The organism is Kitasatospora sp. NPDC058162, assembly GCF_042884005.1.
Taxonomy (GTDB): Bacteria; Actinomycetota; Actinomycetes; order Streptomycetales; family Streptomycetaceae; genus Kitasatospora.
The window spans coordinates 56,686-107,863 of record NZ_JBHVUS010000031.1; the positions used below are offsets into that span (position 1 = coordinate 56,686).

The 51,178-nt window shown below is 73.3% G+C and carries 38 protein-coding genes and 2 pseudogenes (1 of these 40 cut by a window edge); 17 read left to right on the forward strand and 23 right to left on the reverse strand.

Annotation, left to right across the window (positions count from 1 at the left end; translation table 11 throughout):
• From ACFVXG_RS35740 to ACFVXG_RS35755, 4 genes are all read right to left on the reverse strand, one after another.
• On the reverse strand, window positions 1-183 hold the start of the coding sequence (locus ACFVXG_RS35740) for an ABC transporter permease (protein WP_387933759.1). 1,191 nt of this gene lie to the left of the window's left edge; the window shows 183 of its 1,374 coding nt (coding positions 1-183); it begins with the start codon at window positions 181-183; its stop codon lies beyond the left edge, outside the window.
• Window positions 180-1,127, reverse strand: a complete 948-nt coding sequence (locus tag ACFVXG_RS35745; RefSeq protein WP_387933760.1) for an ABC transporter ATP-binding protein — start codon at window positions 1,125-1,127, stop codon at window positions 180-182. Before ACFVXG_RS35745 ends, ACFVXG_RS35740 begins: the two co-directional genes overlap by 4 nt.
• Before the next feature lie 195 nt (window positions 1,128-1,322).
• Complete coding sequence (locus tag ACFVXG_RS35750; protein ID WP_387933761.1) at window positions 1,323-2,765, reverse strand: aldehyde dehydrogenase; 1,443 nt, start codon at window positions 2,763-2,765, stop codon at window positions 1,323-1,325.
• A gap of 426 nt (window positions 2,766-3,191) precedes the next feature.
• Window positions 3,192-3,740, reverse strand: a complete 549-nt coding sequence (locus ACFVXG_RS35755) for a CGNR zinc finger domain-containing protein (RefSeq protein ID WP_387933763.1) — start codon at window positions 3,738-3,740, stop codon at window positions 3,192-3,194.
• 188 nt (window positions 3,741-3,928) lie between these two features.
• Between ACFVXG_RS35755 and ACFVXG_RS35760 the strand changes: the two genes are divergently transcribed.
• Together ACFVXG_RS35760 and ACFVXG_RS35765 are read left to right on the forward strand one after the other, a co-directional pair.
• Window positions 3,929-5,005, forward strand: a complete 1,077-nt coding sequence (locus ACFVXG_RS35760; RefSeq protein ID WP_387933764.1) for an alpha/beta fold hydrolase — start codon at window positions 3,929-3,931, stop codon at window positions 5,003-5,005.
• A 278-nt stretch (window positions 5,006-5,283) separates the two neighbouring features.
• Window positions 5,284-6,927, forward strand: coding sequence for an ABC-F family ATP-binding cassette domain-containing protein (locus ACFVXG_RS35765; RefSeq protein ID WP_387933766.1), 1,644 nt, complete (start codon window positions 5,284-5,286; stop codon window positions 6,925-6,927).
• Between the two features lie 73 nt (window positions 6,928-7,000).
• On the opposite strand, the gene ACFVXG_RS35770 is transcribed toward ACFVXG_RS35765, so the two are convergent.
• The 8 genes from ACFVXG_RS35770 to ACFVXG_RS35805 all read right to left on the reverse strand — a co-directional run bounded on the left by ACFVXG_RS35770 (window position 7,001) and on the right by ACFVXG_RS35805 (window position 16,052).
• Window positions 7,001-7,786 carry a MerR family transcriptional regulator gene (locus ACFVXG_RS35770; RefSeq protein WP_387933768.1) on the reverse strand — a complete coding sequence of 262 codons (786 nt, stop codon included), beginning with the start codon at window positions 7,784-7,786 and terminating at the stop codon, window positions 7,001-7,003.
• A gap of 41 nt (window positions 7,787-7,827) precedes the next feature.
• On the reverse strand, window positions 7,828-8,979 hold the full coding sequence (locus tag ACFVXG_RS35775; RefSeq protein ID WP_387933770.1) for a serine hydrolase domain-containing protein: 1,152 nt from the start codon (window positions 8,977-8,979) through the stop codon (window positions 7,828-7,830).
• A 163-nt stretch (window positions 8,980-9,142) separates the two neighbouring features.
• Window positions 9,143-9,601, reverse strand: a complete 459-nt coding sequence (locus tag ACFVXG_RS35780; protein WP_387933772.1) for a hypothetical protein — start codon at window positions 9,599-9,601, stop codon at window positions 9,143-9,145.
• Between the two features lie 135 nt (window positions 9,602-9,736).
• Window positions 9,737-11,623 carry a putative Ig domain-containing protein gene (locus ACFVXG_RS35785; RefSeq protein ID WP_387933774.1) on the reverse strand — a complete coding sequence of 629 codons (1,887 nt, stop codon included), beginning with the start codon at window positions 11,621-11,623 and terminating at the stop codon, window positions 9,737-9,739.
• A gap of 387 nt (window positions 11,624-12,010) precedes the next feature.
• The gene (locus ACFVXG_RS35790) at window positions 12,011-12,781 is read right to left on the reverse strand and encodes an ABC transporter permease (RefSeq protein ID WP_387933829.1); all 771 of its coding nucleotides are present in this window, start codon (window positions 12,779-12,781) and stop codon (window positions 12,011-12,013) included.
• Between the two features lie 54 nt (window positions 12,782-12,835).
• Window positions 12,836-13,735, reverse strand: coding sequence for an ABC transporter permease (locus ACFVXG_RS35795; protein ID WP_387933776.1), 900 nt, complete (start codon window positions 13,733-13,735; stop codon window positions 12,836-12,838).
• Between the two features lie 6 nt (window positions 13,736-13,741).
• Window positions 13,742-14,944 carry an ABC transporter substrate-binding protein gene (locus tag ACFVXG_RS35800; RefSeq protein WP_387933778.1) on the reverse strand — a complete coding sequence of 401 codons (1,203 nt, stop codon included), beginning with the start codon at window positions 14,942-14,944 and terminating at the stop codon, window positions 13,742-13,744.
• A gap of 43 nt (window positions 14,945-14,987) precedes the next feature.
• The gene (locus tag ACFVXG_RS35805) at window positions 14,988-16,052 is read right to left on the reverse strand and encodes an ABC transporter ATP-binding protein (protein WP_387933780.1); all 1,065 of its coding nucleotides are present in this window, start codon (window positions 16,050-16,052) and stop codon (window positions 14,988-14,990) included.
• A gap of 172 nt (window positions 16,053-16,224) precedes the next feature.
• Here ACFVXG_RS35805 and ACFVXG_RS35810 point away from each other — a divergent pair, with 172 nt between their 5' ends.
• The 6 genes from ACFVXG_RS35810 to ACFVXG_RS35835 all read left to right on the forward strand — a co-directional run bounded on the left by ACFVXG_RS35810 (window position 16,225) and on the right by ACFVXG_RS35835 (window position 24,389).
• Window positions 16,225-17,850, forward strand: a complete 1,626-nt coding sequence (locus tag ACFVXG_RS35810) for a PucR family transcriptional regulator (protein WP_387933782.1) — start codon at window positions 16,225-16,227, stop codon at window positions 17,848-17,850.
• Window positions 17,851-17,994: 144 nt separating this feature from the next.
• Entirely contained in the window at window positions 17,995-19,425 is a 1,431-nt protein-coding gene (locus ACFVXG_RS35815) for an FAD-dependent oxidoreductase (RefSeq protein WP_387933784.1), read from the forward strand.
• Complete coding sequence (locus ACFVXG_RS35820; protein WP_387933786.1) at window positions 19,412-19,906, forward strand: nuclear transport factor 2 family protein; 495 nt, start codon at window positions 19,412-19,414, stop codon at window positions 19,904-19,906. The genes ACFVXG_RS35815 and ACFVXG_RS35820 overlap by 14 nt, the downstream gene beginning before the upstream one ends.
• A 156-nt stretch (window positions 19,907-20,062) precedes the next feature.
• The gene (locus tag ACFVXG_RS35825; RefSeq protein ID WP_387933788.1) at window positions 20,063-20,950 is read left to right on the forward strand and encodes an ABC transporter ATP-binding protein; all 888 of its coding nucleotides are present in this window, start codon (window positions 20,063-20,065) and stop codon (window positions 20,948-20,950) included.
• Window positions 20,944-23,415: an FtsX-like permease family protein gene (locus ACFVXG_RS35830; RefSeq protein ID WP_387933790.1), complete on the forward strand. Its 2,472-nt coding sequence runs from the start codon at window positions 20,944-20,946 to the stop codon at window positions 23,413-23,415. Before ACFVXG_RS35825 ends, ACFVXG_RS35830 begins: the two co-directional genes overlap by 7 nt.
• Window positions 23,416-23,561: 146 nt before the next feature.
• A complete protein-coding gene (locus tag ACFVXG_RS35835; protein ID WP_387933792.1) occupies window positions 23,562-24,389 on the forward strand; it encodes an SAM-dependent methyltransferase in 828 nt (275 codons plus the stop codon).
• A gap of 218 nt (window positions 24,390-24,607) precedes the next feature.
• Here the strand turns inward: ACFVXG_RS35835 and ACFVXG_RS35840 are convergent, their stop codons facing one another.
• The 4 genes and pseudogenes from ACFVXG_RS35840 to ACFVXG_RS35855 form a co-directional block, all read right to left on the reverse strand.
• On the reverse strand, window positions 24,608-25,429 hold the full coding sequence (locus ACFVXG_RS35840; protein WP_387933794.1) for an SDR family NAD(P)-dependent oxidoreductase: 822 nt from the start codon (window positions 25,427-25,429) through the stop codon (window positions 24,608-24,610).
• Window positions 25,430-25,890: 461 nt separating this feature from the next.
• On the reverse strand, window positions 25,891-28,284 hold the full coding sequence (locus ACFVXG_RS35845; RefSeq protein ID WP_387933795.1) for a DUF4118 domain-containing protein: 2,394 nt from the start codon (window positions 28,282-28,284) through the stop codon (window positions 25,891-25,893).
• A gap of 158 nt (window positions 28,285-28,442) precedes the next feature.
• Window positions 28,443-29,402 (reverse strand): annotated as a pseudogene (locus ACFVXG_RS35850) (chitinase); the annotation flags it as partial.
• 201 nt (window positions 29,403-29,603) lie between these two features.
• A pseudogene (locus tag ACFVXG_RS35855) lies at window positions 29,604-30,143 on the reverse strand (carbohydrate binding domain-containing protein); the annotation flags it as partial.
• A gap of 323 nt (window positions 30,144-30,466) precedes the next feature.
• Here ACFVXG_RS35855 and ACFVXG_RS35860 point away from each other — a divergent pair.
• A complete protein-coding gene (locus ACFVXG_RS35860) occupies window positions 30,467-33,121 on the forward strand; it encodes a DNRLRE domain-containing protein (RefSeq protein WP_387933797.1) in 2,655 nt (884 codons plus the stop codon).
• Window positions 33,118-33,396 carry a hypothetical protein gene (locus ACFVXG_RS35865; RefSeq protein WP_387933799.1) on the forward strand — a complete coding sequence of 93 codons (279 nt, stop codon included), beginning with the start codon at window positions 33,118-33,120 and terminating at the stop codon, window positions 33,394-33,396. The genes ACFVXG_RS35860 and ACFVXG_RS35865 overlap by 4 nt, the downstream gene beginning before the upstream one ends.
• Window positions 33,397-33,476: 80 nt before the next feature.
• Here ACFVXG_RS35865 and ACFVXG_RS35870 read toward each other — a convergent pair whose 3' ends face one another.
• Together ACFVXG_RS35870 and ACFVXG_RS35875 are read right to left on the reverse strand one after the other, a co-directional pair.
• Window positions 33,477-34,337, reverse strand: coding sequence for a DUF3592 domain-containing protein (locus ACFVXG_RS35870; protein WP_387933801.1), 861 nt, complete (start codon window positions 34,335-34,337; stop codon window positions 33,477-33,479).
• A gap of 21 nt (window positions 34,338-34,358) precedes the next feature.
• Window positions 34,359-35,453 (reverse strand): hypothetical protein, encoded by a 1,095-nt coding sequence (locus ACFVXG_RS35875; protein WP_387933803.1) that lies wholly within the window; start codon window positions 35,451-35,453, stop codon window positions 34,359-34,361.
• Between the two features lie 196 nt (window positions 35,454-35,649).
• Between ACFVXG_RS35875 and nagA the strand changes: the two genes are divergently transcribed.
• The gene (gene nagA, locus ACFVXG_RS35880; RefSeq protein ID WP_387933804.1) at window positions 35,650-36,825 is read left to right on the forward strand and encodes an N-acetylglucosamine-6-phosphate deacetylase; all 1,176 of its coding nucleotides are present in this window, start codon (window positions 35,650-35,652) and stop codon (window positions 36,823-36,825) included.
• Between the two features lie 77 nt (window positions 36,826-36,902).
• Here nagA and ACFVXG_RS35885 read toward each other — a convergent pair whose 3' ends face one another.
• The 5 genes from ACFVXG_RS35885 to ACFVXG_RS35905 all read right to left on the reverse strand — a co-directional run bounded on the left by ACFVXG_RS35885 (window position 36,903) and on the right by ACFVXG_RS35905 (window position 43,319).
• Complete coding sequence (locus ACFVXG_RS35885; RefSeq protein ID WP_387933806.1) at window positions 36,903-37,673, reverse strand: hypothetical protein; 771 nt, start codon at window positions 37,671-37,673, stop codon at window positions 36,903-36,905.
• A gap of 365 nt (window positions 37,674-38,038) precedes the next feature.
• A complete protein-coding gene (locus ACFVXG_RS35890; protein WP_387933808.1) occupies window positions 38,039-40,018 on the reverse strand; it encodes a hypothetical protein in 1,980 nt (659 codons plus the stop codon).
• Window positions 40,019-40,029: 11 nt separating this feature from the next.
• Window positions 40,030-40,944 carry a carbohydrate ABC transporter permease gene (locus ACFVXG_RS35895; RefSeq protein ID WP_387933810.1) on the reverse strand — a complete coding sequence of 305 codons (915 nt, stop codon included), beginning with the start codon at window positions 40,942-40,944 and terminating at the stop codon, window positions 40,030-40,032.
• Window positions 40,941-41,888, reverse strand: a complete 948-nt coding sequence (locus tag ACFVXG_RS35900; RefSeq protein ID WP_387933811.1) for a carbohydrate ABC transporter permease — start codon at window positions 41,886-41,888, stop codon at window positions 40,941-40,943. The genes ACFVXG_RS35895 and ACFVXG_RS35900 overlap by 4 nt, the downstream gene beginning before the upstream one ends.
• Window positions 41,889-42,005: 117 nt before the next feature.
• Window positions 42,006-43,319: an ABC transporter substrate-binding protein gene (locus tag ACFVXG_RS35905; protein WP_387933813.1), complete on the reverse strand. Its 1,314-nt coding sequence runs from the start codon at window positions 43,317-43,319 to the stop codon at window positions 42,006-42,008.
• Window positions 43,320-43,475: 156 nt separating this feature from the next.
• Here ACFVXG_RS35905 and ACFVXG_RS35910 point away from each other — a divergent pair, with 156 nt between their 5' ends.
• From ACFVXG_RS35910 to ACFVXG_RS35935, 6 genes are all read left to right on the forward strand, one after another.
• Window positions 43,476-44,756, forward strand: a complete 1,281-nt coding sequence (locus ACFVXG_RS35910) for an ROK family protein (protein ID WP_387933815.1) — start codon at window positions 43,476-43,478, stop codon at window positions 44,754-44,756.
• A gap of 163 nt (window positions 44,757-44,919) precedes the next feature.
• Window positions 44,920-47,544: an RICIN domain-containing protein gene (locus tag ACFVXG_RS35915; RefSeq protein ID WP_387933817.1), complete on the forward strand. Its 2,625-nt coding sequence runs from the start codon at window positions 44,920-44,922 to the stop codon at window positions 47,542-47,544.
• Between the two features lie 240 nt (window positions 47,545-47,784).
• A complete protein-coding gene (locus ACFVXG_RS35920; RefSeq protein ID WP_387933819.1) occupies window positions 47,785-48,348 on the forward strand; it encodes a hypothetical protein in 564 nt (187 codons plus the stop codon).
• 201 nt (window positions 48,349-48,549) lie between these two features.
• Window positions 48,550-48,978, forward strand: a complete 429-nt coding sequence (locus ACFVXG_RS35925) for a hypothetical protein (RefSeq protein WP_387933821.1) — start codon at window positions 48,550-48,552, stop codon at window positions 48,976-48,978.
• A gap of 109 nt (window positions 48,979-49,087) precedes the next feature.
• Window positions 49,088-50,167 carry an alpha/beta fold hydrolase gene (locus ACFVXG_RS35930; protein WP_387933822.1) on the forward strand — a complete coding sequence of 360 codons (1,080 nt, stop codon included), beginning with the start codon at window positions 49,088-49,090 and terminating at the stop codon, window positions 50,165-50,167.
• A gap of 68 nt (window positions 50,168-50,235) precedes the next feature.
• Window positions 50,236-51,087 carry an alpha/beta fold hydrolase gene (locus tag ACFVXG_RS35935; RefSeq protein ID WP_387933824.1) on the forward strand — a complete coding sequence of 284 codons (852 nt, stop codon included), beginning with the start codon at window positions 50,236-50,238 and terminating at the stop codon, window positions 51,085-51,087.
• Window positions 51,088-51,178 lie beyond the last annotated feature (91 nt).

The window sequence follows — 51,178 nt, forward strand, 5'->3', positions numbered from 1 at the left end:
CTGGGCGACCGCGGCCGTGAACAGCCCGGGCAGCGCCCAACAGGCCAGCACCAGCAGCCGGATCCGCCACTGCGAGACCAGCTTCACCAGCTCGAAGCGGTACACCCGGCCCACCGGCACCCGGCGCGCCCCGGATCCGGCGGCCGCACCGGCCACCGCCTGCCCGGCCGTGACCGTGCTCATCGCCCGTCCTCCTGCTGTTCCTCGGTGAGGGCCAGGTACGCGGCCTCCAGCGGCGACACCACGGGCGCGACCTCGCGCACCCGTACGCCCTCCTGGACCAACCCGGCCAGTAGCTGCTCGACGGCCGGCCCGGCGGCGCGCACCACCAGCGCCTCCGCGCCGCGCCACGTCCCGGCGCCGTCCACGACCGTCACCCCGGCCGTGCCGACGGCCACCTGGCGGGCGGTGCGCAGGTCGGAGGTGAGCAGCCGGTGGTCCAGCGCCCGGGTCTCGGCGGCCAGCTTGCCCAGCGGGCCGGAGAAGCGGACCCGCCCGGTGGCGAGGATCGTCACCTCGGAGCAGAGCGCCTCCAGGTCGTCCATCCGGTGGCTGGACAGGACGACGGTGACGCCGTCCTCCGCGAGTCGGCGCAGGGCACCGTGCACATGCTGCTTACCTGCCGGGTCCAGGCCGTTGGAGGGCTCGTCGAGCACCAGCAGCCGCGGCCGGGTGAGCAGGGCGGCGGCCAGGCCGAGCCGCTGGCGCATGCCCAGCGAGAAGCCGCGCACCCGGTCGTCGGCGACGTCCCGCAGCCCGACCTCGAACAGCACCTCGTCGATCCGGCCGGCCCCGGTGTCCTGGCCGCGCAGGGCCGCCAGCGCGGCCAGGTTCTTCCGCGCGGTCAGCGACGGGTAGAGGCCGGGCCCGTCGACGAACCCGGCCACGCCGTCGGGCGCCGCCAGGGCCCGGCCGACCGGTCTGCCCAGCACCTCCAGCTCGCCGCCGTCGGCGACGGCCAGCCCGAGCAGCAGCCCGAGCAGGGTGGTCTTCCCGGCCCCGTTCGGCCCGGCCAGCCCGTGGATCCGCCCGGGGAGCAGCTCCAGGCCGACCCCGTCGAGTGCCACGACGTCACCGAAGCACTTCGTCAATCCCCGTGCGCGTACGGCAGGTTGCGTGTCTTCCATGGCTCCTTCTCGCAGTCCACCAGGGAAGGTAGGGGCTTGACGGGGTGGAGTCAGGAGCGCGCGGTTGAACTCCGATGGAACAGCAGAGGGCCTGGCCGCGGGGTGTCCGGCTGAGCGGCTGCGTCGCCCCGCTCAGCGGGTCCGGAGGGCTCAGAGGGCCCGGAGGGGTCAGAGGACTCAGCGGGCTCAGCGGGCTCAGAGGGTGATGGTCTTGTACTCGGTGTAGGTGCCGAGCCCGACGGCGCCGTACTCGCGGCCGATGCCGCTGGCCTTGAAGCCGCCGAACGGCCCGTCGAAGCCGATGGAGGCGCCGTTGACGGTGACGGTGCCGGTACGGATGCGACGGGCGACCGCCAGCGCGTGGCCCTCGTCGGCGGACCAGACCCCGCCGGAGAGGCCGTACTCGGAGTCGTTGGCGATCCGGACGGCGTCGTCCTCGTCCTCGTAGGGGATGACCACCAGGACCGGGCCGAAGATCTCCTCCTGGGCGATCCGCATCGAGTTGTCGACGTCGGCGAACACGGTCGGGGTGACGTAGTTGCCGGCTTCCAGGCCGGCCGGGACGTCCGGGCCGCCGGTGACCAGCCGGGCGCCCTCCTCCAGGCCGAGGGCGATGTAGCGGCGGACCTGTTCCTGCTGGTCACGGCGGATCATCGGCCCGATGAAGGTCGCCGGGTCCGCCGGGTCGCCGACCCTGAGGGACTCGACCAGGGTCTTCAGCCCGGCCACCACCTCCTCGTAGCGGCTGCGGGGGGCCAGGATCCGGGTCTGGGCGATGCAGGACTCCCCGTTGTTGAGCAGCGAGGAGAACTTCAACCCCGCCACCGCCCGGTCGAGGTCGGCATCGGGCAGGATCACGGCCGCGGACTTGCCGCCCAGTTCGAGGCTGACGCGCTTGAGCTGCTCCCCCGCGATCGCGGCGATGCGCCGGCCGGCCCGGGTCGAACCGGTGAAGGCGATCTTGTCCACCTGGGGGTGGGAGACCAGGTACTCGCTGGTCTCCCGGTCGGCGGGCAGGACGCTCACCACCCCCTCGGGCAGTCCTGTCTCCTCCAGCAGCTCGGCGAGGAAGCCCATGCTGAGCGAGTTCTCCGGGGAGACCTTGAGCACCACCGAGTTGCCCGCCAGCAGGGCCGGGAGGAGCTTCGAAGTCGCCGAGGAGAAGGGCGAGTTCCACGGGATCACGGCCGCCACCACGCCGATCGCCTCACGGCGCACCACGCTGCGCACCGGCGAGGCCGGGTCGGAGGGGACGAGCGTCCGCTCCCAGTCGAACTCCTCGGCGGCCCTCAGGTAGGCGTTGGCCTGCCGGGTCAGGCCGGGCTGACCGGCCCGGGTGAACCAGGCCGCCGAGCCGTTCTCGGTGGCGATCAGCTCGGCGATCCGCTCCGCGTTCCGCTCCCGGAGGGCGTTGAAGCGACGCAGCACCGCCACCCGCTCCGACGGTGGGGTCTCCCGCCACACTCCCCCGTCGAACGAGGCCCGGGCCGCGGCCACCGCGCGGTCCACGTCCGCCGGCCGCGCCTGTGCGGCCTTGCCGAGCGGCGCACCGTCGTGCGGGGAGCGGATGTCCAGCAGTTCGGCACTGCTCGGCGCGGTCCAGGTGCCCGCGATGAAGAGCCGGTCGTAGATGATCACGTTTTTCTCCTTCTCACCCTTGTCCAGGTGGAGTCTGACGCTCGCACACATAACCTGTCAATCAGGTTATGACTCGGGTGAGTCAGGCGAACCTGGAGCCGTCACGACAGGAATCCTGCCCTTTCACGAGCACCTCAGAGAGCCGCAGATCGGTGAATTCTCCTCCATAAAGGGCAGGTTGAAGCCCGGGGCAGGCGGCGGTCGCCTTGACGTGCCCGCACGCCGTTGCCAATAATCGTCACCAGTCAGACCGGTGACGGCAGTCGCGGCTCATCGGACGGTCACTCACGAGGGGGCAGAACCATGGCAGTCAGCGGTTCGCACCCGACCCCCGAACCGGGCGTGGAAACGCCGAACCCCCGCCCGGCGGCCGCGGCAGCAGCCGGGGCGGGGGCGGAGGCGGAGGACCAGTCCCGGGGTGGGGTGTCAGCCGTCGGCGCCGCCGTGCTGGCGCGCGCGGTAGGAGGCGGCCTTGACCCGGTTGCCGCAGGTCCGCATGGCGCACCACTCGCGCCGGTGGCCGCGGGAGCGGTCGAGGTAGACCTGGGTGCACTCTGGCCGGGCGCACTCGCGCAGCAGCGCGGCGTCGTCGCCGCCGAGGATCTCGACGGCCTCCCGGGCCAGGGCCGCCAGGCCCTGGGAGACCGATCCGGTCCTGGTCGCGCCGGTGGCGTGCAGCCGCAGCGTCACCGGCAGTCCGGCGGCGTGCCGGTTCAGCTCGGCGATCGCCCGGGCCGGCATCGGCTGACCGTCCAGCCGGGCGGCCACCAGGGCGTAGATCGACTCGCGCAGGTCGACGGCGATGTCGAGGTCGGTCTCGTCGGCGCCGGCGCCGCCGTCGAGCATCCCGGACTCCACGAACCAGGCGTCCAGTTGCTCGGGGGAGGCCAGCTTCTCCATCGGCGCGGCGTTGCGCCGGGCGCGCAGCGTGCCGACGAAGTCCAGGGGCAGGGTCCCGCAGGGGAAGGCGTGCATCACGTCACCATACTGACCAGTCACCGGCTCGAACGCAATGCCCGGTGCGCTCCCCCGGGCTCCCCCGGGCTTCCCCGGAGTCCCGACAGCGGCCGCGCCGCGTCGCCCGCTGCATCACTGTCCAGACCAGTAACGTTCTGCCCGGCCCGTCCCTCGTGCCGGTCCCCGCACCTTCCGGAAGGCAACTCATGATCGACAGGCGTGGTTTCCACAGGACCGTCGGCCTCGGCGCCGGGGCCGCCGCCCTCTCCCTGGCCGCACTGCCGGGCACGGCCGACGCCGCTCCCGCCTCCACCCCCGCCCATGGCCGCTCCGGCCCGGCCCCGGTAGTGCCGGCGATCACCCCCGGCACCCACACCTCCTTCCCGGTGCTGCGCCAGGTCACCGCCGGGGTGCTCGACGTCGGCTACGCCGAACTCGGCCCCGCCGACGGGCCGGTGGTGCTCTGCCTGCACGGCTGGCCCTACGACATCCACAGCTACCTCGACGTCGCCCCACTGCTCGCCGACCTCGGCTACCGCGTGATCGTCCCCTATCTGCGCGGCCACGGCACCACCCGCTTCCTCTCCGCGCGGACCTTCCGCAACGGCCAGCAGTCGGCCATCGCCCGGGACGTCATCGCGCTGATGGACGCGCTCCGGATCGAGCGCGCCGTGGTGGCGGGCTTCGACTGGGGTGCGCGGACCGGTGACATCCTGGCCGCCCTGTGGCCCGAGCGGGTCAAGGCCCTGGTGTCGGCGACCGGTTACCTCATCACCAACCGCGACGCCCAGCAGCACCCGATCGCGCCCGTCACCGAACGCGCCTTCTGGTACCAGTTCTACTTCGCCACCGACCGCGGCGAGCGGGCCATGCACGACCCGAAGCTGCGGCACGACCTCACCCGGCTCGTCTGGCAGACCGCCTCCCCCACCTGGAACTTCGACGACGCCACCTTCGAACGCACCGCGGCCGCCTTCGAGAACCCCGACTACGCCGCGATCGTGATCCACAACTACCGCTGGCGGCTGAGCCTGGCCGACGGCGAGCGCCGCTACGACCACGACGAGCACCTGCTGGCCCGCAAGCCGACCATCCACGTGCCGACCGTCACCCTCGACCCCGCGCTGGACCCGTTCACCCCGGCCCCCGGCGACGGCTCCTCCTACCGGGCCATGTTCACCGGCCCGTACGAGCACCGGACGCTCCCCGGGATCGGCCACAACCTGCCCCAGGAGGCCCCGACTGCCTTCGCCCAGGCCGTAGTCGACGCCGACCGGCTCTGACCACGACGGGCGGGCGCACAGCAGTCGCCTCGCGTCGGAAAATGAACGGCGCGGGGCGAAACGGACTGCTACGCTGGCGAACGACCTACCCCCTTCCGAGGAGTGCAGCAGACATGGCGGGTGACGACGACATCTCCGGGTGAATCCCGGGCTTCATGACCGTTGCGGGCGCAGGGCGCCCAGTGCAGCGGTCGGAATCGTCGCACCCAGTCCCCCTGTCTCCTTCGGGCCGGACTCGTCTCCGCCCGCTCACCTCCAGGTAGTTCTCCATGCCTTCTATGTCTTCTGCGTCTTCCGCGTCCGTCGTCGCCTCCCAGCTGTCCTTCTCCTGGCCCGACGACACCCCCGTCTTCCAGGACCTCTCCTTCACCGTCGGCACCGGCCGCACCGGCCTGGTCGCGCCCAACGGCTCTGGCAAGAGCACGCTGCTCAAGCTGATCACCGGTCAACTGCGCCCGTCCGCCGGGTCGGTGACGATCGCCGGCACGGCCGCCTACCTCCCCCAGGACCTCCCGCTGACGGCGGGCCTCACGGTCGCCGAGGTGCTCGGCGTGGCCGGGGTGATCCGGGCCATCGACGCCGTGGAGTCCGGGGACGTCGCCGAGGAGCACTTCACCACCATCGGCGACGACTGGGACATCGAGGAGCGCTCCCTCGCCCAGCTCGAACGCCTCGGCCTCGGCGGGATGCCGCTCGGCCGTCGGCTGGGCACCCTCAGCGGCGGCCAGGTCGTCCAACTAGGCCTCGCCGCCCAGCTGTTGAAGCGGCCGGACGTCCTGCTGCTGGACGAGCCCACCAACAACCTCGACCTCGGCGCCCGGCACCGGCTGTACGACGCGCTGGAGGACTTCAACGGCTGCCTGCTGCTGGTCAGCCACGACCGCGCCCTGCTCGACCGGATGCACCGCATCGCCGAACTCGACTCGCACGAACTGCGGCTCTACGGCGGCGACTTCACCGCCTACGAGGAGGCCGTCCAGGCCGAGCGGGAGGTCGCGGAGAAGAACGTCCGCAACGCCGAGCAGGACTTGAAGCGCGAGAAGCGCGAGATGCAGCAGGCCCGCGAACGCGCCGAGCGCCGGGCCGGCAACGCCGCCCGCAACCTCAAGAGCGCCGGGCTGCCCCGGATCTTCGCCGGGAACATGAAGCGCGGCGCCCAGGAGTCCGCCGGCCGCTCAGGCCAGGTGCACGCCGCCCGCGTCGACGAGGCCAAGGCCCGACTCGACGAGGCGGGGCGCGCCGTGCGCGACGAACAGCGGCTCACCCTCGACCTCTCCGAGACCCGGGTGCCCAGCGGGCGCGACCTCTTCATCGGCGAACACCTCCAGGTCCGGCGCGACGGCAGCCCGCTGTTCGCCGACGGCGGGATCGACCTGACCGTCCGCGGCCCGGAGCGGATCGCCCTCTCCGGCGCCAACGGCGCGGGGAAGACCACCCTGCTGCGCCTGCTCGTCGGGGACCTCACCCCGGACGAGGGGCAGGTCAAGCGCGCCGACGGCCGGGTCGCCTACCTCTCCCAGCGGCTGGACCTGCTGGACCAGGACCGCACCGTGGCGGAGAACTTCGCCGCCGCCGCGCCGGAGCGCCCCGAGGCCGAGCGGATGAACATCCTCGCCCGCTTCCTCTTCCGCGGCGCCCGGGCCCACCTGCCGGTGCGGGCCCTGTCCGGCGGCGAGCGGCTGCGCGCCACCCTGGCCTGCGTGCTGTGCGCCGAGCCCGCACCCCAGCTGCTGCTGCTCGACGAGCCGACGAACAACCTCGACCTGGTCAGCGTCGGGCAGCTCGAAGGCGCCCTCGACTCCTACCAGGGGGCGTTCCTGGTGGTCAGCCACGACGAACGGTTCCTGGCCGGCATCGGCGTCGACCGCTGGCTGCGGCTGGCCGACGGCACGCTGACGGAGACCGGAGGCCCGGCCGCCTGAGGCCCACCCCCTGCGGGGTGGTCGGCGGGCCCTGAGCCCCCGGCCATCCCGCAGACGCGGCCCCGGGCGCGGTTCACCCGCGTGGGAGCCGGGGCACCGGCGCCCCGGCGGAGCGGAGCCTGGCCTCGGTCAGTGCGGTCAGCCGGGCCGAGTTCCGCGCCTCGTCCTCGCGGTGCCGGTCGATCAGCCGGTACTGGGTGGCGGCCCTGCTCCAGGCCTCCAGTGCGGCCGGGTCCGCCAGGAGCGCGGGGTTGGCGAGGTAGCGGTCGGCCATGGCGGCGGCGAGCTCCTCGATCCTCGGGTCGTCCGGTTCCCACTGCTCGGCCTCCTGGGCCCGCTGGGCGAGCTCGACGAACTCCGGGTCGTCCAGCTGCCGTTCGAGCTGGGCCTGGAAGGCCTCGAAGCCTCCCGGCACCAGCACCCGGGCCAGTACCAGCGCCTCGCGCTGCCCGGCCACGTAGTCCGGGCCGAAGCCGAGCTCGGCCATCCGCTCCAGGACGGCGCAGGCGCGGTCGGGCAGCAGGGCCCGGTCGCCCTCGGCGAGGCGGTGCAGCGTGGCGCGGCGCTCCTCCAATTCGGCGATCCGCTCGGCCAGCCGCCGCTCGACGTCGACGAGGGCGGCGGCGAACCGCTCGGTGTCGGCGTCGAGCAGCGGCCCGACCTCGGCCAGCGGCACCCCGGCGGTGGCCAGCGTGCGGACCTGCACCAGCCGCAGCAGCTCGTCCGAGCCGTACCGCCGGTAGCCGGAGCCGTCGCGCGGCGGTTCCTCGACCAGCCCGTGCTCGTGGTAGTGCCGCACCGTCTTCACCGAGACGCCGAGGAATGCCGCCGCCTGCCCGATCGTGACTCCGCTCATCATGCGCTCAGCCTCTCGTGGGATCGGGCCGGACGGCCAGCCGGTCAGCCCGCCGACCCGGACGGCCCGGCCTGCTCCGCGCCGGACACCCCGCCGAACACCGCGCCCACCAGCAGCTGTTGGGCCTTCTGGAAGCCCGCGGCGATGGACATCTCCGGGTCGTCCACGAAGTTCAGACCGGCCGTCAGGACCCTTCGCCCGTCGGGCGAGCCGTACATCAGCGCCGCCGAGCCGATGGTGGCGCCGTTGTGGTGGTAGACCGTACCGGCGGCCCCGCCCAAGTCCTGGGCGAACAGCCCGAGGCCGTAGCCGACCCGCTCCTCCGGCGTGCGCATCTCGGCCAGCAGTCCGGCGGGCAGCAGCCTGCCGCCCATCAGCGCGGCGAAGTAGGTGTGCAGGTCGCGGGTGGTCGAGATCATGTCGCCGCCGGCCGCGACCCAGGTGGGGTCGTGCCGGGTGACGTCGACCGTCCGCTCCTGCCCGCCGTCCGGGTAGCGGTAGTAGCCGTGGTGGTGCGGCTCGGGGACGTCCGGCGAACTGCCCGGTGCCACGGTCCCGGTCAGCCCCAGCGGGGCCAGGACCAGCCGTCGCAGCTCCTCGGCGAAGGAGCGGCCGGTGGCCCGCTCGATCACCAGCCGGGCCAGCACGTAGTTGGTGTTGGAGTAGCTCCAGCCCTCCCCCGGCTCGAAGCGCGGGGACCGCGACAGCGACAGCCGCACCAACTCCTCGGGCAGGTAGGTGTGGAAGCGGCGGTCCACCCACTCCTTGCCCCGCCACGGGACGCCGGGCACCACGGTGCCGTCCTCGAGCAACTCGCCGGTGTGGCTGAAGACGCCGCTGGTGTGCTGCAGCAGCATCCGTACGGTGATCCGACGGTCCAGGCCGAACTCGGGCAGGTACTGGTCCGCCGGGGCGTCCAGGGCGACCCGCCCCTCGGCGACCAGCAGCAGCACGGTGGTCGCGATGAAGCTCTTGGTGCTGCTGCCGATCCGGAAGTGTCCGTCGGTCAGCGGCGCGGCATCGCCGCCCAGTTCGCGCGCCCCGGCGCTGCAGGCCCAGGCGCCCCGTTCGTCGCTCACCCGCAGCTGCACGCCGAGGAAGCCGGACCGGACCAGTTCCTCGATCGCCTGCCGCAGCTCCGGTCGGTCCGACCCCTGGCCGGAGACGGCGAGTCGGGCGGCGTGGATGGTGGTCATGGGTGCTCCTCGGTATCCGTCGGCTCCGGACCCCTGTCCGGCTGCTGCGACGAATCTCCACCCTGCCCCAGGGGCAGCCTCAAGCATGACCTGGATCACAGCCGCGCTGCGGTGCTCCAGCGGCAGGAGCACCGCAGCGCGGCCATGGGCCGGAGCCGCCGGCTCAGCCGGTGACCTCGATCGTGACGTCGTAACTGCGCTGGTCCGGGGAGCAGTTGAGGGCCTCGCCGCAGACCGTGCGGGAGGCGGTCAGGTGGGCCGTTCCCGCCGTGCGGGCGGTGAAGGAGGTGGTGACGGTGCCGCAGCCGCCGCCGGGGCGGCAGGAGGGGGACGGCACGGTGGTCGGGGCGCCGGCCGGGGAGAGCACCTCAGGGGCGGAGCTGGTGGCGGGGGACCAGTAGGTGGCGTGCAGTTCGACGGAGACGGTCGCGCCGACGGCGACCTTCACGGTGGTGTGGTCGGCCTTCTCGTCGGCGGTCACGGCGGCCGGCGTGGTCACGGCCGTGATCGTCGGTGCCGGGCCGGACGCCGCCGTCGAGGCGTGGGTGGAGCCGCAGCCGGCCAGGGCCAGCAGGGCGGCGGCGCAGCCGAGGGCGAGGGTGATGGGTCTTCTCGGAGTCACGGTGGTTCCTTCGTGCCGGGGTGGAAGCGGTACCGGTTCGACGCACGGGACGCCGGATCGGATCCCCCCAAATGCAGAAAAACCACACCGGGGCGGGCGCGAGGCCCACCCCGGTGCGTCACGGCGAGGCGATCGTCAGGAGACGGTCACGTCGTCGTAGTAGGTGTAGGTCGGGTCACCCGGGTAGTTGTCGTCGTGGTTGCTCAGGGTGAGCGTGTACGAGTGGCCCGGGGTGACGGTCGCGGTCTGGTTGGTCCAGTTCGCGGTGGCGGCACAGGTCTTGGCGAGGACCGTGGTGGTCGTGCCGGTGGTGTTGTCCTTCAGCGTGGCCGTGGCCCAGTCGTAGGTCACGGTGTCCGGGCAGGTGTTGCTGTACCAGAAGGACAGCTTGCTGGAGCCGGACGGCGCGGTGAAGGTCTGGGCGAGCGAGGAGTCACCGGTCGGGTTGGTGGAGCCGACCATGGCGCCGTAGCTGCCGCTGTGGGCGGCGGAGGAGGTGGCGGAGGTGGAGCCGGCAGCGGTCCAGCTGCTCAGGTTGCCGCTCTCGAAGCCGCCGTTGGCGATGGCGTTGCCGCCGCCCGAGCCGCCGGACTCGGTCCAGCTGAAGGTGGTGTTACCGGCGGCGCCGGTGGTGTCGGTCGCGGTGACCGTCACGTTGGCGGTGCCGGCGGCGGTCGGGGTGCCGGAGATCAGACCGGTCGAGGAGTTGATCGACAGGCCGGCGGGCAGGCCGGTGGCCGAGTAGCTCAGGGTCTGGCCGGAGGCCGAGTCGCTCGCGCTGATCTGCAGGCTGGCCGCGGTGCCGACGGTGCCGGACTGGTTGCCCGGGTTGGTGACGGTGACCGTGTTGGTGTTGCCGTGGTTCAGGATGGCGTGCGAGATGGCGCAGGAGTTGGTGTCGTTCGACCAGCTGGCCTGCTCGGCGAAGGTGCCGAAGGAGCCGAAGGAGACGTTGGCGGCGCCGCCGGCCGAGCCGGGCTTGATCCAGGCGCACTCGTCCGAGTTCTCCTGGCCGTTGTACGAGCTGCCGGAGACGTGGTTGGTCCAGCCGCCCGCCGGGTTCTGGTCGGACATCATCTCGTGCCACTCGTGGCCGAGGGTCATCGTGAAGCCGTCCAGCGTGCCGGGCGAGTTGACGAAGCCGACGCCGCAGCCCGCACCCTGGTCGATGTTGTACGGCTGGTTGGAGAAGGCGATGTCGCCGTAGGGCGAGTTGGCCGCGCCACCGTTGAGGGTGGTGTCACCGTTCCAGTCGTGCCAGGCGCAGTACCCGGTGGTGGGGTTCTGGTAGTCGTCCGGGTTGGTGCCGTGCGGCGACAGGATGATGTAGTACGCGTCGCGGTTGGAGGCGGCCGTGGTGTTGCCGAAGTGGCCGGCGGCCGAGACGGCCTCCTGGGCCAGCTGGTTGCCGGTGGCCTGGGCGGGCGAGGCGGCGGCGTTGTCGTACCAGACGCCGGAGAGCACGCCGCCGCTCTGGTACGGGATGAAGTTGGCGTTGGCCGGGCAGCTGACCGCGCCGGAGGCGACGTTGGGGCCGTCGCACCACTGGGTCAGGTCGGCCGACCAGGTCTCGCCGTTGGTGCCGATGCCCTTGAACATCTGCTGGGTGGCACCGGCCGCGCCGGCCGAGTCGCCGGAGAACTTGGCGTTGCCGTTGGCGTCGGTGGTCTGGTTGCCCCACTGGGTGCCGTAGAAGACCAGGTAGACCTTGGAGTGGCCGCTCTGCACGCCGATGCCGTCGACGCCGCCGCCGTAGGACAGCGTCTCCTGGCCGGTGGCCGCGGCCTGGTTGTGGGCGGCGAGCCACGCCTTGTACTTCGCGTTCTGCGCCTTGCCCGGGACCGCGCCGTGGCGGTACGGGTGGCCGTTCTGCGGGCTCCAGGGGTTGAACTCGTTGCCGATGCTGCCCGAGGAGCTCGAGATGGACTGCGCGGCGGCCGGTCCGGCCGCACCGGCGAGACCGGCGGCGGCGAGCGCGAGGGACGCCATGCCGGTGAGCGCCGCGTACTTCGCGCGCCTCATTCTGGGGGAGTGACCCATGGGGTGAGGGTGCCTCTCTGGTTACCGATCGCCCATTGCGGCTGGGGGGCCGCGAACGATCCCTTTGTGGGGAAGGAGCAGCGGGCGGAATCCACCGGACGCCGAATCCGGACGCATCTTCCGGACAGCCGGAATTGACGGTCTTTCGGTGCGCCATCTGCTTGGGGATGAAGGAAAGCAGAGTTGATGAACGGTGGTCAACGGCTAGGGGTAAGGAAACATTAAGAACGACGTTCGGGCAGGTGAAGCGCCTGATGCCGGGTCAATTCACGGCCTGCGACATTCACTGAATACCGATCGGAAGACTGTTTCGACATTCAGTGAAACGTCGCCGTTTCAACATTGCAGTATTTACGGACGGCCGGTCTGCTACGGCCGGGCCCCGGCGCTGTCCGCGGACAGCCGCTGGGCCAGGTACACCGGGACGACGGAGAGCACCACCAGTACCGCCGCCACCACATTGACCACCGGCGCCTGATTGGGCCGCGCCAGGTTGGCGTAGATCCACACCGGCAGGGTCTGCACCCCGGGGCCGGCGGTGAAGGTGGTCACCACGATCTCGTCGAAGGACAGCGCGAAGGCCAGCAGGGCGCCCGCCAGCAGGGCCGAGCGCACGGCGGGGAAGGTGACGTACCGGAAGGTCTGGAAGGTGTGGGCGCCGAGGTCGGCCGAGGCCTCCTCCGCCGAGGGGGCCAGCCGGCGCAGCCGGGCGAGGACGTTGTTGAAGACCACCACCACGCAGAAGGTGGCGTGCCCGATGACCACGGTGAGCAGGCCGAAGCCGATGCCCGCCGGGCTGAGCACCGTCCGGAACGCGGCGTTGAGCGCGATGCCGGTCACGATGCCGGGCAGCGCGATCGGCAGGATCACCAGGAAGGACACCGCCTGCCGGCCGAAGAACCGGTACCGCTGGACGGCGAAGGCCGTCATGGTGCCCAGCACGAGCGCCACCAGCGTGGCCCCCGCCCCGGCCTGGAGCGAGGTGACCAGGGCACTGCGGGCGCCCTCGGACTGCCAGGCCCGGACCCACCACTCGGTGGTGAGCCCGGTCGGCGGCCAGGCGAAGGAGCGGTCCCGGTTCAGCGAGTTGAGCAGCACCAGCAGCAGCGGCAGGTAGACGACGGCGAGGCCGAGGACCATGGCCGCGCGCAGCGCGATCCGGGTGCGGCGGGACAGGATCACGGGGTACGCCTCCTACAGCGATTCCAGCGCGCCGGTGCGGCGCACGGCGAGCAGGTAGCCGACGATCATCACCACCGGTACGCAGGACAGCGCGGCGGCCAGCGGCAGGTTGAGCGTCACGTTGTCGGCGATCGCGGTGCCCAGCACCTGGGTCTTCCCGCCGACGATCCGCACGGTGATGTAGTCGCCCAGGCTCAGCGAGAAGGTGAACACCGACCCGGCGAACATCGAGGGCAGCACCAGCGGCAGGACCACCGAGCGGAAGGTCCGCCAGGCGGAGGCGCCCAGGTCGGCGGAGGCGTCGAGCAGGTTGGCGGGCAGGTTCTCCAGCCCGGCGAAGACCGGCAGGATCATGTACGGCAGCCACAGGTAGGCGAGGACCAGGATGACGGCCGTGGTGCCGTACCCCGGGCTGGACAGGCCGACCGGGCCGCCGAGCCAGTCCAGCACGCCGCCCTGGCTGAGGATGACCCGCCAGGCGTAGGCCTTCACCAGGTAGCTGGCCCACAGCGGCGTCAGCACCGCGACCACCAGCAGTTTGCGGGTGCGCGGCCGGGCGATCCGGGCCATGTAGAAGGCCATCGGGAAGGCCACCACGGCGTCGATCACGGTGACGGCGGCGGCGATGCCGAGCGTGCGCAGGGCGATCGTCCGGTAGACCGGCTCGGTGAGGACGGTGTGGAAGTTGGCGGTGTTCCAGACCCGGACGACGTCGTAGGTGAAGTCGTCGACCGCCCAGAAGGCCGACAGCAGCAGGACGGCGAGCGAGCCCAGGTAGGCGAGCACCAGCCAGGCCGTCGGCGCGGACAGCAGCAGCGCCAGCCGCAGCCCGGCGTGCCGGTGCAGGACGGAGGCGGCCCGCCGCACGCCGCCCCGCCGCGGCGCAGACGAGGCGGTCGTGTCGGTGGCCATCGGTCGTCAGCCCTTGATCTCGGTCCAGGCGGACGTCCAGGCGGCGTAGTCGGTGCAGGCCACCGTGCGGCCGTCCAGGCAGGTCTTGACCGGGGTGGTCCAGTAGTACACGTCCTTCCAGTAGGCCTCGTCGGCGGCGTGGAAGGTGCCGCAGAAGCCCTTGTCCGCGGTCTGGTCGCAGGCCTTGGCATTGGCCGGCGCCTCGCCGAACCACTGGGCGACCTGGGCGTTGGCGGTCGGCGAGACGATCCAGTTCATCCACTGGTAGGCGCAGTTCGGGTGGACGGCCTTGGCCGACACCATCCAGGTGTCCGACCAGCCGGTGGCGCCCTCCTTCGGCAGCAGGGCCTTGACCGGCGCCTTGTCGGCCTGCGCCATGTTGGCGATCACCTGCCAGCTGGTACCGACCACGGTGTCCCCGGTCTTGAAGGAGTTCTCCGACTTCTGGAAGTCGTTCCAGTACTCGCCGATCGACTTGTGCTGGGTCTTCAACAGGTCGACGGCGGCCTTGAGCTGGGCCTGGTCCAGGGCGTAGGGGTTCTTGATGCCGAGCTCGGGCCTGGTCTTCATCAGGTACAGCGCGGCGTCGGCGATGTAGATCGGGGAGTCGTAGGCGGTGACGTGGCCGGCGTGGGCCGAGGCGCCGTCGAAGACCACGCTCCAGGAGTCGGGGGCCGGGGTGACCTTGTCGGTGCGGTACATCAGCAGGTTGGCGCCGCGGCCGTGCGGGATGCCGTACATCTGGCCGTTCACCGAGTTCCAGGGCTGGTTCTTGAGGCCGTCGAAGACGTCCGCGTAGTTCGGGACCAGCCCGGTGTTGACGGGGGCGACGTCGCCGGCCGCGATCAGCCGGAGCGTGGCGTCGCCGGAGGCCGAGACGGCGTCGTACTGGCCGGTCTTCATCAGCGAGACCATCTCGTCCGAGGTGCCGGCGATCTTCGCGTTGACCTTGCAGCCGGTCTGCTGCTCGAAGGGGTGGACCCAGTCGACGCTCTTGTCGTCCGAGCCGTCCTCGGCGTAGCCGGCCCAGGCGACCAGATTGACCTGGCCCTCACCGGCGCCCAGGGACTGGAGCATCGGCAGCTTCGGCGGGTTCAGGCCGTGCGAGCCGTTCGCGGTGCCGCCGGAGCCGCCGCTGCTGCACCCTGCGGCGAGCAGGACGGCGGCGGTGGCGGCGGCCGCGGTGCGGGCGATCAGGGGGATGCGCATGGCGGGGTGGTCCGATCTTCAGGGTGGGGGCAGGGGGCGGGGGTCAGGAGCCGACCCGGACGGTGTGCTTGCGCTGCCAGGCCAGCACCACGTCGGTGCCGCGGTGGCGCAGGACGTCGGCCGAGCCCTCGTCGACGTTCTGCCGGACGGCGGTCAGCCGCCCGCCGGCCTCCAGGTCCACCAGGAACCGGGTGTGGCCGCCCGCGTAGACGACCTCGGCGACCCGGCCGGGGGCGGACAGCTCATCGGGCCCGGCCGGGTCGTCGGGGTGCGCTATCCGGATCTTCTCCGGCCGGACGCTGAACAGCCCGGCCTCGCCCACGACCTGCTCGGCCGCCGGGCCGTCCAGCAGGTTGGAAGTGCCGACGAAGCCCGCCACGAAGGCGGTGGCCGGGTGCTCGTACACCTCGGCGGGCGGGCCCACCTGCTCGATCCGGCCCGCGTTGAACACCGCGACCCGGTCGCTCATCGTCAGTGCCTCGTCCTGGTCGTGGGTGACGAGGACGAAGGTGATCCCGACCTCGCGCTGGATCCGCTTGAGCTCCGCCTGCATCTCGTGCCGCAGTTTCAGGTCGAGCGCGCCGAGCGGCTCGTCCAGCAGCAGCACCTTCGGACGGTTCACCAACGCCCGGGCCAGCGCGACCCGTTGGCGCTGGCCGCCGGACAGCTGGGCCGGGCGGCGGCGCTCGAAGCCCTCCAGCCGGACCATCGCGAGCGCCGCCCGCACCCGCTCCGCCCGCTCGGCCCTGGGCACCCGGCGCACCATCAGCCCGTAGCCGACGTTCTGTTCGATCGTCATGTGCGGGAACAGCGCGTAATCCTGGAACACCGTGTTGACGTCCCGGTCGAACGGCGGGAGGCCGGTGACGTCGGCGCCACCCAGCAGGATCCGGCCGGAGCTCGGCGCCTCGAAGCCGGCGATCATCCGCAGCACCGTGGTCTTCCCGGAGCCGGAGGGCCCGAGCATCGCGAAGAACTCGCCCTCGCCGATCTCCAGGTCGACGCCGTCGACCGCGCGGACCTGGCCCTCGAAGGTCTTGGCCAGCCCTTCGAGCCGGACCGCGCCGGGGGCGGGATCCGGGCGGGGCGGACGGTCGTGGCTGGTCAACTCCCGTGACCTTTCAGGCTGGTATGACAAGAGGACGGCCAGGACGGGTCGTCCCGCCGGTTCGCTCGAACCCCTCGGAACCCTAGGAACCCTAGGAAGAGATCACCCCATCCGGCTATGGACGCCCGCACGGTCTTCCGCCACCGAGTTGTGCGGCGCTACAGTCCGGCGCATGCCGGTGACGCTGCGCGATCTGCTTCGGGAAGAGGACCTCGGCCTGCGACTGTGCACCAGCGCGGCCGGAGTCGATCGGGTCGTGCGCTGGGTCGCGGTGACCGAACTCGCCGACCCCTCCGCCTGGTTGACCGGCGGCGAACTGCTCCTGACCACCGGCCTGCGGCAGCGCAGCGCCGCCGCGCAGACGGCCTTCGTCCAGCGGGTGGCGGCCGCCGGCGCCTCGGGGATCGGATTCGGCACCGGGCTGAGCCACCCGACCGTCCCCCGGGCGACGGTGGCGGAAGCGGAACGGCTGGGCCTGGCGGTGCTGGAGGTCCCGTACGAGACGCCGTTCATCGCGGTGAACCGGCTGGTCGCCGAGCGGATCACGGCCGAGGCCCACAGCGCGCAGCGGCGGCTGGTCGACCAGCACGACCTGCTGGTCCAGGCGCTGCTCGGCGGCGAGGGCCTGCCGGCGCTGCTGCGGGTCCTGCGGCGCGCCTGCGGCTCGGAGGTGGCCGTGGTGGACCGGCACGGCGTGGTCCTGGCCGCCACCCCGGAGCGCTCCGGGGCACTGCTCGGGGAGCTGCGGGCCGCCGGTCGGCCGGGTACCCGTCCGGCCGCGGAGGTGCCCGGCGGCGGGCCGCTGCGGCTGCCGGTGCAGGTGGACGGGGTGGTCGCGGCCTTCCTCTGCCTGCACTCGACGGGCCCGGCGGCGGAGGTGCTCCCGTACGCCGTCCGGCTGGTCGGGCTGGAGCTGGCCCGCCGTCAGGCCCACCTGGCCGGGCGGCGGGAGCTCGTCGGCCAGGTCGTCGAGGACATCGTGCGGGACGTGATCGCCCCGGCGGCCGCCGAACGCCGGCTCGCCGCCTTCGGGCTCGACCCCGGGGCCGCCCACCGGATCGTGCTGGGCCGCCTGGCACCGGAGGGGGCCGGGCGCAGCGGTGACGGGCACGAGGCCGGGCGCGGTGACGGGTGCGATGACGAGGGCCGGACGGGCGGCAGCGGGTCGGCGGCGGACCGGCGGCTGGCGCGGCTGCCCTGGCTGTCGGCGGACCACCCCGACTCCCCCGAACCGGTGCTCACCGCCGTCGTCAACCGGTACCTGGTGGCCGTCCTCCCCCGGTCCGCGCCGGTGGACGAGCTGGCCCGGCGCCTCGGCACCGCGCTGTCCGGACTGGACGCCCGCGCCGCGGTCGGGATCGGCGGCTGCTACCGGGGCGTCGACGGGCTGCGCTGGAGCTGGTTCGAGGCCCAGGCCGCCCTCGCCAAGGGCCCCGGGGTGCACGGCGGCGACCCGCTCAACCTGCCCCGGCTGCTGCTCTCCAGCCCCGACCTCCCGCTGAAGCAGCTCGCCGCGGAGGTGCTGCGCCCGCTCACCCGCTTCGACGAGGCCAACCGCGCCGACCTGGTCACGACCCTGCACGCCTACCTGGCGGCGGACTGCTCGGTGCAGGCGGTCGCCGACCGGCTGTACGTCCACCGCAACACCGTCCGCTACCGGCTGGACCGGATCGAGCGGCTCACCGGCCGCTCCCTGGCCTCCATGCAGGACCGCTTCCAGCTCTGGCTGGCCCTGCTCGCCGCCTACCCCGAGCGCCAGCCGGCCGTCCGGCAGTCGGCCGTGCAGCCGCAGGACTGACGGCCCCGCAGGCGGAGCAGGGCCGTTCGGGTGAGCCCCCTCTCCCGGTTTCACCCGTACGGGTGACGGCGTGGTGGTGCGGGCCGGGAGCGGGGTGGCAGGGTGAGGGCGCCCGCCCGCCGTCCGAAGCGATCGGAGCCGACCGTGCCTCCAGGCCGAAACCGCAGTCGCCGCGGCGCGGACCACGCGCTCGTGCTCGGCGCGGGGATCAGCGGCCTGTGCGCCGCCCGGGCGCTCTCCGGTTTCTTCGAGCACGTCACCGTCGTCGAACGGGACGCCCTCCCGGAGGCCTCCGGCGTCCGGCGCGGAGTCCCCCAGGGGGCGCACGTGCACTCGCTGACGCCGGGTGGCGCGACGGCCCTGGAGGAGCTCTTCCCGGGGTTCGTCAACGAGCTGGCGGCCGACGGCGGCACGCTGGCCGGGGCCCTGGACGAGCTCGACATCGTGTTCTTCGGCTCCCGGCTGCGCCAGGTGCCGCTCGGTCAGGTGCTCCAGGTGAGCCGCCCCTTCCTGGAGGACCGGCTGCGCGCGCGGGTCCTCGCCCTGCCCGGCGTCAGCCTGCGGTCGGGGCTGGAGGCCACCGCACCGGTCTCCAACGAACCGACCACCGCCGCGCCGCTCGCCGACGGCCGGTCCGGGGTGACCGGGGTCCGGCTGGCCCGGCCCGGGGAGCCGGACTCCGTCGAGACCGTGGCCGCGGACCTCGTCGTGGACGCGATGGGCCGCGCGGGCCGGGGCGCGGCCTGGCTCAGGTCCCTGGGCTACCAGGAGCCCGCCACCACCCGGCTCGCCGTCGACGTCGCCTACGCCAGCCGCCGCTACCGGGTCGCCCCGGGCGCGCTGGGCCAGGCCAAGGGCGTGCTGATCGGGGCGACCCAGGCCCACCCGCGCGGCGCAGTCCTCACCCAGCAGGAGAACGACAGTTGGGTGCTCTCCCTCTACGGCTTCGGCAAGGACCAAGGCCCGCCGGGTACGCCGGAGCACTTCCTCGACTTCGCCGAGCCCCTCCTCGCCGCCGGGACGCGGGCCGCGCTCCGGGCCGCCGAGCCGATCACCGGGGTCTCCACCTTCCACTACCCGGCCTCCCTCCGCCGGGACTTCCACCGGCTGCGGCGGCTCCCCGAGGGCCTGGTCTCCGTCGGCGACGCGGTGTGCAGCCTCAACCCGATCTACGGCGCGGGCATGACGGTCGCCGCCCTGGAGGCCCGGGCGCTCCGCAGCTGCCTCGCCGCCGGGGTGGCGGGCCTGCCCCGGCGCTTCTACCGGGAGGTCGCCCGGGCGGTGCGGCTGCCCTGGCTGTTCTCCACCATGGCCGACCGGTCGATGCCCCAGGTCCCGGGCACCCACCCCGCCGTCGCCGGCCTGCTGGCGAAGTCGTTCCGGGCCACCATGCGGGCCGCGGCCGAGGACGCCGTGGTCGCCACCGCCGTCTGGAACGCCGTCAGCCTGACCGGCTCCCCGGCGGAACTGGCCCGGCCCCGGGTCGTCGCCTCCGTGCTCCGGCACTGGTCACCCGGCGCCGCCCGTCGAACCGCCCCACCCGCGGAGAGGAACGATCCCCATGCCGGACTTTGACGAGGCCGAGCGGAAGGCGTTCGTCGAACGCTGGATCACCATGTGGGACTCCCCCACGGCCCCCACCGACGCCATGGCGTACTACACGGAGGACGCCGTGATCGAGGACAAGGCCTTCGATCACACCTACCGGGGCCACCAGGAGCTGCACGAGTACTTCAGCCGAGCCGGACAGCTCTTCTCCGACATCCGCTCGGTCAGCCTGGGCGTGCTGGTCGGCCCCTCCCACGCGGTGGCCCAGGTGCACTACAGCGCCACCGTCAAGGAGCCGTTCCTCTGCCTCCCGGAGTCCAGCCGCGGACAGCGGTTCTCGCTCTACCTGATGAGCCTGCTGCAGTTCGCCGAGGACGGACGGATCGTCCGCTCCGTGGACGCGTACGACCGGACGTCCGTCCTGCAACAGCTCGGCGTGCTCCCGGCCACCGTCCTCGACCCCACCCCGTCCGGCACACCCTTCTCCGGCACGCCGTCGTCCGGCTGACGCCTCCCGCCGCCGACGCCCCGACACCGGCTCAGGGGCGGCTCAGGGCAAGGTCAGGGGCTTTCCCGCTGGCGCCCGACCGTGCTCCGGCCCTACCTTTCGGTGCGGCGCGGGTGATCAACACCCGCCCGATCCACCGAAGGAATAGGCGAGCGAGTGTTCCGCAACAGGGCTCTACCGGTACGGGCGGCCCGCCCGGCCTCCGACAGCGCGACGGCGAGCGGGGGCGACGTGGTCCGGCTGGTCGACGTGCACAAGACGTACCTCCGCGGCGACCACCGGGTGCGGGCGCTCGACGGGGTCGACGCCGGCTTCGCCGCGGGCACCTTCACCGCCATCATGGGCCCCTCCGGCTCGGGCAAGTCGACGCTGCTGCAGTGCGCGGCGGGCCTGGACCGGGTGGACACGGGCGAGGTCATGCTCGACGGCGCGCCGCTGCACGCGCTCCCCGAGCGCGCGCTGACCGAGCTGCGCCGCGAGCAGATGGGCTTCGTCTTCCAGTCCTTCAACCTGATACCGGCGCTGACCGCCCGCCAGAACGTCGAGCTGCCGCTGCGGTTCTCCGGCCGGCCGCTGGACCGCGCGGCGATCGACCGGGGACTGGCCGAGGTCGGCCTCGCCGAGCGCGGCGAGCACCGGCCCGCCGAGCTCTCCGGCGGCCAGCAGCAGCGGGTCGCGATCGCGCGGGCGCTGGTGACCAGACCCAAGGTGCTCTTCGCCGACGAGCCGACCGGCGCGCTGGACTCGACCACCGCGCGGGAGGTGCTGGCGCTGCTGCGCGGCGTCGTCGAGGAGCACGGGCAGACCGTGATCATGGTCACCCACGACCCGGTGGCCGCCTCGTACGCCCACCGGGTGGTGTTCCTCGCCGACGGCCGGGTGACCGGCGAGTTGCTCGAGCCGACGGCCGAGACGGTGGCGCTGCGGATGGCCGCGCTGGAGCCCGGGCACAACAGCACGGACCGCCTCAACAGCACGGACCAGCGCGACGGCACGGACCGACGCGACGGTACCGGCGAGCCCGACGGGACGGGCCCGTGCTGAGGATCGCCGTCGCCACCCTGCGCCACCGCCTGGCCGGCTTCCTGGGCGCCTTCGTCGCCCTCGCCCTCGGCACCACGATGGTCGGCATGATGACGCTGACCCTGGCGGCCACCTTCGGCACGCCGCACCCGGGCCCGCAGCGCTTCAAGGAGGCCCGGACCGTCGTCGCGCCGCTGGGCTTCGAGGGGAACCCGATGAAGGCCCCGGCGGTCCTGCCGCCGGAGCTGGTGACGAAGCTGACCGCGGCCGGGGACGCCACCGCCGACCGCAGCTTCCCCGTCCGGCTGAGCACCGGTTCCGCGGGCACCACCGGGCACCCCTGGTCCTCCGCCGCCTTCGCGGGGTACCGGCTGACGGCCGGGCACGCGCCGCAGGCCGCCGACGAGATCGCCGTCGGCGGCGGCGACCGGTCCCTGATCGGGCGCCAGGCCGAGGCCGTCACGGCCGACGGCGCCGGCCGCTACCGGGTGGTCGGGGTCACCGATGCCCGCTGGTTCGAGGACGCCGTGTTCTTCGCCGACCCCGAGGCCCAGCGCCTCTCCCCCGGCGTCAACGCCCTGGTCACCGACCGCGGTCCGGAGCAGCTGTCCGCCCTGCTGGCCGGGCAACAGGCCATCGCCCTCACCGGCTCGGACCTCACCGGGATCGACCCGGACTCCAGCGGCGGCGCCGAGGCGCTGGCCAACGCCCAGGCCATGGCGGGCAGTACGACCGGACTCGCGCTCTGCGTGGCCGTGTTCGTGGTGATCGCGACCTTCGCCTTCGCCACCGAGCAGCGCCGCCGCGAACTGGCGCTGATGCGGCTGGTCGGCGCCTCGCCCCGGCAGGTGCGGCGGATGGTGCTCGGCGAGGCGCTGCTGATCGGCCTGGCGGCCGCGTTCGTCGGCTGCCTCCTGGCCCCGCTGGGCGCCGTCCCGCTGCACTCCTGGATGCTCGACCACCACGTGGCACCCGGCTGGTTCACCGTCCCCCTCAACCCGCTGCCGCTGCTGGCCTCCTTCGTCGTCGGCGTGGCCGCGGCCCTGGCCGGCTCGGCCGCCACGCTCGTCCGGGTCTCGCTGATCAGGCCGGTGGAGGTGCTGCGGGAGAGCGCGGTGGAGCGCCGCGGGATGACGCCGGTGCGCTGGCTGCTGGGCACCGCCATGCTGGTCGGCGCGGTCGTCGCGGGGGTGGTCATCGCCCGCACCGAGCCGTACCTGGCGGCCAGCGCCCGCAAGTACGAGACCGTCCCGGTGCTGTACGTCGGCGCGGTCGCCCTGCTGGCGCCCGTCCTGCTGCGGCCGGTCACCCGGCTGCTGACCCGTCCGCTGCGCGCCTCGACGAAGGCGGGCCCGTTGCTGGTGCGCGAGAACATCCTCACCTCCCGACGGCGCACGGCCGCCACGGTGGCGCCGATCGTGGTGGCGGTCGGGCTGGTCGGCACCCTGCTGACGATGCAGAAGTCCGGCGACGCCTCGGCGCTGGCCCGGCAGCGGATGGAGGTGCACGCGGCGGGCGTGGTGGTCCCCGGTGGCTCGGGCTCCGGGGCCGGGATCGACGCCCGGACCATGGAGCGGCTGGCGGCCGTCCCCGGGGTCAAGATCACCCCGGTCACCACGATGAACGTCCGGATCGGCACCGCGGCCGGTGAGCAGCTCGACTCGCTGACCACCAACGTCATCCCGGCCGCCGCCCTGGGCGGCACCGTCACCCCGCCGGTCCGCTCCGGCTCGCTCGCCGCCCCGCCGGAGGACTTCCTGGTCATCGACGAGCACGCGGCGCAGTCCGACGGCCTGGCGGCCGGGGACAAGGTGGTCGCGCTGCTGCCCACCGGTGCCCGGGTCCCCGCCGTCATCACGGCGGTGGTCGCCCGCGGCCTGAACGGCGACGACGCCTACCTCTCCGCCGCCCTGACCGGCGCGACGGCGCCCACCCGGGTCTACCTCGACTCCCAGGCGGGCCCGGGCCGCCCGCTCGACGAGCGGCAGACGGCGGCGGTGGACCAGGCGCTGGACGGCTCCGGCGCGCACCTGCTGAGCTACGACGCCTACCTGGCCGCCCAGCGCGACCGCGCCGCCCAGCAGACCGACAACGCCGCCGTGGTCGTCCTGGGCATCGCCCTGGCCTACTCGCTGATCGCGGTCGCCAACACCCTGGTGATGGCGATGGCCGGGCGGCGACGGGAGTTCGCCCTGCTCGGCCTGGCCGGCGCGGCGCGGAGCCAGATCGTGAAGGTGGCCGCGGCCGAGTCCGCCGTCGCGGTGGCGGTCGGCACCGTGCTCGCCGCCCTGGCGACCGGCCTCGCCGCGGTCACCCAACACGCCTCGCTGGACCGGCTGGTGGCCGGGGCGCCGACGGTGGTCCCGTGGCCGCAGATCCTCGCCACCGTCGCCCTCTGCGCCGTGGTCACCCTGGCCACCGCCGCGGGCGCCACCGGCCGGGAGACCCGCCACCGGGCCGTCGAGGCCGCGGGCGCCCGCGAGTAGCGCGGGCACCGGCCCCGCCCGGTGCGGCGGGGCCGGTGCCACGTCCTGCTGAATTGCGCGACACCAACCCCGGGTTGACCTCCCGGCCCCGGCCGTTCTCCTACGATCGGGGCCCACACCGGATGCCGAGGACGGGGTTGACGGCCATGACCGATGACAGCAGCGGGATCGACGAATCCAGGCCCAGCATCGCCCGGGTCTACGACTACCTGCTCGGCGGCAAGGACAACTTCGCCGTCGACCGCGAGATCGGCGACTTCTTCCTCCGGGACCTGCCCGGCTCGGTGGCGATCGCCTTCGCCAACCGCCGGGCCCTGGTACGCGCCGTGGGCGCCATGGCCGACGCCGGCATCCGCCGGTTCATCGACCTGGGCAGCGGACTGCCGACCGCCGACAACGTGCACCAGGTCGCCCAACGGCACGCCCCCGACGCCCACGTGGTCTACGTCGACAACGATCCGATGGTGCTGGCCCACGGCCGCGCCCTGCTGGCCACCGACGACCGCACCGCCGTGGTCCAGGCCGACCTGCGCGAGCCGGAGACGATCCGGCAGGATCCGGACGTCCGGCGCCTGATCGACTTCGACCAGCCGGTGGGACTGCTGTTCAGCGCCATCCTGCACCACCTCAACGACGAGGAACGGCCCGCCGAGTTGGTGCGCTGGTGGGCGGAGCGGCTGCCCCCGGGCAGCCTGGTGTACATCTCGCACTTCCGCTCCGGCGCGAACGAGGAGACCCGGCTCGCCGAGCACAAGCTCCAGGACAGCTTCGGCCGCGGCCGCTGGCGCACCGACGAGGAGATCCTCGGCCTGTTCGGCGACCGCCTCGAACTGCTCGAACCGGGCCTGCTCCCCTGCCGGTCGTGGCACCCCGAGCCCGCCTCCGGCGATGGGGCCGCCGAAGTCCTGGCGGACGACGGGGAGTTGACGGTGTGGGACCGGCTGATCGCCTGCGGGCTGGCCCGCCGACCCTGACCCCCGGAAACGCCGCGGCCCCCTTCGCGATCGGCGAACCGTCGCGAAGGGGGGTGCACCCGGGGCCGGTGGCACGCGGCCCCGGGTGGGTCTAGGCGGTCACTGCCCGGGCTTGCGACCGTGGTTGGACTTCTTCTTCCGCCGGGCCTTCTTCTTGCGGGCGCGCTTGGACATCGTGCGGTTCCTCGTGCTCTTCGGGTGAGGGGTGGTGGGCGGGTTCAGGCGGCCCGGCCGACCAGCTGGTCGGCGAGCTTGGCCAGGCGCTTCTGCGAGCGCTCCTCCTGGGCGGCCTGCGCCGTCGGCGCGGCGAGACCGCCGTCGTAGTAGGCGCCGTTGACGACCTCGACGTCCGGCAGGCAGAGCCGGACCACGGCCGCCGCGCCCTCCGCCGCCGGCGCGCCGGCCCGCCCGTAGAGCGGGAGCAGCGCGGTGTCGCACAGGCCCGGGTTGAGGCTGACGGCGGTGATGCCGGAGCCGGCCGGGGCCATCTCGGCGGTCGCCATGGTGAGCGCCAGCTGCGACTGGGCGTAGGCGGCGACCCGGGAGTACTTCTTCACCCGGTGCGGGTCCGACCAGTTCATCGACGCGGTGCGGTGCAGCGAGGAGGACACGTTGACGATCCGGGCGTCGCCGGCCGCCGAGAGCGGGGCCCGCAGCAGCTTGGACAGCAGGTGCGCGGCGAGGAAGTTGACCTGCAGCGAGACCTCGTTGCCGTCGTCGGTGAGGGTGCAGCGCTCGGGCGCCATCGCGGCGGCGTTGTTCACCAGCAGGTCGAGCGCCGGGTAGTGCTTGACGACCGTACCGGCCAGCACCGCGACCTCCGACAGCTTGGTGAAGTCGGCGGCCAGCTCGACGAGTTGGTCCCGCCGGGCGCCGGCGGCGACCAGGCGCTCCACGGCGTCCTCGGCCTCGGCGGTGGTCCTGGCGTGCACCAGGACGGTCGCGCCCAGGCCGGAGAGGAGCCGGGCGGTCTCCCAGCCGATGCCGGAGGAGGCGCCGGTGACGAGGGCGGTGCGGGCGGACAGAACAGCGTCGGACATGACCCATCCAAGGGTGGCAGGGCACCGGCGGGGTGCGGAGGCGGGACGGCGCGCGGCCGCCCGCTCCGGGGCCGCCGGTGCGGAGAAGGTGGTGCGAACTGGAAGGTGCTGCGAAGGAACGCTCACCCGTTCCCCGCCCTCGGAGCCGAACGGGGCGGGGAACGGGTGGCGGTGATCGGCACGGGCCCGGTGAACGGAACCCGGCCCGTGCGCGCGGCCGGTGACCAGCGGGAAGGAGCTGGGGGAACTACCGGACGGCGGTGGCGACCGCGACCGCGACGACGAACCGCGGCCGGCTATGCGGCGGGCGGTCGTGGTGGCGTGTCGAGCGGTGCATGTCGTCCATCAAAGCCCGCCCGGATGCCCGGGGCAAGCTCCGTCACCCTCCCTGACGAACCCCTGACGCTCCCCTGACGCCCCGCCGGCGCAGCGGCCGGTCCGACCGGTCCCGGCCGCCGTCCTCACTCCGGTGCCCGGGCCAGGGCGATCACGTACGCGGTGCCGCCCCCGGCGGCCGGCTCGACGGCCAGTTCGCCGTGCATGGCCTCCACGAAGCCCCGCGCCACCACCGGCCCGGCGCCCTCCCCCGGGCCCGTCGCGTCGCCCCGGACGGTCACCCTCACCTCCACCCGGTCGGCCACCACCCCGGCGTCCATCAAAACCTCCGCGGCACCCGCCGACCCCGCGCCCGCCAGGACGTCCGCGAACGCCCTGGTCAGCAGCCCGGGGTCGGCGAGCACCCGGGGCAGCCCCGGTGCCAGGTCGACCCGTACACCCGGGACGCCCTCGGCGGCCGCCCGCACCACCTCGGCCACCGCCGTCGGCCGCAGCACCACCGGCATCGCCCCGGCCCGCAGCCGGCTCAGGTCCACCAGATCGGCGACCACCCGCTCCATCCGCGCCGCCTCGGCACCGATCCGCTGCCCGGCCGGGCCCGGCAGCCGCCCGGCCTCCCGCCGCACCGCCGCCACCGGCGCCCGCAGCTCCCGCCCGAGCGCGTCCAGCAGCGCGGTGTGCAGGGCATCGGTGCGGGCCAGCTCCTCGGCCGCCGCGGCCCGGGCCGCCAGCCGCTCGCGTTCCCGGACCAGTTTGAGCTGGGTGGCGTACGGGCCCAGCAGCCGGGTGTCCTCCTCGGTGAGCGGGGTGCCGCGCAGCACGAGCACCGCGCCGTCGCCGAGGTCGACGGTGAAGGACGCCTCGTCCGGGCGCAGCGGCGCCTCCGCCCCGGCCGCGGCCGCCGGCTGCCACAGCGCGCCGGTGCGGACCAGCACGGCGGCGCCGTCCAGTCCGAACACCTGGCGCAGCTCCGCGACCAGGTCGGGCAGCACCCGCGGCCCGGACTCCACCGTCTCCCCCGCGAGTCTGGCGAGCACCGCCGCCTCCGCCCGTGCCCGGCCGGCCTGTTGCGAGCGCCGGGTCAGGCCGTCGATCAAGTGGGCGATCACCGCGGCCACCGCGAGGAACAGCAGCAGGGCCGCGAGGTCGGCGCCGCGTTCCACCGTCAGGCTGTGCCAGGGCGTGGTGAAGAAGTAGTCCGCGGCCAGCGCCCCGGCCGCGGTGGCTCCGGCGGCCGGCAGCAGCCCGCCGAGCCGGGCCGTCCCCGCCACCGCGAGCAGCAGGCACAGCAGCACCCCGGACAGGCCGAGCTGATGCCGCAGCGGGGACAGCGCCCAGGCCAGCGCGACCACCCCGGCCGGTCCGAGCAGCCAGGCCAGCCGGCGCCGCCGGAGCGGGACCAGCGCGGGGCGCCGGCGCCTGGGCTCGGGCGGGACGGTCAGCAGTCCCGGCTCGCGCGGCGGCAGGACCCGGACGTCGATCGGGCCGGCCAGCCGGATCACCCGGTTGATCACCGAGCCGTGCAGCAGTTCGCGCAGCCTGCTGCGGCCGGTCGGCCCGAGCAGGATCTGGGTGGCGCTCTCCGTCCGGGCGAACTCCACCAGGGTGCGGGCGACGTCGCCGCCGCTCACCTCGACGAAGGTGCCGCGCAGCTCCTGCAGCAGCGCCCGCTGCGCGGCCAGGCCGGGCGGCTCGTGGAGCGCCGTGCCGTCGTCCAGCCGTACGTGCACCCCGATCAGGTCGCCGTGCACCCGGGAGGCCGTCCGGGCCCCGCGACGGATCAGGTGCTCGCCCTGCGGGGCACCGTTCAGCCCGACGACGATCCGCTCCTTGGTCTCCCAGGGCGCCCGGATGCCGTGCCGGGCGCGGTAGTCGGCGAGTTCCTCCTCCACCCGGTCGGCGAGCCAGAGCAGCGCCAGCTCGCGCAGGGCGCCGAGGTTGCCGGCCCGGAAGTAGTGGTCCAGGGCCACGTCGATCCGGTCCGGCGGGTAGACCTCGCCGCGGGCCATCCGGGTGCGCAGCGCCTCCGGGCTCAGGTCGACCAGTTCGATCCGGTCCGCGGCCCGGACCACCTCGTCGGGGATGGTCTCGCGCTGGGCGACGCCGGTGATCTCCTCGACGACGTCGTTGAGGCTCTCCAGGTGCTGGATGTTGAGCGTGGTCGCCACGTCGATCCCGGCGTCCAGCAGCTCCCGCACGTCCTGCCAGCGCTTGCCGTGCCGCCCGCCGGGCACGTCGGTGTGGGCGAGTTCGTCCACCAGCGCGAGGTGCGGGCGGCGTGCCAGCAGGGCGTCCACGTCCAGTTCGGACTGCTCGGTGCCCCGGTACGGGACGGCCCGCCGGGGCAGCACCGGCAGGTCCCCCAGTTGCTCCGCCGTACCGCGCCGGCCGTACGTCTCCACCAGGCCGACCACCACGTCCACACCCTCGCCGCGCAGCCGCCGGCCCTCCCGCAGCATCGCGTACGTCTTGCCGACCCCCGGCGCCGCCCCCAGGAACACCCGCAGCTTCCCGCTCACCGTCCGCAGGCTAGGCGACCGGGCCGTCCGCGCCCGGCTTCCGCTCCCGGGTGTCCCTCCTTCGGTCCAGCCGCCGGCCACGCTGGACGGCGGACGTGCGAGGGCCCGCGCCCCGGGGGTACCGGGACGCGGGCCGTCGGCGGTGCTTCAACGGGGTGTCAACGGCCTTGGAGGGACTTGACGTTGTCGCCGAAGGTCCAGCCCTTCGAGCCGTCCCAGTTGAGCGACCAGGTCATCAGCCCCTTCAGCGCGCCGCCGAAGGCGCTCCAGGACTGGCCGACCGAGCCCGGGTCCATGTAACCGCCGCCCGCGCCGGGCTGGGCCGGGAGGCCGGGCACCTGCTTGTCGTACGGGACGGTGACGGTGGTGCCCTGGATGGTCAGGCCGTTGTTCAGGCAGGTGGTCTGGACGGTGAAGCCCTGGACGGTGCCGGCCTGGTAGGAGTCGCCGGAGCAGCCGTACATGCTGCCGTTGTAGTACTGCATGTTCAGCCACCACAGCTGCCCGTTGTCGGCGTACTTCTTGATGATCGGCAGGTAGGCGCCCCAGATCGAGCCGTAGGTGACGCTCCCGCCGGTGACGTACGCGGTCTCCGGGGCCATCGTCAGGCCGAAGCCCGCGGGCATCTGGGCCAGCACGCCGTCGATGATGCGCATCAGGTTGGCCTGGGAGGCGGACGGCGTCTTGATGTCGCCGCTGCCGGACAGGCCGGTCTCGATGTCGATGTCGATCCCGTCGAAGTTGTACTTCTTCAGGATCGGGACGACGGTCGCCACGAAGCGGTCGGCGACGGTGCTGGAGCTCAGGTCGATGCCGGCGGCGGCGCCGCCGATCGACATCAGGATCGTCGCCCCGGCCGCCTTGGCCTGGCACATCTCGGCGGGGGTGGAGACCTTGACGTTGGCGTCCATGCCGTCCTGCCACAGGACGGTGCCGTCGGAGAGGATCACCGGGAAGGCGGCGTTGATGACGTTGTAGCCGTGCGCGGCGATCCGGCTGTCGGTGATGGGCACCCAGCCCAGGCCCGGGTGGACGCCGTTGGCGGCGCCGTCCCAGTTCTCCCAGTAGCCGTGGAGGACCTTGCCCGAGGGCCGGGGCTTGGTCGGGCAGGTGTCGCCGCCGGGCGGAGGCGTGGTCGGCGGGGGCGTGGTCGGCGGGGTGGAGGTGGGCGGGGGCGTCGTCGGCGGCGTGGAGGTCGGCGGAGCGCTGGTAGGCGGAGCGCTGGTCGGCGTGGCAGTCGGTGTGGGGCTGCTGCCGCCGGGGCCGGTGAGCGACACGTCGTCCGCGTAGTAGGCGGGCTGCCCGTACCAACCGTGCAGGTAGACCGTCACCGAGGTGGTGCCGGGCCCGGTGGTGAAGCCGACGCTGAGCTGGCCGTACGACGCGTTGCCGGGCGTCCAGGTGGACGGGTCGCTGCCGGCGCCGGTGCCGGTGGCGCCCAGGTAGACGTAGCTGCCCTGGACGTAAGCGCTCAGCGTGTACTGGGAGTTGGGCTGCACGCTGACGGTCTGGGAGCACTGGGCGGTGTCCTGGCCGGTCGGCGTGGCTTGGAGTGCGGCAGCGCCGGAGTGCACCGGGCTGCCGACCACCGCGGCGGTGCCGGCGGAGCAGGTCCAGCCGGAGAGTCCGCTCTCGAAGCCGGGGTTGGCCACCAGGTTGGGGGTGGCGGCCCCGGCGGTGACGGAGCCGGCCACCGCGATGCCCGCGCCGATCAGGGCGGCGGCGCTCACTCCCGCGAGGGAGCGGGTCAGGACGGTCGACCGGTGCGGGGCGGGACCGGTCCGGTGCGCTGTCGCGCGCACCGGGGTGGGGCGGAAACCGCCCGGTGGACGGGGAGTTCGCGACCTCCGACGGAACATGCTGCGCTCCCTTCCCGCCGGGGCGCCATGGACATGACCGACGCGTGGGGGCGTGGCGCCCGGCTCTGGGTGAGGTGGGGGACATGTGGGGCTGTGCCGGACCGGATCGTAGGAGGGAAGCCGGAGTTGGTCAATAGGTCTGGACCAATGAGGTCTGGACCACTCCAAGAAGACACTGCCCCGAGACCTCCGGAGAAAAGGTGCGCGATAGTGGCCTTTACCTTTATTTGACCATTCTTTACGAATCTTTTAATGTCTTGGGCGTTACTGATCACGGGTCACGCCCCACAGACGAGGGGCCGATCCCCGACGCAAGGACATCCATGTCGTCGATACGACGTAGACACCGCCGGGCCGCCGCGGCCGGAGGCGTCTCGGCCCTGGCGGCGCTCGCGCTGCTCGGCTCGTCCGTCCCCGCCCTGGCCGACGAGGGGGACGCGGCCACCGTGCGCGAGGCCGCGCCGGGGGCCACCCGGGTCGGCACGCCGCTGGGCGGGCCGGTCACCGAGGCCGCCACCGCCGAATCCGCGCTGCTCGCGGCGGAGGTGTTCGGCCGTCGGGTGGAGGTGCTGGACCGCCGGACCGAGACCTCGACCACCTGGGCCGACCCGGAGGGGACGCTCACCACCGAGGTCAGCGCCGGCCCCGTACGGATGCTCGAGGACGGCCGCTGGGTCGACGTGGACGCCACCCTGCGGCGCCGGGCGGACGGCGGGATCGCCCCCGAGGCGCACCCGAACCACCTGCGGCTGGCCGGCCACGGTGGCGCCAAGGCCCGTTCGGCGCGGGCGGCGGCCGAGGCTCCGGCCTCCGCCGCGCGCGACCTGATCACCCTGGGCACCGGCGACCGGAGGATCGGGGTGCAGTGGAAGGGCGGCCTGCCGGCGCCCGTCCTGGACGGGACCAGGGCGACCTACCCGGACGCCGTACCCGGGGCCGACCTGGTGGTGGACGCCACCCGCACCGGCTTCGAGCAGTTCCTCACCCTCAAGCAGCGCCCCGCGGGCGACCTCGCACCGATGACGCTGCCGCTGAAGCTCCCCGGCCTGCGGGCGGTCCAGCAGGACGACGGCTCGGTGGTGTTCAGCGAGCGGGGCAGCGGCGAGCCGGTCGCCACCATGCCGGCGCCGGTGATGTGGGACGCCCAGGTCGACGAGCGGTCCGGCGAGCGCAAGCGCAGCGCCCGGGTGCCGATGACGGTGGCCCAGGACGGCGACACCGTCGAACTGCGGCTCACGCCCGACCCGGCGTTCCTGGCCGACCCGGCCACGCAGTACCCGGTGACCGTCGACCCGGCCACCGACACCCTCTCCGTCATGTTCGACACCTTCGTCCAGGGCGGCGACACCACCGACCAGTCGGCGTCCACCGACCTCAAGCTGGGCTGGCCCGGCGACCACGCCGGCGCCACCAAGCGCACCGCCCGCTCCTTCCTCACCTGGGAGACCGGGCAGTTCGCCGACGCGCTCGTCACCGACGCCAAGCTGGAGCTGTACAACTACCACTCCTGGTCCTGCGAGAAGCGCGGCTGGGAGGTCTGGGCCGCCGACCCCGCCGACACCTCCACCCGCTGGACCAAGCAGCCCGCCCTCCAGCAGAAGGCCGCCACCTCCGCCGAGACCCGCGGCAGCGCCTGCGGCAACGCCGGCTGGGTGGGCGCGGACGTGACCGAGCTGGCGAAGACCTGGGCGAGCGCCAAGGCCTCTACCGGTTCGGTGGCGCTGAAGGCCGTCGACGAGTCCGACACCTACGCCTGGAAGCGCTTCCACTCCTCGGAGAGCACCGAGGACAAGGCCCCCAAGCTGACCGTCACCTTCAACTACCGCCCCAAGAACGGCAGCAACCTCCAGGCCGGCCCGCCCTTCCACAGCGAGGGCGGCGTCTACAAGGTCGACAGCCTGACCCCGACGCTCCGTTTCACCACCGAGGACGTCAACGAGGACGACCAGGTCCAGGGCACCTTCGAGGTCAAGGACAAGACGACCGGCGAGGTCGTCGCGCTCTTCAACTCCGGCTTCGTGCGCGCCGGCGGGACCGCCTCCGCCGCCGTCCCGGCCGGCAAGCTCACCAGCGGCCGCGCCTACACCTTCCGGACCACCACCTACGACGGGCTGCACTACGCCAACGGCTGGTCGGAGCCGGTGACCTTCACCGTGGACACCGCGTGGAAGCCCGGCCCGGCCCTGGACGCCCTCGGCGCGGCCAACTCCGTGCTGGACGCCGCCGACCTCACCCCGGCCGCCACCAGCGACAGCCGGTACGCGGCGATCGCCGAGACGGCCACCGGCACGGTCACCGTGCCGCGCGACCCGAAGGAGCCCACCCGGGTCAAGCCGGACGACATCGCCGCCGTCGGCATCGGCTCGGCCGCCGCCCAGCAGAAGCAGGGCGTGAACCTCGGCGGCAGCGTGGTCTACGCCGACGCCGCCTCCCCGGTGGACACCGTGGTCCAGCCCACCCTGGCGGGCGGCAGCCGGACCCTCCAAGTCATCAAGAACGCGAACGCGCCGCGCGAGTACCGGGTGCCGGTGAGCCTGGCCCCGGGCGCCACCCTGCGCCAGCAGCCGGACGGCTCGGTGGTGATCGTCCCGGCGAACCCGGACGAGCCGATCGCCGCCATCCGCGCCCCCTGGGCCAAGGACTCCCGCGGCAACGACGTCCCCACCTCCTACCGGCTGGAGGGCGACACCCTGGTGCAGCGGGTGGACTTCACCGCGGCCACGGCCTTCCCGGTGGTCGCCGACCCCTGGTGGAACCCGTTCAGCTGGAACTGGCGCAAGGCCGGCAAGGTGGTGAAGAGCGCCGCCAAGAAGTGCGGCATGGGCGCGCTCTCCGCGTACGTCCCCGTCCAGGCCCACCACGTCAGCGTCAACATCCAGCGGGCCCGCAACGGGCTGCGGATGGTGAAGTTCGCGGGCGGCCCCTGGGGCTACGTCACGGTCGCCGGGGCCGGCTGCCTGATCGGCCAGCTGTCATGAGCGGCGGGCGGCGCCGCCTGACGGGCACTCTCGGCCTCGCGAGCCTGGCGGGCCTGGCGGGCCTGGCGGGCCTGACCGGTCGGTACGGGCCCGCGGGCCGGCGGGCCGCGGCCGTGGACCTCGCGGTGCTGCTGGCCGTGCTGGTCGCCACCGCCCTGGTCTGCCGTGGCCTGGGGCTCGGCACCTGGCTCGCGATCCTGCTCGGCGGCTGCGCGGGCGCCGCCACCACGCGCCTGGGTCTCGGCGCGCGCCTGGTGCGCCGCGGCCGGGACTGAGAAACGGGGGCGGTGCCGGGGTTCGCCCGGTACCGCCCCCTGGCCGTCCCGCGGCCGTCCCGCAGCCGTCCCGCGGCCGCTCAGAGCAGCACCGTTGCCGTCACGGTGGTCACCGCCAGCACGAGGACCATCAGCACCTGGTGCACCACGTCCCGCCCTGCCGTGCTCCGCTCGGCGGCCGGGTCCAGGGTGAACTCGCCGGGATTCGCAACAAGATGATGGATCGTCAGCTCGTGTCCGTACGCACCGGCCGGGTTCGCGAGGTGAGATGTGCAGTAGGCCGTGACGGCCGCGCCGGCCCGGGTGGTGAAGGACACCACCGGGGTGATGGTGGTCGAGACGTGGCCGTCGTCGTCGAGGCTGGTGTCCTGGAGGACCGCGACCACCCGCCCCGGCACCGCCTCCATCGCGGCCAGTTCCCCGAGGCGGTCGTTCTTCTCCCGTACCGCCCCCGGAAGTTGGAGGATCCCGGCGAAGCCCCACGGGCCGGCGACGCCGATCAGCGCCCACGGCCACCCCCACCGGAGCGAGGCCAGGGCCACCAGCCCGGCATAGACCAGGAAGAGCGCGAAGGCCGGCCAGCCCAGTCCGCGGGCGGGGCCCTCGGGGATCCCGGAGAAGCGGTAGGCGTGCGGCCTGCCCCGTGGGTGACTGACCCCGATCTCCCGGCCCTCCCAAGCGGCGGTGATCATCTCGCCGCGGTCACCGTCGTTGGTCACCACGACCTCCGCCCCCGAGGCCGGGTCACGGTAGGAGACGACCACCGAGATCCCGCCCTTCCGGGACCCGCCGTGCCGGGGCTGCGTCACCCGTACGATCCGCCCCGTCAGCCGCACCGTCCGCTGGGCCTTGGTCACCCCGGCCAGCGACCGGCCCAGCCCGACCACGGCCACCACCGCCCAGAGCGCGCACCACAGCAGCAGCACCCCGTCCCACCCCATTGCACCCTCCTCCTGTTCCGCTCAGCCGCCGCTGCGCCGCAGCACTTGGCCCCGCCCGTCCGCCTCCAGCGTCCCGGCGCCCCCGTCGCCGGTCACCACGACCCTGAGCGTCAGCGCGCCGGTGAGCCCGTCGGCGGTCAGCTGCCAGCTCTTCGGGGTCCCGACGCCGAGGGTGCTCCGGGCCTCCTCCACCAGGCCGGGGACGCGGTCGTACGGCAGGGAGCGCGGGTCGAACCCGGGACCCTGGCCGCCGGCAGGCGCGAAGACGACCGTCAGCAGACGGTCCTGCACCACGACGGCGAGCGCCCGGCGCTGGTCCGTGCCCTGGGTCAACGACTCGACGGCCTTGCGCAGTTCGCCCTGGTCGAGCAGGGACTGCCCCGGCCCGAGGGCGACCGTGCCGGTCGCCGAGGTCACGGTGACCGTGGTGGACGAGGACGAGGAGGAGGACGTCACGGCCGGTCCGGACGTGCCGATCCCGTCCTCGACCGCCGCGAACAGCTCGGTGCGGAAGAGCAGGAGCACGGCGGCCGCGCCGAGCAGCAGGCCGAGGACGGCGAGCAGACCGACCGCGCAGCCCAACGAGTCCTCCTCCCGTGAGGCCGGGCCGGGCACCGAGTCCAACCGCGCCCCGGCTGCCCGACGCTCCCACTCCGGCGTCGGCCGCTTCACGATCCGCGCCTTCCACGGCCGGTCCGGCGGGTACTCCACCACCACGACCCCGCGCGGCCGGTAGTCGGGGAGTTCGACCAGGTTGATCTCCTGCCGGATCCCGACCCGGAAGGCGGGCGCGCCGTCCGGCACCACGCTCAGCTCGAACCGCACCGGCACATCGCTGGCCTCACCCCCGACGGCCTCCAGGCCCTCGATCAGCGCGAGCGCGGTGCACGGCACGACGGCGGCCTCCCGGGCCCGGCGCGGCAGCGTGGCGAGGAACACCGCCAGACCGTAGGCCGCGGGCAGCGCGAGCCCCAGGACGATCAGCGGCACCTTCCCGATGACGCATCCGCTGATGAACGCGGCCAGGGACGCCCCGATCACACCACCCGTCAGGAATCCCATGGCGAGGTTGGACGGCGCGTCCTGCGTGGGCGGAGCGCCCGCGGCTGTCGTCATGCGGCCGATTGTGCACGTCGGGGGCAACGGCCGACAGTCCCACGAGTGACCAGTACGATCACAAACCGATCACAACTCCCACCACCCGGAGCCCTCTTGGTCACGTCCACGCCGCCGTCGCGACCGGCTATCCCCTGTTCATAATTGCTTGTACCTTGGGCCGATCGAACAGTTCTGAGCAGAGTGGGAGACGCGCGTGACCGTCCTGGATCGCACCGCCCTGTCCGGCGCCCGGCTCGTCCTGCCCGGCGGCGTCGTCGACGGCGACCGCCTGACCGTCGAGGGCACCCGGATCGCAGGCCTCGGCGGGGAGACCCGGCCCGGCGACCTCGACCTGACCGGCCACACCGTCGTCCCCGGCTTCGTCGACCTGCACGTCCACGGCGGCGGCGGCGCCTCCTACACCTCCGGCATCGCCGAAGAAGCCCTGCTCGCCGCCCGCACCCACCTCGAACACGGCACCACCACCACCGTCGCCTCCACCGTCACCGGCGAGATCGACGACCTCACCCGCCAGGCCGCCGTCCTCTCCGAACTCGTCGAGGACGCCACCCTCGCCGGCATCCACTTCGAGGGCCCCTTCATCTCCCACAACCGCTGCGGCGCCCACCGCCCCGACCTGCTGCGCGACCCCGACCCCGCCCTGGTCCGCAAACTCGTCGACGCCGCCCGCGGCCACGCCAAGATGGTCACCCTCGCCCCCGAACTCCCCGGCGGCCTCGACTCCGTACGCATGCTCGCCGACCTCGGCATCATCGCCGCCGTCGGCCACACCGACTCCGACTACACCACCACCCTCGAAGCCATCGACGCCGGCGCCACCGTCGCCACCCACCTCTTCAACGCCATGCCCGGCATCGCCCACCGCGCCCCCGGCCCCATCGTCGCCCTCCTCGAAGACGAACGCGTCACCGTCGAACTCATCAACGACGGCGTCCACCTCCACCCCTCCGTCCTCGACCTCGCCTACGGCACCGCCGGCCCCAACCGCGTCGCCCTGATCACCGACGCCATGGGCGCCGCCGGCATGGGCGACGGCCTCTACCCCCTCGGCCCCCTCCAGGTCCGCGTCGAGAACGGCGTCGCGATGCTCCCCGACGGCAGTTCCATCGCCGGGTCGACGCTCACCCTCGACCGGGTCTTCCAAAGATCCCTGCTGGTACACGGGTTGACCCTCGCCCAGACCGTCGAGTCGCTCTGCGCCACCCCGGCCCGGCTGCTCGGCCTCACCGACTCCATCGGCTCGCTGGAAACCGGCAAGCTCGCCGACCTGGTCGTGGTCGACTCCGACAGCTACGACCTGGTCGCCGTGATGCGCCACGGCCGCTGGGCCGTCGGCGGCGACAGCTTCCCCACCGTCACATCGGCCTGACCGAAGGCGACCGAACGGCGACCGGAGAGCGCCGCCCGCCCGCCGGGCGGCGGGCGGGCGGCGTCGACCAGGCCCGTTCAGCCGATGTAGCCCTCCGGGCGGAAGTGGAACAGCTGGTTGGCCTTGCCGTTCCACGTGCCGTAGACCTGCATGCGGCGGCCGCCCTTGTCGTTGGGGTCGTCGAGCCGCCCGAGGTGATTGCCGGACGCGTCGATGTTGTCGATGGCCTTGCCCGACGCCTCGTTGTTGTCCTTCGCGTACGTCTCGCGGCTCAGCGTCCACACGTCCAGGGTGCTCTTGTCGTCGCCGTACTCCTGCGCCACGATCCAGCGGTAGCCGTCGCCGTCCGTCTGGCCGGTGAGGTACTTCCCCGCCTGGGCTCCGCTCGCGACGAGGATGTAGTACGCATCCCGCTTGTCACCCGCGACGGAGGCCTTGAAGCCGGCCGGCACCAGCTGGAAGAGGTCGTAGATGTCCTTGCCGCTGTCGGTGTTGCCCTTGCGGTTGATGTCGTCGGCCCACAGGTAGCTCCCTTCCATGTACAGCTTGGAGCCGCGGACGTCCCAGGAGTTGGCCACCACCTGCATCTGGAACTGCTTGCCCGTGGTCGGGTCCGTGAAGGCCGGGTCGTAGTTCTTGAGGAAGGCGCACCCGAGCGACAGGGCCCAGATGTAGTCGATGAAGTAGCCCAGACCCGCGGCGGGGTCGGAGAAGGACGACCCGAAGGACTTGTCCATGTCGGCCTGCAGCTGGTCGCAGGAGACGGCGACCCGCTCCGGCCTCAGCCTGGCAGCCAGCTCCCGCAGCTCCTTCATCCGCGCATCGGGGATCGGGATCGCGCTGGTCATGAGTCCATCACTCCTTCTCGTCGGGGCGCACCGGCAGACCGGTCGCCGGTGCTGACCGCCCCCCAGGAGTACCGCCGCGAGAGCGGGCCCGGGTAGGGCGCCGCGTCGCCCGAAGCCCTTTCCGGACAGATCAGGACTCACCCCGATTCCGGCCATTCGGATCATCCGATGGCCATGGCGGCCGGCTCCCTCTCCAGGCCGCTCCGGCCGCCGCCATCGGCGGGAGCGCCGCGACGCGATCGCCCGTGGCAGGGTTCCGGCCCGTCCGGCTTGTACCCAGTGGAGAGGAGGGCGGTTCGAGCCCGGAGGGAATGGCGCGATCGTGCGCGTCCCGGTGGGGCCGGCTCCCGGCATGCCGGCCGCGGCTACTGCCAGTCGAGCAGCAGCCAGCCGCGGTGCGGCAGCTCCTCGGTGACCTCGACGCTGCGACCGGTCACTGCGGCCTCGACCGGCTCGGGGGCGGCCAGCGGGCGGAGCAGCACGGCGTCGGTGCGGGCGGGGTTGCCGGGCAGCTCCACCCGGGGGTGGGCCGGGTCGGCGCTGCCGTTGGCGACGGCGAGCCGCCAGCCGTCCGCCGTGCGGGTCAGGTGCGGGATCAGGTGGGGGCCGCCGGTGACCAGTGGCAGAGTGGGCCGGTCACCCTCCAGGTAGCGGATCGCGGCGTGCAGCAGGCGTTGCCCGTCGTCGTCGTGGGGCAGCAGCTCGACCGCCGTGGCGGCCGTCACCGCGATCCGGCCGCCGAGTTCATTGGTGAACACGCAGCGGCCGGCGCCCCAGACCCGGTGGTCCGGGGTGAGGATCTCGGTCCAGGTCTCGGCCCCCGCGGCCGGCCGGAGCCGGGCCAGGGCCGGCTGGACGTTGACGCTCAGGTAGGCGCCCGCCCCCTCCCCCGTCAGCACCCGCTCCAGCGCGTACGGGCCCGGCTCGCAGGTGGCCTCGCGCTCGACCACCTCCTCGACGGTCACCCCGAGCAGGCCGCCGAATCCGCGGGCCCGCAGGATGTGAGCGGCGGTGCCGTCGAGCAGCAGGCCGCCGGCGAGCATCCGCCGGAGCTCGGCGTCCTCGTAGGCCCAGGCGAGCTGTCCGAACAGCACCCGGACCGGGGCGTCCGCCGCGGTGACGGGCACGCCGTAGCGGAGCAGGTGGTCCGCGGCCGGGCCGGGGTCGACGGCCAGGTCGGCGAGGTCGCCGCCCCGGCGGGTGCGGACGTGCGCGGCGGCGTCCGGGCGGACGGGCAGCGACACGCCGTGGGTGGGCGCCGCCGGCCCGGCGAGCAGGTCCAGCGCGGGCCGGGAGCGGCGCAGCAGCTCGGCGACCCGCGGGAAGCGTCCGGCCGCGCCCGACTGCATGGGGTGGAGGTTGAGGAACATGGCGTCGGAGCCCGCGAGTTGGGCGGTGACGAGCTCCGACCAGGTCTGGGTGTCGGACTTGGACCACGCGGTGTGCGGCCAGTTCTCGATCTCCGGTTCGCTGCGCACGTGCCGTGGCCGCAGGGCCCGCTGGACCTCCAGCATCCAGACCGAGAAGCTGAGTTCGCGGCCCGGCGCGTCCGAGTAGCGGGCGAAGTGCGGCCGGTGCGAGGCCTGCCCGTCGATGCCGAGCGCGTCGAAGAGGGCCGGCCAGTCGCGGCCCTCGACCGAGTGGACGCCGGGCTCGGAGCTCATCAGCCCGAGCTGCGAGCGCCCGCCGGAGGCCTTGGCGACCGCTGCCGCCACGTGGCCGGCGACCTCCAACTGTGCGGTGCGCCAGACCTGTTGCAGCAGCGCGCGCCACGGGTGCGGCGGGCCCGGGGCGGTCACGGCGGCGACCGCCCGCTCCCTGGTCACCGGCTCCCCGGCCAGTTCGGCGAGGCGCTCCAGCATCAGCGGCTCGAAGCCGCCGCCCCAGGGCAGCGGCGCGTGGTTGTGGTAGCGGAAGTCGTCCTCCAACCACAGCACGCGGAAGCCGAGTTCGGCAAAGCGGGCGTAGTGGGCGGTGATCCAGGAGCGGAAGCGCGGGCAGGCCAGGGAGGCCTGGGCGGTGGCCGCGGTGCCGTCCGGTCCGACCATCGGGGCGAAGCCGAGCCGGTCGGCCCGGCCGCGGTCGGCGTGGCCGGCGGTGACCCAGGGGTTGAGGCTGACCTCAAGCCCGGCTCCGCGCAGGATCCCCACGGCGGTCGTGGCGGTGTCGTACAGCCGGTCCTCGGCCCCGCCCGCGGGGTGGCCGGGGTACAACTCCTCGGCGCCGAGCAGCAGGACGACCTCGTCGACGCCCGACTCCCGGCAGAAGGCGGCGAGTTCGGCGGTGCGCTCGGCGGCGTCCGGGGTGGGGTGGAGCTGGAACCGCAGGTGGTACCGGGCTCGCACGCCGGGCCTCCTCATTTGACGCTCCCGGCGGTGAGGCCGGCGCGCCAGAAGCGTTGCAGGGACAGGAACAGGACGACCAGCGGGATCGCGGAGACCATCGCGGCGGTGACCACCAGGTTGAGCGGCGGCGCGCCGGGGCCGAGCGCCCGCTGGGCCTGCCAGCCGACGACGCCGACGGTGACCGGCTGGAGGTGGTCGTCGGCCAGCATCAGCACGGGCAGCAGGTAGTTGGTCCAGATGGCGACGAACTGGAATAGGAAGATGGTGACCAGCGCCGGAGACATCACCCGCAGGGCGACCGTGGCGAAGATCCTGAACTCGCCCGCGCCGTCGATCCGTCCGGCCTCGATGAGCTCGTCCGGTACGGCGGCGGCGGCGTAGATCCGGGCCAGGTAGACGCCGAACGGGCTGACCATGCTGGGCAGCAGCACCGCCCAGTAGGAGTTGACCAGGTGCAGTTCGGAGAACAGCAGGTAGAGCGGCACGGCCAGCAGCGGCTGCGGCACCAGCACCGCGGCGAGCACCCCGTTGAAGGTCAACTCCCGCCCCCGGAACCGGTACTTGGCCAGGGCGTAGCCGGCCATCGCCGAGATCAGGGTGGAGACGGTCGCGCCGCCCACGGCGTAGAGGGCGCTGTTGCCCAGCCACTGCCGGTAGATCCCGTCCTGGCGGGTGAAGACCTCCCGCAGGTTGTCGAAGAGGGCGAAGTCTCCGAACCAGAAGCCGTTCCCGGCGAACAGGCCGCTGCTGGTCTTGGTCGAGGCGACCAGCAGCCACCAGACCGGGGCGAGGAAGTAGACGGAGGCGATCAGGAGCACGCCGAGGGTGAGCCAGCGCGAAGCCGTGTACCGGACGGCACGGTCGGCGCGGTCCGGACGGCCAGGACGGTCGGTGGCGGTGGTGGCGGTGGCAGCGGCGGTGTTCACAGGGCCTCCCCGCGGCGCTGGACGAGCTTGAGGAAGCCGAAGGACAGCGCGAACGCCAGCAGCGCGAGCACGACCGATTCGGTGGCGGCGAGGTTGAAGTTGTTGGCGTCCACGGCGTTGTAGGCGGCGTAGATGGGGGTGTAGCTGCTGCTCAGGTTGGGGGCGACGTTGTGCAGGATGGCGGGCTCGTTGTAGAGCTGGGCGGTGCCGATGATGGAGAACACCGTGGTCAGCACCAGGGCCGGGCGGATCATCGGGACCTTGATCCGCCAGGCGATGCCGAAGGCCGAGCAGCCGTCCATCCTGGCCGCCTCGGCGAGCTCGGCCGGGACGGCCTGGAGGGCGGAGTGGATGATCAGCATGTTGTAGCCGGTCCAGCCCCAGGTCAGCATGTTGCCGATGGTCGGGCCGAGCATGCCGTCGGAGGTCAGGTTCAGCTGCAGGCCCAGGTGGTGGGCGGCGGCGGTGATCGGGCTCAGGCCGGGGGCGACCAGGTAGGACCACATGATCGCGCCGACCACCCCGGGCAGGGCGTAGGGCAGGAAGAAGGCCAGCCGGAAGAACCGCTTGAACATGGTCGACTTCGCGTCCAGCAGCAGGGCCAGGACGAGCGCCAGCAGCAGCATCACCGGCACCTGGACCACGCCGATCAGCAGCACCCGCAGCAGCGAGCCGCGGAAGGCCGGATCGCCCAGCGCGGTCGCGTAGTTGCCGAGTCCGGCGAAGACCTGGGTGGGGGCCGAGAGGCCGAGTCCGGAGCGGTGCATCCGGAACAGGCTCTGGTAGAGGGTGTAGCCGATCGGCGCCAGGTACAGGGCCGTGAACAGCAGCAGGAACGGGGCCAGGAACAGCGCGACGGTCCGGGCCTGGCGGCGGGAGCGCCGGGCGGCCGGGCGGGCGGCCTGGTCCTGCGGTGCTGTCCGCCCGGCGAGGGCGGTGGTCATGGGTGTCGTCCCTCCGTGGTGGAGCATGGGTGGGTCGAGCCGGGTGCCCCGGCCCGACCGGTCGGTGCCGGGCCAGCCGACAATTGGTCAGCCGGCGACGGGTCCGCTGCCGAGGGGTCAGCCGGCGACGGCGAGGCCCTGCTGCTTCATGCCCGCCACGGTCCGGCTCTGCAGGTCGGCGAGCACCTTCGGCAGGGTGGAGCCGCCGGTGCCCGCCTTGCCGAGCCCGTCGCCGAGGTCGGTGGCGGTCTGGGTCATGGTCGGCCCCCACTGCCAGTCGGTGGTGATGTGCGCGGCCTCCGCCTTGAAGACGTCGTAGATGACCTGCCCGCCGTAGAACGGGTCGGGCTGGCTGAGCGCGGGGTGGGACAGTCCCGAGGTGGCGGCCGGGTAGATACCGGTGACCTTGATCAGGTTGCCTAGGCTGTCGGCGTCGGTGCTCATCCAGGTGGCGAACTCGGCGGCCTCCTTGGCGTGGGCGCAGCCCTTGAGGACGGCGGTGGCGGAGCCGCCGTCGTTGCCGTACGCGGGCTTGGCCGCGTCCCACACCGGCATCGGGGCGACGGCCCACTGGCCGGAGCCGTCCTTGACGCTGCTCGCGATGATCGGGGCGTCCCAGACCGCGTTGACGTCGGAGAGGATCTTGCCGTTCGCCATGTCGCCGAACTGCGAGGCGTCGTTGCTCGGGTCGGTCTTGACCAGCTTCTTGTCCAGCAGGTCCTGCCAGTAGCCGGCGACCTTGCGGTTGGCGTCGCTGTCCAGGCTCACCTGCCACTGGTCGTTGCCGGTGCCGAACCACTTGGCGCCCGCCTGCCAGGCGAGCCCGGCGTAGGTGTACGGGTCGTTGCCGAAGTTGCCGAGGTAGACGGTGGGGTCGGCGGCGTGCACCTTGGCGGCGTCGGCGGCGTACTCCTCCCAGGTGACCGGGGGCTTGTCGATGCCGTACTTCGCGAAGAGGTCCTTGCGGTACATCAGGGCCATCGGCGCGGTGTCGACCGGGATGCCGTAGGTGTGGCCGTCGACGGTGACCTGGTTCCAGGTCCAGTCGGCGAACTGCCCCTTGGCGGAGGCGGTGTACTTCCCGACGTCGGTGAGGGCGCCGGCGGCGGCGAAGCTGGGCAGGGTCTCGTAGCCGACCTGGGCCAGGCAGGGGGCGTTGCCGGCCTTGGCGGCGGTGAGCATCTTGGTGTAGCCGCCCTTGGCGCCGGAGGCGGTCTTGGCGAAGTCGACCTGGATGTCCGGGTGGGTCTTGTTGAACTGGGCTACCGACTCCTCGTACCCGGGGGCCCAGCCCCAGAACTCGAGCTTGACCGGGCCCGAGGCGGCGCCCGTACCCCCGCTTCCGCTGCCGCCGGAGGAGCAGCCGGCGACGAGGACCGCGGCCGTCACGAGCGCGAGCGCGGCGGCCGTCGAAACAGGTCTTGTCTTCACGTGTGTGTCTCCTCGGACCCGGAGGGCGGGGCTCGAACCCGGGGCGAAGCGGGTACCAGCCAATTCGTTCGGTTATTGTTTGAACCAACCCTGATAAAGTCAAGAGGCCGCGGAGGAAGACCGACGGCACCCCCGTGACCACCAGAGGAGCGGTTCGTGAAGGCAGCGCTTCAGGGCTCCGGCGTACGGAGCCTGGCCATGGCGGGCCCGGCCGTCGCCCGCGACCGCTCGTCCTCCCGCCGGGCCAACCTCGGCATGGTGCTGCGGCTGCTGCGCGACGAGGGCCCCCGCTCGCGCGCCCGGATCTCCGAGGACACCGGCCTGCCCAAGGCCACCGTCTCCAACCTCACCGCGGAGCTGCTGGAGGGCCGGCTGATCCGCGAGGGCGAGGCCGAGCGGGACCGGGGCACCGTCGGCCGGCCCGGGCAGGCCGTGGAGATCGACGGCAGCGGGGTACACGGCATCGGCGCCGAGATCAACGTGGACTACGTCAGCCTGCTCGCCCTCAACCTCAAGGGCGAGATCACCGCGGAGCAGCGGATCCCCTTCGACGTCCGGGCCGCCGGGCCCGACGCCACCCTGGACACCACCGCCCAGCTGGTCGCCCGGGGCATCGAGGCACTGCGCCGCGACGGCGGACGCGTCGCCGGGGTCACCCTGGCCACGCCCGGCGCCACCGACATCGTCACCGGCACCGTCGGCTTCGCCTCCAACATCGGCTGGCGGGACGTGCCCGCCATCGCCGGTCTGCGCGAGCGGCTGGGGCCGGGCGCCCCCGAGATGCACCTGGAGAACGACGCGAAGCTCGGCGCCCTGGCCGAGTACGTGACCGCCTCCGCCGACAACGTCCGCGACCTCGTCTACGTCACCGGCCAGACCGGCGTCGGGGTGGGGATCATCGCCGGCGGGCAGCTGGTGCGCGGCGCGGGCGGCTACGCGGGCGAGGTCGGCCACCTCCAGCTGGTGCCCTCCGAGCAGCTGTGCGCCTGCGGCAGACGCGGCTGCTGGGAGACCACCATCGGCCGCGGCGCCCTGCTGCGCTACGCCGCCGACCCCGGCGACCTGGTCTGGGACCCGATGGTCGACCTGGAGCGCCGGCTGGCCGAACTGCGCGACCGGGCGGGCGCCGGGGACGCCCGCACGCTGGCGGCGCTGCAGCGGATCGCCGACAGCCTCGCTCCCGGCCTGGCCCTGCTGGCCGACATCCTCAACCCCCGGCTGATCGTCCTCGGCGGCCACTTCGCCTTCTTCGGCGAGTACCTGCTGGACAGCGTGACCGCCCAGATGCGCGAGCGGGTGATGGCCCCGGACGCCGGGGGCTGCGAGGTCGTGCTGTCCACCACCGGGCTGACCGGCACCGCGCGCGGCGGCGCCCTGCTCGCCCTGGACGCCGTCTACCAGGACCCGACCAGCGCCATGACGCCCGCCCGGGGCTGACCGGCCACCCAGGGCCCTGCGCGGGGCCGGCCTTCCCGCACACATCGGATTGCTGCACGGGGGTTGACATGACCCCTAATAAGTTCGGATTCTGGCGGAACTAATCGCCAGTCGTGCCGCCTCCCCCACTCCACCGGCGGCACGCCTCCGGAAGGATCCCCCGATGAGACGGACGACGTCCCGGCCGGCCCGGGCCTCGCTCGTGCCGGTCCTGGCCCTGGCGGCGGCGACCTGCCTGCCGCTCGCCGCCGCTCCCCCCGCCTCCGCCGCCCCGCCCACCGCCACCACAGGCACCACGGGCACGGTCACCATCGGCGGCAAGTGCCTGGACGATGCGAACGCCGGCACCGCCGACGGCAACCCCGTCCAACTGCTCAGCTGCGACGGCTCGGCCGCACAGCAGTGGACCTGGCACCCCGACGGCAGCGTCACCGCGTTCGGCAAGTGCCTGGACATCACCGACGCCTCCAACGCCACCGGCGCGCTGCTCCAGCTGTACGGCTGCACGGCCGGCCCCAACCAGCGGTTAGGCTGGCTCCCGGACGGCACCGTCTACTCCGCCAAGTCCGCCAAGTGCCTCGCCCTCCAGGGCAGTTCGGCCACCGACGGAGCCCGGGTCGGCCTCGCCCCGTGCACCCCCTCCGCCACCGAGGTCTGGGGCGGCACCGCGGCACCGCCCGCGCCCTACACCCTCTCGAGCGGCAAACCCGTCCCCTTCGGCAACGCCGACGACACCCCCGCCTTCGGCTACACCGACACCGACGGGCAGTTCTACTACCAGTCCGCCCACTCGCTGTACGGCGCGAAGGACGGCCGCAGCTGGCAGTTCTACCGCGGCGCGGACTTCGACACCGCCACCCCCGCGCCGATCAGCACCGCGGTGAACCCCGCCAACCCCCAGGACAGCAACGGCGACACCACCTGGCGCTGCAACAACAGCCCCACCGGCCTCGGCGCCACCGCCGCGCCCGCCGGCTCCGGCTACGCCCAGCGCAACTACTGCGACCTGACCGGCGTCTGGGTCGACCCCGACACCGGCTGGTGGTACGGCCTGGTCCACAACGAGTTCACCCCGCAGCCGTTCGGCGACGGCCTGCACTACGACGCCATCGACGCCACCGTCTCCAAGGACCAGGGCCACACCTGGACCATCACGGACCACGCGATCACCACCCCGTACAGCACCGTCCGCGGCGACACCGCGACCTTCCCCGGCTCCACCTACTCCTACGGCGACGGCGACCCGCGCCTGTTCACCGACTACCGCTCCGGCTACTTCTACGTGTTCTACATGTCCCGGGCCGTCGACAAGACCGGCGGCTGGGGCGGCTTCGAGGAGCACGTCGCCCGCGCGCCCATCTCCGGGAAGATGGCGGCCTCCTCCTGGACCAAGTGGCACGACGGCTCCTGGTCCACCCCGGGCGTCGGCGGCGCGGAGAGCGACCTCGTCCCCGCCCAGGGCGTCGGCACCGGCTACCTCGCCCCCGGTGACGACTACTCCCCGACGCGGACCGGCAGCATCCGCACCCAGATCGCCACCGGCACCATGCCGGCCCCCTCGCAGCTGTCCGTGCTGAACATCGCCTGGAGCGCCTACCTCGGCAAGTACCTCGGCACCCCCGAGAACGAGGCCGGCTCCGACCAGCCCCAGCACTACTACGTCACCGACGACCTGGCCACCCAGCAGTGGACCGACATCGGCTCCGTCGGCGGGCCGCAGAGCTCCTGGTACCGCTGGCTGGTCGACTCCGGAAACCGCACCGGCACCACCGTGCTCGGCAAGACCTTCCGCTCCTACTGCTGGTACAGCTGCTCCACCGGCAGCGGCGAGTACTCCGAGGTCACCATCGCCCCGACCGCCGCCACCGGCCCGCCGCCCGCCCCCGTCACCGGCGGCGTCCCGTACCGACTGGCCGCCGGCAACGGCCGCGCCCTGGCCCAGAGCGGGAACGCCCTGACCACCTCCGCCACCGCCGACGCCCCGGCCCAGCAGTGGACCTTCACCCCCACCGGCGACGGCTTCTACACCATCGCCAACGCCGGCTCCGGCAAGCTGCTCGGCGTCGACTCCCGCGGCAACGCCGGCCGCGCCTGGGGCGCCGCCCCGACGCTCGCCGCCCGCGGCGGCGCACCCACCGTCGGCCAGCAGTGGTCGATCCAGATCGTGGCCACCAGCCCGACGGGCAGCGGGCCGTCCGCACCCACCGGCGGCTACCGCCTGGTCAACCGCTACAGCGACCTCGCGCTCAGCCTCACCACCGGCCCCCAGGCCGTGGCCACCTCCCCCCAGCGCAGCTGGGACAACCCCGGCAGCACCGCCGACACCCGCCCGGTCGCCGCCCAGACCCTCATCCTCACCCCCGCCACGGCCACCCCCGGCCTCGATGGCACCCACGTGGTGTCGACCTCCGGCCAGGCCCTCGACGACCCCGACTGGTCGACGGCCCCCGGCACCCGGCTCGACACCTGGACCGCCAACGGCGGCGCGAACCAGGGCTGGACCTTCGCCCGGCAGGCCGACGGCTCGTACACCCTCACCAACACCCACTCCGGACTGTGCGCGGACGACCAGGGCGGTGCCACCGCGCCCGGCACCCCCGTGATCCAGTGGACCTGCACCGGCAACGACAACCAGCGCTGGACCGCCACCCGGCTCCCCTCCGGCACCTACACCCTCAGCAACGTCCACAGCGGGCTCCTGCTCACCACGGACGGCCCCGACGACGGCGACCTGCTGACCCAACAACCCGACAACGGCTCGCCGTTGCAGCAGTGGACGCTCGACTGAGCGGCTGAACCCGCGCCCTCGCCGCGGGGATTCCACGGGGACTCCGCGGCGAGGGCACCGGTCCGCCCACCGGCCCGCCCACCGGTCCACCCGCCTCCGAGCAGACGTCACGATCCCATCAACATTCCGGAGGATCCTCGGGATTGACGGCATTCGTCCGCTTTCGGGCCCGCCGTCAGGCCGCTGACCTCCTTAAACTCCCCGCATCACTGCCGTTCAACAGTGGGCAAAGGAGTAGCAATGCACGCCCCAAGGCCGGCCGGGCCCCCGGGGGGCCGGTGGAAGACGGTCACCGCCGCCGCCCTCGTCGCCGCGCTCGCCTCGTCCGCCGCCACCGCCTGGTGGATGTCGGCCGACGACGACCTCCGGTACGTCGACGACTACGCCGCCCACGAGCCGCTGCGCACGGTCGGATTCCCGTCCGCGGGCACCCTGCGGCTGACCCAGCAGATCGTCTGGCGCCTCGCCGACGGCTCCGAGGACTCCCTGGCGGCGATGGCCACCTCCGACGGCTCCGGCGCGGAGGCGCGCAGCACGGCCGGCAACTGGGTGCAGGCGTTCCGGGCGGGCGCACAGGGCCCGGTCACCGCGGAGTTCCACGGAGAGGGCTCGGTCCGCCAGTCGGTGGTGCTCTACTTCGAGCGCACCCGGCAGGTCAAGCAGCTCCGGCTGCGCCTCGACGGCATCGGCGGCGAGGACGGCTGGCGCGTCCTGATGCGCGAGACCGACCCCCGGGAGGCCGCCGCCCCGCCCACCTGGGCGCCGACCTCCCCCGGCGCGACGCTCCCCCCGGCCATGCCGTGAGGCCCAGCGGCACCTGACTCATCGACACCTGACCGGCCGACAGCCGACCCGACCGGCGAACGGGCGGACACCCCCTGCGGGGCGTCCGCCCGTTCTGCGTCTCCGGACCCGATCACCCGTAACCATCTTGACGGGTGACGCCGACTCATGGAACTCTTTCGTCACCGGTCAGAACAGTTACTTTCCGATGAGGACACCACCATGGCAGTCGTACGGTTCCAGCTCGTCTCCACCCTCCCCGCGCAGGACGTCCGGGCGGTGCTGACCGACTTCACCCCCGCCCGCGCCGAGACCTGGCCGTCCATCGACGCCGAGCACTTCGAGGTCCACGCCCTCGGCGACACCTGGGCCGAGGTCACCGAGGGCACCGCCGCCGCCTGGGAGCGCGCCCGCTACGACTGGGAGCCCGACGGCGACACCGTCACCGTCACCACCCTGGACTCCAAGCTCTTCGGCCCCGGCGGCGGCTGGGTCTTCCGGCTGACCCCCGAGGACGACGGCACCCGGGTCGACGTCCAACTGACCCGGCAGCCCCAGCACTTCAAGGGCCGGATGCTCGCTGCCCTGCTCCCCGTCGCCGCCCCCGCCGCCCTGCGCAAGTCCTTCGCGGGGCCCCTGCGCACCAGGTGACGGCAGGCATTTCGCACGTCTCCGGCGGCGCACCGTCAGATGACTGATGCGTCCGGCCGGTGGCCGAAGAACAGTTGGGGCACCAGCGAGTCTCCGGGAAGGACCAGACATGATCAGCAGGCGTACCTTCACCAGGGCGGTCGGTCTCGGCGTGGGCGCCACGGCCGCGTCGCTCGGCGCGGCCTCCGCCTCTGCGGCCGCGGCCGGTGCCGACCGGCCAGACCGGCCCGGCCAGTCCGGCCGCCGGGCCCCGGTCATCCCGGCCATCGCCCCGGGCACCCACACCACGTTCACCGAGCTCAAGCGGGTCCAGGCGGGCGTACTCGACATCGGCTACGCCGAGGCCGGGCCGAAGCACGGCCCCGTGGTCATCTGCCTGCACGGCTGGCCCTACGACATCCACAGCTACGTCGACGTGGCGCCGCTCCTGGCGGACGCCGGCTACCGGGTGATCGTGCCCTACCTGCGGGGCCACGGCACCACCGCGTTCCTGTCCCCGACGACCGTCCGCAACGCGCAGCAGTCCGCGATCGCCCTCGACATCCTCGCCCTGATGGACGCCCTGAAGATCGACCGGGCGGCGCTGGCCGGCTTCGACTGGGGCTCCCGGACGGCCGGCATCATCGCGGCGCTGTGGCCCGAGCGGGTCCGGGCCCTGGTGTCGGTGAGCGGCTACCTCATCACCGACGTCCCCGCCCAGCGCAACCCGCTGCCGCCGAAGGCCGAGCACACCTGGTGGTACCAGTACTACTTCGCCACCGACCGCGGCCGCGTCGCCATGGAGACCAGGCAGAACCGGCACGACCTGTGCCGGCTGGTGTGGGACGAGGTGTCCCCGACCTGGAAGTTCGACGACGCCACCTTCGAGCGCACGGCCGCCGCGTTCGAGAACCCCGACTACGCCGCCATCGTGATCCACAACTACCGCTGGCGCCTCGGCCTGGCCGACGGCGAGCGCCGCTACGACCGCTACGAGCAGCTGCTCGCGGCCCGGCCGGTCATCACGGTGCCGACCATCACCCTGGACCCAGCGCTCGACCCATTCCTGGCCACCACCGACGGCGCCGGGTACCGGAAGTTCTTCACCGGCGCGTATGAGCACCGAGTCCTCACCGGCACCGGCCACAACGCGCCGCAGGAGGCGCCGACCGCCTTCGCCCAGGCCCTGGTGGACGCCGACCGACTCTGACCGTCTCTGACCCGGCGAGCCACTGCACTGTTTCCCGACCCCTTGGAGAGTGACCTTCCGTGTTCAGCATGAAGAACGGCCGCCTGCGCCGCCTCATCACCGGTGCCGCCGCCGGAGCCGGCGCGATCGCCTCCGTCGGCGCGTTCGGCATCGCCGGCGCCGCGAACGCCGCGAACGCCGCCGCCCCGGGCCCGGCCACCGACCGGGCCCCGAAGCCGACCGTCGTGCTGGAGCACGGCGCGTTCGCCGACGGCTCCAGCTGGGACGGCGTCATCGCGCAGCTGCGCCGCGACGGCTACCCGGTGGTGGCCGCCGCCGACCCGCTGCGCGGCCCGGCCTCCGACGCCGCCGCGCTGCGCAGCGTCATCGACCACGTCCAGGGCCCCGTCGTCCTGGTCGGCCATTCCTACGGCGGCTCGGTGATCAGCGAGGCCGCCGTCGGCGAGCCGCGGGTCAAGGCCCTCGTCTACGTCGCCGCGTTCCTGCCCGCCCCGGGCGAGTCCGCGCTGCAACTGACCGGCCAGTTCCCCGGGTCCACCCTGTCCGGCACGCTGGACCCGGTGCCGGTCACGAACGCCGACGGCAGCACCGGAACCGACCTGTACATCCGACAGGACAGGTTCCGGGCCCAGTTCGCCGCCGACGTGCCGGCCGACCGGGCCGCACTGGCGGCCGCGACCCAGCGGCCGATCGCCCAGGCCGCGCTGACCGAGCGGGCCACCGTCGCCGCCTGGCAGACCGTGCCCAGCTGGGACGTCATCACCACCGAGGACCTCAACATCCCTGCTGCCGCCCAGCGGTTCATGGCCGAGCGGGCCCACGCCCACACCACCGAGGTCGCCGCGTCGCACTCCGTCGCGGTGTCCCACCCCGGCCTGGTGGCGGGCGTCGTCGAGCAGGCCGCCCGCGTGACCCGCTGACAGTGAGGATGTTCATGAGCGGTTTCCGGGCAGGTCTGACCCGCCCTCTGACTGACCTCGGGTCCTCAACGGGATCTGTCGGCCTCGTCCG

Bases quoted from the DNA above. Each gene is read 5' to 3' on its own strand.
- ACFVXG_RS35860 (WP_387933797.1), top strand. From the start codon at position 30,467: ATGTCGTCGATACGACGTAGACACCGCCGGGCCGCCGCGGCCGGAGGC.
- ACFVXG_RS35870 (WP_387933801.1), bottom strand. From the start codon at position 34,337: ATGGGGTGGGACGGGGTGCTGCTGCTGTGGTGCGCGCTCTGGGCGGTG.
- ACFVXG_RS35930 (WP_387933822.1), top strand. From the start codon at position 49,088: ATGATCAGCAGGCGTACCTTCACCAGGGCGGTCGGTCTCGGCGTGGGC.
- ACFVXG_RS35865 (WP_387933799.1), top strand. From the start codon at position 33,118: ATGAGCGGCGGGCGGCGCCGCCTGACGGGCACTCTCGGCCTCGCGAGC.
- ACFVXG_RS35765 (WP_387933766.1), top strand. From the start codon at position 5,284: ATGTCTTCTGCGTCTTCCGCGTCCGTCGTCGCCTCCCAGCTGTCCTTC.
- ACFVXG_RS35885 (WP_387933806.1), bottom strand. From the start codon at position 37,673: ATGACCAGCGCGATCCCGATCCCCGATGCGCGGATGAAGGAGCTGCGG.
- ACFVXG_RS35840 (WP_387933794.1), bottom strand. From the start codon at position 25,429: ATGTCCGACGCTGTTCTGTCCGCCCGCACCGCCCTCGTCACCGGCGCC.
- ACFVXG_RS35785 (WP_387933774.1), bottom strand. From the start codon at position 11,623: ATGAGGCGCGCGAAGTACGCGGCGCTCACCGGCATGGCGTCCCTCGCG.
- ACFVXG_RS35755 (WP_387933763.1), bottom strand. From the start codon at position 3,740: ATGCACGCCTTCCCCTGCGGGACCCTGCCCCTGGACTTCGTCGGCACG.
- ACFVXG_RS35875 (WP_387933803.1), bottom strand. From the start codon at position 35,453: ATGACGACAGCCGCGGGCGCTCCGCCCACGCAGGACGCGCCGTCCAAC.
- ACFVXG_RS35770 (WP_387933768.1), bottom strand. From the start codon at position 7,786: ATGATGAGCGGAGTCACGATCGGGCAGGCGGCGGCATTCCTCGGCGTC.
- ACFVXG_RS35820 (WP_387933786.1), top strand. From the start codon at position 19,412: ATGCCGGACTTTGACGAGGCCGAGCGGAAGGCGTTCGTCGAACGCTGG.
- ACFVXG_RS35900 (WP_387933811.1), bottom strand. From the start codon at position 41,888: ATGACCACCGCCCTCGCCGGGCGGACAGCACCGCAGGACCAGGCCGCC.
- ACFVXG_RS35810 (WP_387933782.1), top strand. From the start codon at position 16,225: ATGCCGGTGACGCTGCGCGATCTGCTTCGGGAAGAGGACCTCGGCCTG.
- ACFVXG_RS35795 (WP_387933776.1), bottom strand. From the start codon at position 13,735: ATGGCCACCGACACGACCGCCTCGTCTGCGCCGCGGCGGGGCGGCGTG.
- ACFVXG_RS35915 (WP_387933817.1), top strand. From the start codon at position 44,920: ATGAGACGGACGACGTCCCGGCCGGCCCGGGCCTCGCTCGTGCCGGTC.
- ACFVXG_RS35800 (WP_387933778.1), bottom strand. From the start codon at position 14,944: ATGCGCATCCCCCTGATCGCCCGCACCGCGGCCGCCGCCACCGCCGCC.
- ACFVXG_RS35925 (WP_387933821.1), top strand. From the start codon at position 48,550: ATGGCAGTCGTACGGTTCCAGCTCGTCTCCACCCTCCCCGCGCAGGAC.
- ACFVXG_RS35760 (WP_387933764.1), top strand. From the start codon at position 3,929: ATGATCGACAGGCGTGGTTTCCACAGGACCGTCGGCCTCGGCGCCGGG.
- ACFVXG_RS35790 (WP_387933829.1), bottom strand. From the start codon at position 12,781: ATGGTCCTCGGCCTCGCCGTCGTCTACCTGCCGCTGCTGCTGGTGCTG.
- ACFVXG_RS35935 (WP_387933824.1), top strand. From the start codon at position 50,236: ATGAAGAACGGCCGCCTGCGCCGCCTCATCACCGGTGCCGCCGCCGGA.
- ACFVXG_RS35745 (WP_387933760.1), bottom strand. From the start codon at position 1,127: ATGGAAGACACGCAACCTGCCGTACGCGCACGGGGATTGACGAAGTGC.
- ACFVXG_RS35775 (WP_387933770.1), bottom strand. From the start codon at position 8,979: ATGACCACCATCCACGCCGCCCGACTCGCCGTCTCCGGCCAGGGGTCG.
- ACFVXG_RS35920 (WP_387933819.1), top strand. From the start codon at position 47,785: ATGCACGCCCCAAGGCCGGCCGGGCCCCCGGGGGGCCGGTGGAAGACG.
- ACFVXG_RS35835 (WP_387933792.1), top strand. From the start codon at position 23,562: ATGACCGATGACAGCAGCGGGATCGACGAATCCAGGCCCAGCATCGCC.